This is a genomic window from Verrucomicrobiota bacterium, from assembly GCA_027622555.1.
Taxonomy (GTDB): Bacteria; Verrucomicrobiota; Verrucomicrobiia; order Opitutales; family UBA2995; genus UBA2995.
In genome coordinates, this window is record JAQBYJ010000024.1 from 1 (window position 1) to 57,671 (window position 57,671).

The window sequence follows — 57,671 nt, forward strand, 5'->3', positions numbered from 1 at the left end:
ATACAGGCCAATTGTATGTAGTGTAATTGAACTCGATTTTAGGACAAAAACTAAAAAACGCGGCGAAGTCTTTCTGTGGCGATCTGTGATTTCCACCTTCTCCCTCATATCCAATATACCGCCTTTGTGGCTGGTTAGGGAAAAAAAAGAGAACGAAAACGATTAGGGAGAATGTGGTTAGGTTTAAGGTTTTACTAAGGATCTCGGGGGACGGATCCAATCGCATATAATTAAAAGGAACATCGAAATTATAGAGATAAATTAGGGTGGGGCGAATGCAGAAAACTATAGTATGGAAGGCCAGATATATGGAGACGGGGTGAAAAAGCGTTAATTGCCTTCGTATCGCAACAATGGAAATAACCCCCAGCGTGAGGAACCATTGAATTAGTATATCAGTTAGTTGCACTGCAATTAACGAGCTCGATTTGGATTTCCCTTTATTCGAGCCTTTAGGGAATCGTAGATATTATAGAAGGGAAGTATGACAGCTGAGCGTTGGGTGTTAACTTTCCGGAAAGACTCAATCGTTGATGGGTTAAGCAGATCATATTTGTTTGCCTCAGTTTCAAACCTTGCTTTCACGTAACTATAAAGCTCGATATCATGACGATTTAATTCTTTTAGTTTGTCTATTGTTTCCTGATCTATGGGTTCCGTCTTTGTCTTCTTAGCACTCGTATTTCGACGCAAATAGTAACAGTGGTTCCAGTTCAATTTTTCCTTTAATAAAAGCAGCGATGAATCAAATTGTTCAGTGATTCCAACAAAAGAAAAATGTTTTTCTATATTTGATTTTGCCTCTTCCAGCATCTTTTCGTCGCAGGTTCCAAAAGGCCGTCTGTCTATGAAAAGATCTACAGGGTTTCCTATTATATACCTTAGTTGCCCGTTGTCCGCTTCGATAACCTGTTTGTTGAAGAAGAATTCTTCCGGGCTCGCATCTTTTGCGAATTTGTGAAGAAACGCAGTTGGGTTGGTTTTTGAAAAATAGTATAGTGATTTTAGTCTAGAAATCGGCTCTCTAAAAAATGCTATATATTCATATGGGGTAGGTAAATAGTGATGCACTCCAAAACCGAAGTGACCAGCCACATATCCGTCTTTCATTTTTTTGGACTCCATGGCTGGTCTTAGACGCAAGCCTTTATCTTGTCTTAAAAAGAATCGTTTAATTCTTATTATTAGAGCCGGGCCATATTTTCTTCGGAAGAGACGTTGAACTGTCATCCCAGCCGTTTTTTGAATATGTAGAAATATGATGAAAGGATTGTTATCCATTAACTGAAATGGGGTAGTTCTTTTGAAAAAGAGTTTTCATTATGATTTCTGCATTATTCTCCCAAGATTCCTCAATCTTGTAAGCCTCCCAATTGGGTATTTGCTTATCCTCAATAATTTCAGAAATTCCACCTTTAACGGCCTCAATTGAATCCGGTTCTACAAAGACGCCCAGGTGGTATTTTTTTATTATAGACTCCAATGGGCCAGGACCACTGCTTGCAATTGAAAGTTTTTGAAAATTTGTGGCAAGACTAAGAACGCCGCTAGCGGATTTGAATGAAGAGGAATACGTGAGCACCGCATAATCACATGCACCAAAGTATTGTCCCAACTCCTTTTCAGTTATGTATCGGTTGATCCAAATTATTCTGTCTGAGACGTTCTCCTCTCTCCCCAACGATTGATAATAGGAGAATGGCTTCTGAGAAGATGAAAGACTTTGACCAGCTACAATTAACCATAAATTGGGGAATGAGCTAAGAGCTCTAATAAATAGATCCAGGTTCTTATTGTCTCTAACATGACCAAACGCAAGGAACACCTTGGCATTTTTGGGTATTCCGAGCGATTTACGGGCTTCATTGGGGTCGATGTAATTTTGCTCAACAGGATAGGGTCCATGTGGAACTCGAGTAACATTGAAGTGCGGATTTGTTGGGCCACCCAGGTCTATTTGACCTATCTCATGAATGAAGGCATAATCTATAAAGGAATAAGCTTCAAAGACAGACTTATCGTGGAACCACTTTGGGCCGAGAACTGCATCCCGGATTGGATCGTGAATAATGGTTGCGATTTTTACTCCGTTCTTAGCAAGGCGCTTTAATTTGTACGCCCAGAAAGGTGAAAAATATTCGAAGTATGCCGAAAAAAGCAGGGTTAGGCAGCCCGTGTCTTTTTGAGTCTTAATGATTGCGCTGATATTCCGTCGAATTTGTAGGATACTCTTTAATAGTTTCACCGGCTTGGAATAAGATGAAAGGTCTTTATCCTGAATTAGAGGGTAAATAGTACAGTTTTCTCTTTCAGGCCATCGAACGTTTTTTGGACAAACAACAATCAAATCGAGGCCTGCATTTATTAGTGCGCCGACTTGTTGCTGTGCGTAGTCGGCCAATCCGCCGGTGGAAGAAACGGAGACATAAAGTAATGCGGGTTTCTTTTGAATGGTTGCGCTTATTGGCATACCCAGAGTCTAAGAAAAAAGCTTAGGCTTTGGAAATTGAAAGCCAATCCGGATTTTCTTCTGCGTGACCGGCAATTTCCTCTAAAATTTCCTCGACGCAAAAATTTGGAAACCAGCCCCATGTGTTCAACGCACTGGAATTATCTAATACCATCCAAGGTATATCGAACTTGCGATCTTCACTTTGCTTTTCTATCTGCATGGGTTGAAAGCGTTCTGAACTCCATTCAGTAAGTTGCTTAAGCGACATTGAATTCTTAATACCTCCGCTTACGTTAATCAGGCGGGGTTTGTCCGTTTGAAGTGGTTCGGCAATCTGTTGAATGAGCAATTTCCCTAAATCGAAGGGGTGTAAACAATCTCTTACTTGGTGCCCATCCCCGCCAAACCCAATATATTTGAGAGCTGATTTTTCAGCAAAACTGTGTACCCAAAATGCAAAAATTCCCTGAGCCGGATGTCCGAATTGTCCGGGACCAGCCATTACTCCGCAACGGTTTATCCACACTGGGATATTAAAACTTTCACCGTATTCGAGTGCTAAATACTCCGATGCAATTTTAGTTGAGCCGTATAGAGATATTGGAGGTTTTGTATCAAAATCTTCCGAGACTCCATTCACCGAAAGTCCTGTGGGAAAGGATTGATCAGCGACTGGGATAAACGCACCCTGGGATTCTGCTACTTTCAAATTCGCAAGAGGAGAAATCGAATAGACTCTGCTTGTTGAGAGCAGGATAAAACCGGCGCCTACTTTTTTGCAGTATTCCAGCATATTGATAGTTCCCTGAAGGTTATGCTCAACCAGCTGGCGACTGCTTGTTTTACCGTCGATCCCTGCCAAGACACTTGCGTTAGCCGCAGCGTCTATCACGAAATCTACTTCCGGTAAGTTTTCAAGATCGCTGGCTTCTCGAATGTCACCGTGAAGGAAGTTAACTCCGAGTTCTTTTAGCTTGGACACGTTTAAATGACTGCCTGGTCGGATCAAGTTGTCCATTCCCCAGATTTCAACATTTTCTACGGCATTTACTATATATTTTGCTAAGGAACTTCCTACGAAGCCTGCTGCGCCAGTTATCAAAATTCTCATACGTATTAGTTTCTGCTTTTCCAGGCTTCTACAATTTGGCGAATGGTTTCCTCCAAAGAAATAGTAATGTCCCAATTAGGATAATGGTTACGCATTTTGCGTAGGTCGGAATAATAACAAATATGGTCGCCTATCCGGTTGTCATCCAGGTAGGTGAAAACCTGTTCTTTCCCGGAAAATTTGGAGGTTATTTGAAATGCTTCAAGAATGGAGCAAGAATTGTTTTTCCCTCCTCCCAGGTTATAAACTTCTCCGCAACGTGGACTGTTCACAAACTCGAACATAAACCGGGCCACGTCTTCCGAATGGATGTTATCCCGGACTTGTTTCCCTTTGTAACCAAAAATTTTATACTCCCGACCCTCAAGATTACATTTAATCAAATAAGAAAGAAATCCATGTAACTCAACGCCCGAATGATTTGGCCCTGTCAGGCATCCGCCTCGGAGACAACAAGTAGGCATTCCAAAATACCTTCCGTATTCCTGAACCATGACATCTGCCGCAACTTTCGAAGCTCCAAAAAGAGAGTGCTTGGATTGGTCGATCGAAAATGATTCGGCGATTCCATTTTCATATTCGGGGTCGTCGTAGTCCCAGCGAGTATCTAACTCTTTTAATTTTAATGTATTTGGTCTGTCTCCGTAAACTTTGTTAGTGGACATGTGGACAAAGGGAACTTCCGGGTTTACCTGTCGATTGGCTTCAAGTAGATTAAGAGTCCCAACAGCGTTCGTATCAAAATCATCAAAAGGAATAGCCGCCGCACGGTCATGACTTGGTTGGGCAGCAGTATGGACAATAGCGTCTGGATTAATGTCTTTTATTAGCCCAAGGATTTCAGGTCGATTTCGTATGTCTGCTTCGTGGTGAATGAAATTTGAAAGATCTTTCTCCAGGCGCTCTTGATTCCATCGAGTGTTTCCTTGAGGTCCAAAAAATACTTCCCTTTGATTGTTATCAACACCGTGTATTTCAAAACCATGGTCATGGAAAAACATGGAAACTTCTGATCCTATTAGGCCCGAGGAGCCAGTGACTAATAATTTTTTCATTTCGTGTTATTTTTTATATTCTCCAGAATGACTGGTCTGTGTACCATGGTATTTCAAACGCCAAGTTTAATTGGTGGATTCTTTCCAATAATTTTAAATCACAGTTTGTCTTCCACTTGGTTGCCATTGCCTTGCTATCGCGCTTCGTCGAATAGGCATGGACATCTTCATTGCTTTGTGTGCTTTCGCGGATACGGTTCTTTATCGATTGATCAAAAGGGATACCCAAATTACAACAAAGCTTCTCGAACTCTTTCATTGGGTTCATACATAGGTCTTCGTAAAAAACGGTTTCCCAAGAATTCCCTTCCTCCAATTGAATACTAAGAAGTCGGTGTTTGGCCATCCACGCCAAAATTATGGCATCATTTTCAGATTCCGGATTTTGAAGTAATTTTGCGAAAGGTGCGAGTGGACCATCCATTAGCTTTTTTTGTGTGCGTATGCTTTCAAGCCAGCGATGTCCATAGGATCCCTGTTTCAAGTTTGATTGAATGACCGGGTAGGGGTGTCTGAGTACCAGAAGTACCTTGGCGTTGAGGTATTTTTCCAACCATTCGACTGCCATGATACTCCCAACATCCTTAATAACAATATGATGGTCGGCTGATAGTCGTTTCCGAATTGTTGGTCGAGTAAACAAACCCATTGGGAGTCCCTCTTTGGGATGTTTGAAGGCGTGTTGGTATAATGGACTTTCATCCTCTTTTGTAAGATATTGATTCCACCCATCCCAATTCCCATTCGGGTTAGACTTTGGGTTCAAGGGTTCATAGAAGTAGACAACCTTTTCTCCGAAACTAATGGTCTTGCCCACCCAGCTTGTGCCGCTTCTGTCATGACCTATTATCGCAACTGTAGGATTCGTGGTAGGAGTTTTCTTAAATCTCCCCATGTGTAGAGCCGTGTTTATCCGGTCGTACGTTCTAGCAATTTTTCGAATTTTATTCACTATAACCTTATGCCCGGTTGACTGCAGTTGAGGCATTTTTAAGCAACCTATTTAGAGGGTGAATCACAATCTTCCTCCATTGTTGTTGCCGTTTAAATTTTGAGATTGCGACTTTCTGTTCCGCTGGTCCGCCTATATGAGTGGAAATAAGCTGATCCATTTTCTCGTTCACATTTTGATAAAATTTCCGATCCAATTTCATAAGATTTCCGAGTCTCTCTTTTTGTGATTCAGTAAGAGTTGGCTTTTTCGTGCGAGTGACATTTCTGATGACATAGTTGATCTTTCGAAAGTAATTCGGAAACATTGCTTTTAAGAGAATGCATCCCCAATCGTATCGTTCCTGGGTAAACGCCATTATGCTTTCTTCTTCAATGTTACTTAACAAATGATCAAAGCTTAAGGACGTTTCTCTTATCAAAAAATTTACCTGACCATTGGCACCTAACAGGTATTTGTCCTTTGTCTCCTCGACAAAATCCAGATACTGATCCAGAGTATATTTTCGAGCGATTGTGTTTCCGGGAAGATCTCTTGTGTAAAGGTATTGAGATAACAAGCGACTGGTTGGGTCTCTCACGATGGTTAATCCTTGGACATGCCAATCGTCCCCTTGCCAGGGAATATCAATATTGAACCGGTGGCTACTCAAACATCTGCCAGTAGGAAACTGGGTAAAATATCGTTCCAGATTCTCACGAGCGACTGGTCCCTCCATAAGTTCTGCCGAGAAAGATCGATGAAAATGTCCAAAATTGCGTTGAAGCAGATCCTGCATGGTTGATCCCCCGCATTTCGGGATGTGGAGATAAACAAAAAACTGTTTCTTTTCGATGTCACTCATGAGTATTATGGATTCTTGCTAAGTGAGTATTGGATTGAATTTCAGTTTGTACTTCAGATCTCTTTCGCGTTCTCCAATTTTTTTTGCCGGGATACCTGCATTGATTGAATAAGGCGAAACGGATCGTGTTACCACTGCTCCGGCAGCTATAACTGCACCTTCTCCAATCGTCACTCCTGGTAAGATTGTCGCCTGGTATCCTATCCAGGAATAATTTCCAATCACTATAGAACCACCCATATCGGAAAAGCTCGGAGATTGTGGATCGTGACCAAGGGTGATCAGTGACGCACAAGGACCAATTGAAACATTGTTTCCAATTTTAATCGGAAACTTTCGACCATCGAACAAACAACCAAAATTAATAACATTATTGTCTCCAAAAAATACTTTTCGCCCGTGTAGGAATTTTACGTTCATCTGGAAATGGGTGTCCTTGCCCACCGAACCTAGATATGCCTTTAAGTACCATCGTCGGATATGCCGAGAGGGGACATGCGAAATTATATAATTGTTAAAAAATGAAAGGTAAGCTCCCGCCAGAAGCTTGGCTTTCGTTTTCATTGGTAGTTTCGTATTTATTTCGATTCCTCCGTTAAGCTACGAAAGTTGGAGCATGAGTAAAATTCCTGTGCGGCATGCATACGTTCCTTGGCTTGAGAAAGATAGGATTGGTACTGCTCCCCAATTTTTTTAAGCGCTCCAACCAATGAATCAACATTTTCATCTTCAAAGCCGATTCCAGCTCCATATCTGTGGGCGTGCTCTTCACTCCATGATTTTGTTGTATAAATAAGAGGAATTCCTTTTTGAGACGCCTCAATTGCCACCCTCGAGACTCGAGCGTAATAAGAACTTCTGCGGTAAGGCATAACTACAACATCCGTGTTGTTCAGGAGTTGGTCGTATTCGTCTGCATCCATGGTGCGGTCAATAATTTTTAAGTACCCATTGTCTACTAATTCTGTATCGGGAGAGACTGATGAGCCATTAGGTAAGTTAAATGGACTGAGCCATTGTAAGGTAAACTCCATGCTTGGCCTACTTGTTTTCTCAGAAAGTTGCTTTATGGCCTGTTGCAGCAAATCAGTTCCTTTTTCGTATCGTGCAAATCCGGGGCAACAAAATCTCAGAGGACCAGTCTGATCTGCTTTTGAGCGGTCAGAATCCGTGCTCAATACGGGGTGAGGAAACGCAACAAATGGGATTCCTGTGAAATTTGAAAGCTCTTCTCGCATACCTTCTGTTTCGCTGGCAAGGATCACCTTTTTCTCCTTTACCAATTGTCTCAAGTTACGAATAGCCAACCGCATTAACCGGTTATTTAAATTTAAATCTACAACTGGTTTGTTTAGCGATGAATCCCATCGTCCGACACCTTGGACGAATAGAAGTACTACTCTGCTTCCTTTTTTCAGCGTACTGCGCTTTATAAGGAAGCTCCACGCCAGCACGTGTTGAAGCCGCATAGTCAAACACATGATCAAATCAGGTGTTTCGTGTTTACTCAGGTATTTATTTACGTCTCCAGCAAATGCGAAGGGATGCATAACTTTATCCCATTTTGAAAATGGCTGACTCCATATGGATTTTCTGAATAAGGGCTTGGCGTCTAACAAATCTATCAGCTTTTGGCTGACATCTCTGTGCGCCACTACAGCAACTTTGTCCTCTGCCGATTCAAAGCCGCGTTTTAGGGTCTCGATATAAGTTGGCCAATGCCCGGAATCCCCTTTTAAGGCTTCCTCGAAAATAGTTACTTTCATTTGGAACCCAGGTTATATCCTATTTCGTTGATCCACTTTTCTTGAGCTTGATTTATCGGTCCTGTTTGGAAAGACCGATTATATCGAGAGCCATTTATCCTGAATTGAATACCTTTTCTTATGCGTAAATGGCTCCCAAGAATCTTCATTGGGAAGGTGGAATATCCCTCCAAAAGAGATTCAATAGTGTCTCTCCGGGTTTTCGATTCTGAGGTATCTATGCGCTCAAGACTTCTCAAACTATGCCACAATCTTATTCTGAACCCAAGCCATTCACATGGATTGCCTTGTTCAGGGGTTGAAGATTTCAGCAATTCTTCGGATTCAATAAGAAAATTTGCCCAATCGATCGCTTTACGGTGGTTGCTGGTTCCTGATGTCGTTAGCTTGGAACCCTCATGAAGGCGATAAACGGTAATATTGCCAGGTGTAAAAATAAGTCGATTGTTACTGAGAAGACTTCGCAGAAAAAAATCCTGATCTTCGGCAATCAACCAATCTTCACGAAAAGGCTCGATTTTATCCAAGGCGGATTTTCTAAACATGCAGCTTTGGAGTATCATGGACCAAGAGGTCATTAGAAGGGTTTCCTTAATAAAAAAAGAAAGAATCCTTTAAGGCGTGTAAGGGAAAGCACTAGTCTTTTTCTCCGAAAAATCCACTCTTATTTCTTATAATAGGGTTTTCCTCAATTTCTCAGTTTCTTTGATGAAATACTCTTGGACTGAAAATATCTCGTTGTCCCCGGATACTTCAATGGGGATATAGTCTCCATTTGAAGTCAATTCCTTGGCGTATTTGGTATCCTTAAGGTATATTTCCAGCAGGTCGTTAATAACCCGTTTTTTTAATATGGGGTCACTCAAAGGGAATACACATTCGATTCTCCTAAAAAAGTTTCTTGGCATCCAATCGGCGCTTCCTGTGAAAACCATCGCCTCCTTTTCCCCATTTTCAAAATAATAAACTCGGCTGTGTTCGAGAAAACGGCCCAAAAGGCTTATTACCCGAATGTTTTCGCTAAGATCCTTCACGCCAGGAACCAACCCGCAAATACCACGAATAATCAGAATGATCTCTACCCCCGCAATGGAGGCTGTGTAAAGATTGTCGATGGTTTCCTGGTCGATCAAACTGTTGAGTTTGACCATTATCTTCGCAGGTTTTCCATCCCGTGCGTTTTGAGCCTCCATCCGAATTAGTCGATTGATTTCTTTATGCAGATTGAATGGCGCAACCTTTAGTATTTGAAATTTGGGTGATCTGGCAAACCCGGTGAGGGTATTAAAAAGATCGGCGATCTCCTTCGTCATTTCTTCATGTGAAGTCATAAAGCTCAGGTCGCTATACAATTTGGCTGTTTTAGGATTGTAGTTCCCGGACCCTAGGTGGCAGTACCGTTTTAACCCCTCGGGCTCTCTTCTAACCACCAAGCAGCATTTGCAGTGAGTCTTAAGGTGGGTAAGACCATAGACAACATGCACATCCGCTTCTTCTAACTCACGCGCCCATTGAATGTTATTGGCCTCGTCGAACCGCGCCTTCAATTCAACTAGCGCGGTGACTTGCTTCCCATTCAACGATGCTTCCTTGAGGGCTTTAATTATCGGACTGTCCCCGCTTGTCCGATACAAGGTTTGTTTAATGGCAAATACCTGCGGATCTCGAGCGGCCTGTTCAATAAATTCTACGACCGGGGTGAAAGAATCGTAAGGATGATGAAGAAGAATATCTTCTTTGGATAGGATGTTAAAAATGGAGTCCGGCTTATTCAAAGGTGGCCTCACATAAGGAATAAAATTTTCAAATTTAAGTTCATTTCTCGGGACTATACTCTCAAAGTCCCGTAGTCTCATCATATTCAGAGGGCCGTTAATTCTGTAAACGCTTTCATCTTTTAGTCCGATTTCCTTAAGTAGCTCTGCGAGTAACCGATCCTCAATGCTATCTTCTACTTCCAATCGTACGGGATCATTTTTTCGCTGATTCCACAGTTCTTCCTCAATTTTGGTTACCAGGTTTTCTACTTCTTCTTCGTCGAAATAAAGGTCGCTATTTCTTGAGATTCTGAAGGCGTGGGCTGTTCGGATTTTATGTCCCGGAAACAAGGTGTGGGCGAATATCTTCACAATATCGCTTAGAAATATGTATTTCAGTGTATCGTCCTTTCCCGGGTTAATTCTTACAATGCGACTTAAAATTCTTGGCACAGGAATAATCGCTTTGTGAATGGTGTCTGGATTACTCCAATTGCCTTCGACCCAAACAATTAAATTGAGCGTTTTATTTCCAATTTGCGGAAACGGATGGGTCGGATCAATAGCGAGCGGCGTCAGGACGGGATAAACCTCTTTGTCAAAATAGTGCCTCAGCCATTTAAGATCCTTTTTTGAAAGCGTTTCAGGTGTCTTGATATCTATTCCCTCCCTCCTCATCTCGGGAACCAGCAATTCATGCCAACATTTATATTGCTCGTCTACCTGAACACGGACTTTAGCTTGAATTAGGCTTAATTGATCTCTCGGGCTTAACCCATCGTCACTCAGCACGCTAACCTGGGAATCTGCTTGCTGCATAAGCCCGGCAACGCGAATCTCGAAAAACTCGTCAAGATTACTGCTAACAAAGGAAAGAAATTTGACGCGTTCGAGAATCGGGTATTGCTCGCTCTTCGCTTGTTCCAGGACACGATGGTTGAATGCCAACCAGCTTAACTCACGATTGAAGTAAGGAACTTTCTTTTTTGATGATTCTGACTTAGTACCCATGCGATTAGAACAATATGGAGCACAAAGTTCTCAGAATAAAGAACCTTTCTTGTGACAAATCGGTTAAATCGTCTTTGTAAGGCAGCTGATCCTACAGTTTTCAAGGTGTCAGTAATAACGCTGCAACTTACTGTCAGTTCATGAAAAACAACTGTGGCTAAACTGTGACAGGTCTCCTGTTCGGCTAAACTACTTTTGTGTAAGTTTTTCTAGCAAGCCATAGACCCTTCCCAGCATTTTCTTCGGATCTTCCAATATGCCGGCTTCGACCAAGGTGTTATCAAATATTTGTTCGGATATAGTCTTTGCCAGGTCTGGATTTGAATCTTTTAGCTCGGCCAGGTTCTTGATAAGTCCGTGGCGCGGATTGATATGAAGAACTACTTTCGCTTCCATTTCTGGAGCGTCCGGATTCATTTGCTTCATCATGCGACGCATAGAGGCGGTCATAAACTTGTCACTGTTTGAAGACATGGCAGGGCTATCGACCAGACGCTCGCTGGCTCGCACACTTTCCACTCGTTCACCGAGGGTTTCTTTTAACCAGGTGCACAGCTTTTCGGCTTCATTTTTTTCCAAAGGATCACCGGCATCCTCCGGTGTCACGCTTTCCATTTCGATGTCGTCTTGATCTGCGGATACCAGAGTCTTTTCTTCAAATTCACGGACGTGGTTCATCACAAATTCATCAATCGGAAGATAAAGGAAGAGAACTTCAATATTTCGGGCCTTAAAAGCTTCCAGGTAGGGGCCGTTTTCTATCGATTCACGGCTGTTTCCCTGCAGGTAGTAAATCTCCTTTTGCTCTTCTTTCATCCGGGAAACGTAGTCAGGCAAACTCGTCAGTTTACCCTTCTCTGTCAGGGAAGATTCGAAGCGCAGTAACTTCGTCAATGAGTCTTTGTGGGTAAAATCACTGGTGACCCCTTCTTTAATAAAGATCCCAAATGTGTTCCAGAATTTTTCAAAATTCTCCGGGCGTTTTTTGGCCTCTTCTTGTAGGAGTTTGAGGTAGCGTTTCGTCAGTACCGAATTCAGTTTCTGAACCAATGCGCTATCCTGCATCGTTTCCCGCGATATATTAAGAGGAAGGTCCGCGCTATCGACTACGCCCTTTAGAAATCTTAGCCACTCTGGGAAAAGTCCTTTGGGTTCTGCATCGATTAGGACTTTGCGGCAGTAGAGGGCAACTTCGGGCTCTGCTCTAGTGAATCCCATCGCTTCCACATTGGTTGTCGGTGTGAAGAGCAGTGCATTGATGGCCAATGGTGCATCTGCATTGAAGTGGAGGCGAAGCAGCGGCTCGTCAAAAGCCTTACAGGCGAATTTGTAGAATTCGGTGTAATCTTCATCTTTGATATCGGCCTTACTTTTTAACCATATCGCCTCTTGGGTATTTACTCGGTCGCCATTGACGTTAATCGGATACTGTACGAACGAAGAATACTCTTTTAGAATACGTTTGATCTCATTGGGTTTGGCGAAGGACTTATTTTTATCGTCCAACGAAATAACTATTTTTGTTCCTCGGCGTTGATCGGCAACCGGTTCGACTTCATAAGCTCCCGATCCGTCGCTGGACCATACGTGGCCTTCTTCGTCGTTTTCCCAGCTGCGGGAGTATACTTTTACTTCCTTGGCCACCATAAATGCACTATAAAACCCTACGCCAAATTGACCGATCAGATTGGTGTTATGGTCGCCTCCTTCCTTTAAGGCCTGGAGGAATTGTTTTGATCCTGAGTGAGCGATTGTTCCAAGATTTTGAACAAGCTCATCGTGTGACATTCCGATACCAAAATCCTGGATTGTCAGCGTATTAGCGGTGTCGTCGGTTGTGATATTGATTTCCAGCTCCAGATCGTCGTCGAAGACGTTCTTTTCAGTAATGCTTAGATGTCGTAACTTCTCCAAGGCATCGGATGCATTGGAAACTAGTTCGCGAACAAAGATCTCCTTATTAGTATAAAGTGAATGGATAACTATATCCAGCAGTTGTTTTACTTCTGCCTGGAATTCGTGTTTTTCGGGTGCTTTTGCGCTCATGATTATAAAGGTAAAATATTCGTCTTTGGACTATCTTGAAAATTGAAAACGGAGGTTTTATACGTGTGGATAGATAAAAATCAAGACCGTCTGGATATCAATTTCAGGTCTCACATTTTTGGATTTGGTTTGTGATTCTAATTATGGTCTAACTAAATAATCCAAGATGCCAACCTTCACTTCAAGCAAGTCTCCACTCAAACGTCTTTTAGATGAAGTCGGCCCGGTCGATCAGGTCGCAATTGAAGAACGTGTGGCAAAGTTTTCTACCCGCAGCATAAAAAAAGGGAGCAAGATCCAGGGACTCAAACTAGCTTTGTCCATGGTCGATCTTACGGCGTTGGAAGGCAAGGACACGCCGGGGAAGGTAGAATCACTTTGCCAAAAAGCACAAACACCGGATCCGGAACTGGATACTCCTCAAGTTGCTGCGGTATGTGTTTATCCGTTAATGGTGAAGCCCGCGCGAAGATGCCTTGGCGAATCGCCAGTACGTATTGCTTCGGTAGCAACGAGTTTCCCTTCCGGCCAGGTTCCTTTGCGCACAAGGCTGCAGGAAGTGAAGCAGGCGGTTCGTGATGGAGCAGATGAAATTGACATGGTTATTCAGCGTGGGCTCTTCCTCTCTGGCAAGGTCCAAGCAGTTCAGGATGAAATTGCCGCGGTGGTTGAAGCGTGTGGTGAAGCACGATTGAAGGTGATCCTCGAAGTCAGCGAATTGGAAACCTACGACAATATACGTGCAGCGTCGTTTCTCGCCATGGCTGTTCTTCGTCCGGGAGATTTTATTAAGACCAGTACTGGGAAAACGTCCGGTAATGCCACTCTGGCAAATAATCAAGTGATGCTTGAGGCCATTCGCGACTTTTACCTCAATACGGGCATTCCTATTAGCATGAAGCCTGCTGGAGGCATCAAAAATTCCAAACAAGCACTTCACTTCCTCGTCGCAGTCAAAGAAACTTTAGGCGATGCCTGGTTAACGAACGAACGCTATCGCTTTGGAGCCAGTTCCTTGTTGAATGACCTCCTCATGCAGCTGCGCAAACAACAGCAAGGTGTTTATCAGGCACCTTGGAAATTCAGTGACGCCAGCTCTGGTTATTAATTCCCATTATCCTTTTTAAGAATGTCCGCTCAAAGAAAGCCTGTCACCAAATCATCCAGCCGGAAGGCTCCTGAACTGTTGTTCGGGGACCTTTGGGAGTTTGATCCAGCACCCGAATCTGCCGATCCGAAATTAGTCGAAACTTATTCCTTGTTTATCGGAGGGAAATTTGTGGCACCGCGAAGTCGAAAATATTTTGATTCGATTAACCCGGCTACAGAAAAATGTCTCGCCAGAATACCTGCCGCCGGAAATGCCGATATCAATGCCGCATTTACCGCTGCCCAAACGGGATCGGATAAATATTGGTCAAAGCTTTCTGGTAAGGATCGCGGGAAATACCTCTATCGCATTGCGCGCTTACTTCAGGATCGCTCCCGTGAATTTGCAGTTGCCGAATCACTGGATGGCGGGAAACCAATCAAGGAATCGCGCGATTTCGACATTCCGATGGCCGCGGCGCACTTCTTTTATTATGCAGGCTGGGCGGATAAACTCGCATATGCATTGCCCGGAACATCGTTTCGACCTTACGGAGTAGTCGGACAAATTATCCCCTGGAATTTTCCATTGCTCATGCTCGCATGGAAAATTGCACCCGCCTTGGCTGCTGGAAACTGCGTTGTTATCAAACCGGCCGAGACGACTTCGATAACCGCGCTGAAATTTGCTGAGATTCTTCAAGAGGCCGGACTACCGCCTGGTGTCGTAAATATTGTCTCCGGTGCCGGTTCAACCGGGCAGCTCATCGTGGATCATCCAGCAGCCAAGAAAATTGCCTTTACCGGATCGACGGCTGTGGGGAAAGCGATTCTGCGCGCGACCGCCGGAAGCGGAAAAGGACTCACGCTCGAACTGGGAGGAAAAGCAGCCAACATCGTTTTTGATGACGCCCCCATTGATCAAGCAGTTGAAGGAGTTATAAACGGCATCTTTTTTAACCAAGGTCATGTTTGTTGTGCGGGCAGCAGACTTTTGGTGCAGGAATCCATTGCCGAGACGTTCGTTAAAAAATTGAAGACCCGCATGGCCTCCTTAAGAGTGGGAGACCCGCTCGACAAGAACACCGATATTGGGGCGATTAATTCCATGGCGCAATTGGAGAAGATTACAGAACTCGTCGCCAGTGGCGTTAGCGAAGGAGCTGAACTCTTTCAAAGTTCCTGTTCGCTGCCGAATCAAGGTTACTTTTATCGTCCTTCCTTATTCCAGGGGGTTACTCAAAGTCACCGTATCGCTCGTGAAGAAATATTTGGGCCTGTCCTTAGTGTTCTGACTTTTCGCACGGTAAGTGAAGCTATTGATAAGGCCAACAACACGGCTTATGGCTTGTCCGCTGGTGTTTGGACAGATAAGGGTTCGAAAATCCTGAAGATGAGCACCGCATTAAAAGCCGGGGTGGTTTGGGCCAACACCTATAACAAATTTGATCCCACGTCACCATTCGGTGGGTACAAAGAAAGTGGGTTTGGCCGCGAAGGAGGCAAGCAGGGAGTTTCCGATTACCTCAAGATTGAATCCTAATTCGACTTTTTATCATGCCAAGAATCTCCATTACCAAAACTCCCAAAGCCTACGTTGGTGGAAAGTTTATACGCTCCGAAAGTGGGAGGGTATTTCCTCTCGAGGACAAGGCCGGACAGTTTATCTGTAACATTCCACAATGTACCAGAAAGGATACTCGCAACGCCGTAGAGCTTGCAGGAAATGCTGGAAGTTCCTGGGCAGCAAGAACCGCTTATAATCGAGGTCAGGTACTTTACCGTTTGGGTGAAATGATGGAATCCCGGTCAGAGGAATTGGCGCAAGCGATTGCTGTCACCGGCATTATTGATCTGCGAAAAGCCCGGACTGAAGTCAGTGTGGCCATCGACCGAGTCATCTATTACGCTGGTTGGACTGACAAATATGAACAAGTATTGGGTAATACAAACCCTGTCGCTGGGTCGTTTTTCAATTTTTCTGTGACTGAGCCGATCGGTGTAGTCGGTGTATTTTGCTCCGATGGGTCACCTTTGCTAGGTCTTATCTCTCAGGTGCTTCCAATTATTACTTCTGGAAATTCAGTGGTTGCCCTGGCATCAACGTCAAATCCTTACCCTGCAATTTTGCTCGGTGAAATGCTTGCCACTTCAGATCTTCCAGGCGGGGTCTTAAATATTCTGACTGGTTTTAAGGATGAGCTTTTGGAAACGTTTGCCAGTCATGAACAAATTCGCGGGCTTGACCTTTCAGTGGATGATAAACTCAGAAAACAGGCGGAGGTCCTTGCGGCGAAGAGTGTGAAGCGTGTCAAGGTGCGACCCGAATCTGATGAAGCTTTGTTCGAAGATTCTGCACAATCGCTCTATGTGATCCGCAATTTCCTGGAATTCAAAACAACGTGGCACCCTATTGGCGTGTAACTTCTTAGAGATGAAGTGGTGGCGTTTTTCTGCGACTCTTCTTGCTATTGGTTGTCTAAAATAAAGTCCACTCTCTCAAGCCAGAGTTGGTTCCCCTTTTTGTTAAGATGGAGACCATCATTCGAATAATCTTTTAGCAAAATTCCTTCAGGAGCGATAACTTCGTTTAGATCAATTACGGATATTATGTTTTCGTCGCAAATTTCTACAATTGCTTTGTTCGCAGCAATGATATCCGGGATATGGATTTCTTTAGAAGTATAAGGGATCAAAGTAACAATTACATTTTTCGATGCGTTCAATGCGATTGTTACCAGTTCTCTATAATCTTCGCTGAAAGAGGTAAGATTGAAATCTTCTCTATGGCCTAATATGTCGTTTGTTCCAGCAAGTATGAACAGGTTCTTCGGTGAATATCGCTTTGCTTTGATCAACTGAAGTCTAATTTGTTTTGCCCGAAGTCCGTCCGCTCCCAAATTTATCGAATTGAAAGGAGTTCCAGTCATTCTCATACTCCAACTTCTGCCGGCTGCAGTAATATTGTCTCCGCAAAAAATATTCTCTAGGCCGAATATTTCCCCCTTCCACTGGCCAACCATATTATAGTTGATGAAGCGGATGTAATCACTCTTTAAAAAATGAGAGTTATTGGGAGTGAAAGAATTATATAAAATAATAATCCGAATCGCATTACTTTTTTTAGATGTTTCATCGTCACGTTGGCTTTTTATTAAGATAGTATTTTAGGTGTGAGATCGGAGCGTTTATTTGTCCAAATTCATTCTCTCATCTACCACAGTCAATTGAATTCAATGTTTCTGTCGGCGGTAGTTTTCTTGTCGGTACATTGTTTGGTGATTCTGAAACTACAGGAGTTTCACAGCCTTCTCAATTTCGTCTTTATATGGCATGGATGGGGCAGTGCCTCTGCGAGTTACGGATAATCCTGCAACTACATTCCCATACTCTGCAGCCTTCTTTATATCTCCATCAAAGGTTTGTAAGCCTGAAGCAAATCCACCAACAAAGGCATCTCCTGCTCCAGTCGTGTCTACTACGTCGATTCCTTTCATGGAGTCTGTTTGAAAATGGCTGCCTATTGTCGACACAAAGCAGCCTTTGCTACCTAAAGTAATGATAAAAGTGGGAACCCCAAACTCTCTGCACAATTCATGTAATACTTCTGGGTCGATACCTTGTATCTCCGCCTCTTCGAAAGAGCCATGTGATTCTGGGCACTTTGTTCTTAGGAGGTGAGCGAATTCGGTTTCGTTGGGTATTAGTATGTCGACATTGTCTAGCATATCCATGGGAAAGTCGTCTCGCATGGGAGCTGGATTTAATAAGGTTGTTACCCCCTCCAATCGTGCGAGTTTTAGCGCATGGTTGGTCGCCTCCAAATTACATTCCAGCTGAGTCACCACAATTCCAGCGTTGGCGATAATGTCCCCCGGAATGTCTGCAGGTGTGAGTGAAGCATTCGCGCCTAAGGCGACCACAATTTCATTTTCCCCATGTTGGTTGACCAGGATTCCAGCAGTGCCTGTCTCATCAGCCGGTTTTATTGCCAGATGTGAATCTATGCCTTCCGATTGATGGAATTCACGGGCAACTCCTGCAAAAGCATCTTGCCCGGTTGCTCCGATAAAGGCGGTGGAAACTCCTGTTCTTGCCGCGGCAACCGCTTGGTTTGAGCCCTTACCCCCTGGCCCACTTTGGAAATTTCCGATGAGTGTCTGACCTGGTTTTGGAAACTCAGGAAGATGGAAAGTCAGGTCCTGAACGTAACTACCAATAACAACGATGGATGAAGCCATTATTCTAAATTGAAAACGGATATCAGAAGTAGCGAATCAAAAAAAATAGGTTTAGACAGTGAAAGGCAGTTTTATCTTGGCGAATTGCCTCATCTTTAAAATGTTTTGCTTCTCAAAGTAAGAATCCACAGGGTTCCCTCAATTGCTAATATATGCATCCTAATCATCGTCCTAACATTCCTTACCCGGAAACTCCGGAAATCCTTCAAAAGCGTAGCTTACTTAAGTCGGACTTGAAGAATTTAGATGCTTCAACGCTCAGCCAGGTTTATAACTGGATGTATTATTCCAGGCGAACGGATGACCGTTTAAGGGACTTGTTTCGACAAGGACTCGTTTATGGAACCTTGGCAGGCGGGCAGGGGAATGAAGGGGTGGCTGCTCCCATAGGATTACTTTTGGATCGGGAAAAGGATGTCGTTTGCTTTTCTCACCGTAACTTGGCCGGTCATTTGATTTGGAGCGATCATCTCTGCGATCACCTCTGTCAGTATATCGCAAATTCTGGCAGCCCGACCCTCGGGCGTGAAGGAAATGTTCATCATGGTGACCCGCTCACCCGGAGTTTGCCCATCATTAGTCACTTGGGGCCTATCCTTTCCAGTGTGCTTGGGGGGATCGACTCTCAGCGGCGACTTGGGAAGGATTCAATTGGAATTGGTTTCTTGGGGGATGGGGCATCCAGTACGGGCGATGTTCATGAAACTATGAATTTGGCGTCTGTTCTAAAAATTCCTATGGTGTTCGTCATTGAGAATAATGAGTATGCTTACTCGACCCCTATAAATGAGCAATTTGCTGGCGATTCTCTAGGCAGACGCGCCGAAGTTTATGGGATGACCTACACGACCTTGGAAATTTCAGATACACGCAAAATGGTTCAGGAGTTTGACCGTGTATTCTCTGAGGTGCGTGAATCTGGATTTCCGACTGTTGTCGAAGTTAAGACACTTCGGCTGCGTGGACATGCGGCTTATGACACTTGCGACTATTTGACTAAAGATGTGATTGAAGGGTGGGAAAAACGAGACGCAAATCCAATCTTACGGCAACAATTGATAGAAGCGCTAGGTGAGGGTCCCATTATCGAGGCGGAGGAAACTATCGAATCATTTCTTGAAGAGTGCATTAAAGTTTCTTTGGCTCAGCCGCCGATCAAAGAGCAGGATTTACAAGCCGGTGAATTCGTAAATACGATTCATGGCTTTAAATGGAAAAAGGCTGGGCAGGTGTTCAAGAATGTTACCTTTGCCCAAGCACTAAATGAAGCTCATAGAATGATTCTGGAGGAATCAGATGTCTCGCTGGTTATGGGGCAGGATATCGCTACCTACGGTGGGGCGTTTAAAGTAACCGATAAATTGTTTAATGAATTTGGCCGGGGTCGAGTGATTAACACACCTCTGGCTGAATCGGCTACTGTCGGCTACGGCATCGGTTTAGCTTTCAATGAACATCGACCCATTATCGAGTTTCAGTTCGCTGATTTTGCGACTGATGCAACCACCCAGATTTGTCTCAACGCCGGGACCTTTTATTTCCGTTCTGGGAAATGCTTGCCCATGGTTATGCGTTTTCCATGTGGAGGAGGTCTTACCTTTGGTTCGTTTCATTCACAGGAATTAGAGGGGCTTTACACTCAATTCCCCGGACTGAAGGTTTTATATCCCAGTACGGTTCAGGATGCTTTTGATTGTATGCTTGCCGCTTACGATTCGGATGACCCGGTATTGTTGTTTGAGCATAAAAAGCTTTATCGAGGACTTCGGTCAGATGTTACTGTGAGTAATGATTATCGTCATGTATGGCACCCTCGCTTGGTTCGAGAAGGGGAGTTTGCTACACTTGTTACTTATGGGAAAATGGTTGGGATCTGTGAGAAGGTGTGCGCGTATCTGGAAGAAGAGTACGAGTATTCTTTCGAAATTATTGATCTTCGTGCTTTGAAACCGATCGATCTGGATCCGATACGTGAATCTATCAGGAAAACCGGCCGTTTGGTTGTGGTTCACGAAGCAAGGCGCAACCTTGGGTTTGGTGCCGAAGTGATCAGTCAACTAACTGAAGAACTATTTTTTGAAATGGAAGCACCACCTTTACGGATTGGTTCCAAAGATGTACCAGTTCCTTTTGCGGCACCCTTGGAAAAACAATTTATGCCCAATGAAGAATCGATCACCCGGGATATTATCAATTGGCTGGATAAGCTCAGTTAAGCGATGGGTGATTTAGCTAGCAGTTTTAAAAAGGAATCTTCTCTTGATTGGGCGAAAATCCAGTTGCTTGCGCTTGATGTTGATGGGGTGCTCACGGATGGAACTATTTTTGTGGGTGCTGACGGTTTCGAGCTAAAACAATTTTCTATACTGGATGGGATGGGGCTGGCCTGTTTAAAAAAAATGGGGATTGCGTTAGCCGTTATTTCAGGACGTTTGTCTCCGGCAACGACTTCGAGGATGCAGGAATTAAAATTTGACCACATCATCCAAGGCCGAAACGACAAAGGAGTTGCCTTGGCTGAATTAGCTGGCCAGCTAGATTTAGCCGTGGAGTGCATTTGCTACATGGGAGACGACGAGATAGATGTACCTGCCTTGGAATTTGCCGGGATTGGCGTTGCCGTGGCCAACGCAGTTCCGTTGGCTTTGAAAACTGCTAACTATTTAACCACAAAACAAGGAGGGAAGGGTGCTGTACGGGAAGTCTGCGACCGAATCCTTGAAAGTAGGAACGAGAGTGTGTTAGCTTTGTCTACTTCTTAATGAATCCTATGCGACGCCTATCCAATATTACCAAGATTGCTTTACTCTTTGCTCTCTGCTCATTGCCTCTGGGATTACTGGTAAACTCGCAGATTCTTCCCGATGCTCCAATTGAAGGAGTACGCGTAACTATGTTTAGTGATGAAGGATTTCGTCTTTGGAACCTGAAGGGAAGTTCGGCGACCTACGGAGACAATGGAATCGTTGAAATGACAAATTTGGATCTTCAGATTTATCAGGGGGAGCAAGGTAAGGATATGGATATGCACATCCAGAGCGCTGAAGCGGTTTATCAATCTATAGACCAGGCTGTTTCTGGTGATGGCGGTGTAATTGTTGATGGCGAATTTTATGAGATTGAGGGCGAAAATTGGAATTACTCTCAGGATGATCGGATAATTCATGTCCATAAAAACGTTAAAGTGGTAATCGATTATGAGTTGGAGGCTTTCCTAAAATGATGCGCTTAATTTTATTTTTATCTTCGGTGTTTTTGGTGGATGCAGTTCTTTTGGGGCAAGACGAAAAAGTGCCTGAACTGATGACGAACACGGTGTTCACCTGTGACTATCTGGAAATGGCGAGCGGAGATGAAATCTCCGATTTTCATTTGGTCGGGAACGTCACGGTTGTCGGAACAAATCTTAAATTAACCAGCGATGAGCTACACATCACCGCAGTTAAAAAAGGGGACAAAGACGCAACCGTTGGCGAAATGGGAAATATCACAAAATTTATCGCTATAGGTGATGTTAAGTTCCAACAATTGGGACGGACCGCTGAAAGTGGGCGAGCGGAATTTTTCCCTGAGGAAAAGAAGGTGCTTCTTACAGGAAATCCTGTAATAACCGAAGAGGACCGAACCGTATCTGGCGATGAAATCGAATGGTTTGCTGGACAACGACGGGCACAAGTTCGAGGAAGCAAAGATAATAGAGTTACTGTTAAGTTGGGTGCACTTCCTGATACAGGATTCGACCCGGATAAAGCCAATGAAAGCACGGAAGCTTCAACTCAAGTTCAGAAGGTCAATGGGACTGACAACAACGAAACTGTTAATCCTTAAAAACTGATGGTTTCACCCATAACTATTTCAACCAGTGATCTTGAGAAAAGCTATTCTGGGAAAAAGGTCGTTAATAAAGTAAACGTCAATGTTGCGGCCGGTGAAGTTGTCGGGCTTTTAGGACCAAATGGGGCTGGAAAAACGACGACGTTTTATATGATTGTCGGCCTGATTCCGGCCACCCGTGGAAAGGTGTTGGTTGGGAATATCGACATCACCCCGTACTCAATGCATCGACGTTCTAGAATGGGCATAGGTTATTTACCACAAGAACCTTCGGTATTTAGAAATCTTTCAGTGCAGGATAACATTAAGGCGATTGTTGAAACCCTTCCGATTACTCGAATCGCCAGAAAAGAAAAGGTGGATAAGCATCTTGAAGAGTTGGGGCTCACCCAGATTGCAAAACAGAAAGCCTATACTTTAAGTGGAGGTGAACGGCGGCGATTAGAGATCTCAAGAGCCTTGGTAACTGAACCGAAATTTCTTCTGATGGATGAGCCCTTTAGCGGGGTTGATCCGATCAATGTTGCTGAAGTTCAAAAAATTGTCCTGGAACTGAGTGACAAGGGAATAGGGATTCTCATAACGGACCACAATGTCCGCGAAACTTTGAGTATTGTAGACCGTGCCTACCTTCTCCACAACGGAGAAGTATTGCGTGAAGGCACCAGTAATTTTCTCACAAACGACGAAGTAAGCCGGGAATTCTATCTCGGTGAAAATTTTAACATGTAATGGCTCCATGGATCTCCGTTCAGCACCCAGGTTAGTAGAAAGTATTGAGGTCGGTTCTTTCTACTCTAAATTCAAAGATAATCTTAAACTGACTTTGGCCGCCGGAGACGAAGGACTTAAAAAGGTAATAAAAGAAAAAAGCATTAATCGGCCCGGCATCGCTTTGAGTGGTTTTTTAACATTCTTTGCAGCCGAAAGGATACAATTATTTGGAGCTGGGGAGATGGCTTACATGGAGACTCTGACGCATGCTGATCAGGAAGATATCCTTTTAAAATTTGCCGAATTAGAGATCCCTTGCGTGATTGTCTCTCGGGATTACGAGCCTACAAGAATCATGATCGAGGTTTCAAATCGGTACGACATTTCTTTGTTTCGTTCACCCTTGAGTTCCAAGGACATTGTTACAGCCGCTACACTGTTGCTTGAATACGAGTTTGCTCCCACCGTTACTGAGCATGGCACGATGCTGGACATCAAAGGTATCGGAACTTTTCTTCGTGGCAAAAGCGGGATTGGGAAAAGCGAATGCGCTTTAGCATTAATTGAACGAGGGCACAGTTTAGTCGCGGACGATTTAACCTACATTAAACTGATTAATGATAAGGAACTAATGGCGAATAGTTCTGAATTAAATCGTGGTTATATGGAATGCCGAGGCATTGGAATTATTAATGTCGGTGATCTTTTTGGTATTCGTAATGTTCGTTTGGAAAAAAGAATCGATATGGTTGTTACTTTTAATGAATGGTCGATTGAGCATGATGAAGATAGAACTGGGTTAGAAGAAAGCTACTTCACTATTATGGGAATTGATGTACCCCATATTGAAATATTTATTCGACCTGGTCGCGACCTTGCTCGACTTGTCGAAGTGGCCGCGATGGTAAGAGCTGCTAAAATCATGGGCCACGATTCTGCTCAAGAGTTCAATCAACGTTTGATTGATCACATGGCTAAACAATCTCCAAAATAATTTGATTTTTTTCGATTTATTTTTTGGGCTTTTTGACTCTGGCAATCGAGAATTTTTCGACAATTAATCGCGGGTTCAGATTCTCTAAATGTTTTGTACTGATAAGCTTCTGGCTTTGTTAAAATCGCGGGGCAAATTGAACAAATCAGCTAAAAAAGTTATCCGCATTCAGATGTTAATAACTTGTGTGAAAGTTCATCTTGAAAACAGGCAGAAAACCACGATTGTTTGTAACTCTTGCGGGTGGCTCATAGATCCCAGGCGGTAAGTCTAGATTTTGGCCGCTTTCTTTTTTCTCTATTTACTAGCCTATAGTTCTTTAAGCCATTACAAAACAAGGACTTAAACTATTTCTAATACCTGGCTGTGTCGAACAGCATCATTTTTTTTCTTCCATGAATATTTTGTTCAACCATTTTCACCAAACTAACCATGCGAGACCTTCATCAGGATCGATTGGAATTACTCTTGTGAATAAACCTATGGATGTTTGGAGTTAATGTCACAATATTCTAAAGTAGAAAATTTCTGGGAAGCTGTAAAACCAGAGCTCGAAAATCGATTTAAAGGTGACGTTTACGATATGTGGTTCAAGCCAATGAGTTGCTTGCAGCAAACCGACACCGAAGTTATGCTGAGCGTCCCAAATGAGTTCTCAGCCATCTGGGTCGCTGACAACTATCTCGAGTTGATTTTGGACAAGATCCGTTTGGTTGCAGGTAGACCGGTAAAAGTGTCACTTAAAGTGTTCGATGATGTGGCAAAACTGAGAGAGCAGGAGTTAGATTTAGGAATTAGTAAAAAAGTAGATGCCGACCGAGCCGGTGAGTTAATAACCAGAGAGACCCGTGCAGAGCTGCGGCCTACGATCGGAAATTTTTTAAATCCCAGAAATACTTTTGAGAATTTTGTTGTCGGCCAAAACAACAATCTTGCTCACGCAGCATCCGTCGCAATCGCCAACGCGCCAGCTAAAGCCTACAATCCACTTTTCATTTATGGAGATACCGGGTTAGGGAAAACGCACCTCATGCACGCGGTTGGACATTTTATTTTAAAGAACAATCGCACTGCAAAAGTTGCCTATGTTTCCACCGAGAAATTTACCAACGAATTCATTCGTGCGATTCAGGAGAATACACTCGTGAAATTTCGCATGCGTTACCGCTCGGTGGATGTGCTTTTAATTGACGACATCCATTTTCTGGCCGGCAAAGAACGTATCCAGGAAGAGTTTTTCCACACCTTTAATGATCTCTTTGAATCGGGAAAACAAATTTTCCTAACCAGTGATCGACCAGCGAGTGAGATCTCAAAACTTGAAAGCCGTCTAGTCTCTCGATTTCAATGGGGATTGGTTTCGGACATGCAGGCACCTGACCTTGAGACGCGCGTGGCTATTCTCGCCAATAAAGCGCAATCACTCGACATGCGACTCCCCGATGATGTGTTGCAATTTATTGCGGAAAAAGTGTCACGGAATATTCGACGATTGGAAGGTGCACTGACCCGTGTCGCTAGTTACAACGCATTAATGGGAAAGACCGTTAATCTTGAGGTGGCGGAGCAGCTTTTGGGCGATATCCTTCAGGAGGAAGCTCAGAATCAAGTTACAATCGAAAAAATCCAAAAACGCGTTGCGGATTATTTTAATTTGAGACTTTCAGATATGGTAAGCAGAAGGCGTCCCGCAAATATCGCTTTCCCAAGGCAAATCGCCATGTATCTAAGCCGTATCCTCACAAGTCATCCGTTGCAGGAGATTGGAGAAACTTTTGGTGGCAGAGATCATGGAACCGTTATTCATGCCTGCAAAACAGTGGAAAACATCATGGATCAGGATGAAGCTGTCCGCCGTAGTGTAGAATACCTGAAGACGCAGTTGGCAAAATCAGGGGGTTAAAATGGTATTCACAGATTCGCAAAAACAATCCATTGCCCAGTGGGTGGCTGAAGGGTTGAAGCTGAGCGACATTCAATCACGGATCAACAAAGAGTTCGAGGCGGCCCTGACGTATATGGATGTTCGTTTCCTGATTGATGACCTCAATCTGGAGCTCAAGGACCAGCCGCCACCTGTAGACAGCGATTTAAGAAATGCCCCTCCGCCACCATCGGATCCTCAAAAAGCGGAACCTCTTGCGAACGACCTCGAAGGGACTACTGCCGGGGGATTGGTTTCGGTTGCTCTTCATAAAGTGTATCAACCCGGATCCATTGTAAGTGGTGAAGTAGTTTTTTCGGACGATGAAAAAGCCGTATGGGCCTTGGATCAAATGGGTCGCCTGTCTTTAAAAGCAGGTACGGCTGGTTATCAGCCTAATGAAAATGATCTTCTTGATTTCCAACAAAAGCTTAGTTCTTTGCTCCAAAGCCAAGGGTATACGTAGGCCTTTTGGCTTTACTTTTTGGCCCATATTAGGATGGTTTGAGCGAAGCTAAACCCTTTTAAAGTATCGGAGTCATTATGAAAAAGTTACTGATTATTCCTGTATTCCTTCTGGTCTTTGCCCCATTGTTCGGAGATTCCTTGGTTGAAGAGCGGGCTAAAGCATGCATTTCAGAAAACGGTTCGGATCAAGCAGGTTTAGAATCTTGTCTTACAAAACTATTTGTACCTGCTTCAATGGATTGCGACGAGCTCCTAGAGGTTCATCGCTCAATTCTTATGGCAAGCCAAGGTCGAGACGATGCAACTATTCGTGCAGTTGCTCGGGTGTCATCAAAATTGGGTATCGTTAGTTTAGCTGCCAATTGTTACTCCCCGGACGTAGCCGCTCGGTTAATTGCCCGAACAAGTTCAGTGATTGGCGGTGATTCAGTTATTATTGCCGATGCAACAGTTTCTGGTGCTGTTGATGCCGCAAGTGCTTTAGGGGTCGAATCTGGATCGCTTGCCACTTCTGCTTCAAGTAGCAGCGCATCAGGAAAATCCGGGGGCGGTTCAGGAGCTATAGCCAATCCTCCAGTTGAAATCTACTTCGATAAGGAAGTGATTGTAAGTCCTTCTGGTACCCAAGGGTAATTTCAACAGTCGGCCGAACCTGGTTCTTTCTGTTGGGATTACTATTCCGGGACTTTTATTTTAGAAATTCCAACAGTGCTTCCTCAGTTAGAATATTCACTCCTAGTGATTCTGCCTTTGAAAGTTTTGAACCGGCACTTTCTCCAGCAAGGAGAAAGTCCGTCTTTTTACTGACCGAACTCGACACTTTCCCTCCAGCCTTTTCGATCAAAGCTTTTGCTTCCTCCCGTTTCATTGTTGGCAATGTCCCTGTTATTACAAATGTCTTTCCGACTACTGCTTCACGATTTCCTGATTCATCAGGAGCCTGTTCCGTATCGTTTAGGCCAGCTTTTATCAACTCATTGACTATTGTCTGGTTACTGAGATCTTTGAAAAATAATATTATGCTATTTGCAACGATGTCGCCGATACCTTCGATTGCGACAAGATCCTCCTCGGTCGCTGAAAGTATTCCGCTCAAACAAAGAAAGGTTTTGCTTAAAAGTTTTGCAACAGATGCCCCAACATGAGGAATGCCGAGTCCATGTATCAACCTCCACAATTCCTGCGATTTACTTTTCTCCAAAGCGTTAAGCAGATTTTCAGCTGATTTTTCTCCAAACTTTTCTAAGGTTAGAAGTTCGTCTTGCGTAAGGGAGTACAGCTCTGGCAATGAAGTCGCTAACTCTTTTCCTACTAATTGGTCCACCACCGCTTCCCCTAATCCCTCAATATCCATACATTGCCTAGACGCAAAAAACTGTAAACGTCTTCTTATCTGGGGAGGGCAAAACTGAGAGTTGGGACAGCGATGTGCCGCTTCGCCTTCCACTCGAACGACTTTTGTTCCACATGCAGGACATTCTTCGGGGAACTTGAACGTATTTGAGTCAACTGGACGTTTTTCTAATACAACTTCAATAATGGCTGGGATAATTTCTCCGGCTTTTTCTACCTTTACAAAGTCATTTATACGGACGTCTTTCCTGGAAATTTCGTCGCTGTTGTGAAGTGTTGCTCTGGAAACGGTTGTACCTGCAAGTTGGACAGGTTCCAGAATGGCCACAGGGGAGAGCGTGCCGGTTCGACCGATTTGAATTACAATATCTTTTATCTGAGTCGTCGCTTGTTCTGCCTCAAATTTATATGCGATCGCCCAACGGGGAGCTTTCGAGGTATTACCTGCTTCATTCTGGAGCTCCAGTTCGTTTAGCTTTATCACCGCTCCATCTGTGGGATATGCATAGGTTTTACGTAACTGATCAAGAGACTTAATAGCTTCGATACTGTTTTCGATACCTGTTTCTACCCAGTGATTTTCGACCAGGGGGAAGCCCCAGTTACGTAAAGCGCCAAAAAAGTCGGTTAAGGTATTAAAATTGTTTGGTTCACAAAATCCTCGCCCATGCGATACCCAGGTAAGATTCCTGTTCTTAACTTCCTTACGGTCCAGCATCTTTATTGTTCCAGCAGCGAGGTTTCTTGGGTTGGCGAACAGGGGTAACCCATCTTGCTCACGAATTTTGTTTATTCGCTCAAACTCTTGCAGGGTCATGTAAATTTCTCCTCTGACTTCCAAAATATCCGGATAGGGGGGGGCTAGTTCTCTGGGAAAATTTTCTATCAAATCAAAGTTTGCAGTTATCTCGTCCCCCTCGATTCCATTTCCGCGGGTGACTGCTTTAACAAATTGACCGTTTTCATAGGTAAGACTTACGGCAACACCATCGATTTTTGGCTCCACCAAATATTCCAGATCTTCACGGCCAAGCAATCTATGCAAACGCTTTTCAAATTCTAATAATTCCTCAAAATTGTAGGTGTTATCAAGGCTTTGCATAGGTTCACGATGCCTGTAGGTAGTGAATCCTGAGAGGCGGTCATCTCCAATTTCATCCGCCAATAATAGTGTTTCGTTATGGTTGTGGTGTATCTTTTCAAGTTCGGCCAGCTCTTCCTTTAGTCGATCATACTCCCTATCAGATATCTCTGGGACGGCTTCCCGGTAGTAGCGATCATTGTGGTATCGAATGATATCACTTAGCTCTTTGAGACGGTTTTCACAGTCTTCGCTCATAATTAATTATTCTTTTGTGGCGCTGCTTTCTTGTCGAGTTTTTGTGGAATATTTACTTCCAGGAAACTAGAAAACCACGGTAATACTTTGTAAGAAGTAATCGCGATTCCTGCTCCCAAGGTGTCGGCTAGCCAGTCCGCAAATTCGACGCTCCGACCGGGTGTAAAGGATTGTCGAAATTCATCCAGGGCACCGAAACCTGAAACAACAAAAAAGCTGATCAGCGCCCAAATCAAAGTGCCGGGTTTTTGAATCCTCACTACCATAATGGCAATCAACCCAAAGACCAGAAAGTGCACCACTTTGTCGCTGTGATTCACGTCAATTGGATTGGTTGTGTTAACTCCCGAAGCTAAGACGATTGTTATCGCTAGTAAGAATGGCCAGATCCATGGCTTCATTGGAAAGTTGGACATTGTGCCCTAAATCGCTTCTGTCGTAATTGAAGAATTTTAAAATGGTCGGGCCGACTGGATTCGAACCAGCGACCCCTTCACCCCCAGCGAAGTGCGCTACCAGACTGCGCTACGGCCCGAACCAATAAGTAAAGTCGAAAAGTGTGTTCGGATTCCTCTTTGTCGGTCAAGCATAACAAACGAGAAATCAGGCTCGATTTTACGTTTGATAACCTTAGTTTGAAATAATGGTGAAGTCGTTGATCAAACCAATCTCGATTAGGGTGTGTGCCTTCGGCGTATCTATCTTTTTTCTTGGTTGTTCTTCGGATTCCTCAGATAGCGAAAAACAGGATGTTGAAAAACCCGCCGAAGTTAAGACTGACATTACGGAAAACTCTGAGTCTATCCTGAGCCTGTTCGATGATTCTTCTTCCTTTGAACTTTCAGGATCCACCAACCAGAATAATGATTTCTTTTTGCACAATAGCCCGAACGTTTCAAATACAACTGGAGAGTTCCCCGAAAGAGCGAATTTAAGTGAGTGGTTTGTTCTTCTTAACGCTAAAAACAAACATGAGGTCATAACCCTTCTTGGAATGCCGGACAGAACTTACAATTCTGGGGCAGTCTTTTGTTATTATAGTAAGTTACGTAGTGAAATCAGTAATAATCTTCACCTCGCATTTCACCCTGAGACATTAATGGTAGAAAAGATGGGCTGGGATTCGCAGTCTCTTAAACCCATAGAAACCTACGATGCTCCTAAATAATTTCTACTTGATGGTACCTGGAGAGGGAATCGAACCCTCACTCCCGAAAGAACCGGATTTTGAGTCCGGCGCGTCTACCAATTCCGCCATCCAGGCCTATCAATGACAATCAAACGGCTAGTTGGATCGCCTAAGAAATAAGAGTGAGTTTTATGGGTAATTGCTTTGCTCAAGTCCAATCAAAAAAGGCCTGGGTTTAATAATCTTTAAGCAGGTCCTTGTGGGCTTTGCTTCGTGCACGCAAACGCAACGCTTGAAGGTGAATGAATCCCGTTGCGTCGTCTGGATTGTAATCGCTCGCAACACCTTCCATCGACGCAACCTTCTCATCATACAAAGAGTAGGGAGATTTTCTTCCCACCGTTGTAATGTTTCCTTTATACAACTTCAGGCGAACGGTACCTGAAACAGATTGCTGACTGTGATCAATCAATGCCTGCAACGCTTCCCTCTCCGGAGCATACCAAAAGCCGTTATAAACCAGCTGGGCATACTTTGGAATCAGGCTATCACGAAGATGCATGAGCTCACGGTCCATGGTCAGGGTTTCTAATTGGCGATGGCCGTGAATAAGTATGGATCCTCCGGGTGTTTCATAAACACCTCTACTCTTCATTCCGACGAAACGATTTTCAACGATGTCAACTCGCCCAATACCATGCCTGCCAGCAATTTTGTTTAGGCTTTTAAGGATTGCTGCTGGATTGCCAGCCACTCCGTTGACCGCTACGCAGTCTCCCCTTTCAAACTCTAATTCCAAATACTCTGGTTCATTGGGGGCGTCTGTCGGGTCAACTGTCAGTTTAAACATGGATTTGTTATCCAGAGTTGTCGGATCAAACCAAGGGTCTTCAAGAATGCCTGCTTCATAAGAGATATGGAGTAGGTTTCTATCCATCGAGTAGGGTTTTGACGAGGACGCTTCAACATTGATCCCGTTGGCTGCACAATAATTGATCATCTCGGTTCGCCCCGGAAATGCTTGGCGGAAAATGTCCATACGCCAGGGAGAAATGACTTCCATATGTGGCGATAGAGCCGCGTAAGTGAGTTCAAAACGAACTTGGTCATTTCCCTTTCCGGTGGCTCCGTGAGCCAACGCATTTGCTCCCGTTTTTTTGGCGATCCCAATTTGAGCTTTGGCTATCAAAGGCCGCGCTATGGATGTACCGAGTAGATATTGGCCTTCATAAATGGCGTTAGCCCGTATGATCGGATAGATAAAATCACTCGCGAACTCCTCTACCAAATCAATTGTATGATGTTCGCTCGCACCGGTCGCTTTCGCTTTTTCTTCCAGCCCATCGAGTTCTTCTTCCTGTCCGACATCTGCGGCAAAGGTAATAATTTCGGCGTTGTAGTGATCTTTAAGCCAACGAACCAGAACAGACGTGTCCAGGCCGCCAGAATATGCGAGTACGATTTTCATAGTGTGATAATGGGAAAATTATTTTTTTGAGGCATTGGCCAAGACGGCTAGAATTGCTTTTTGTGCATGTAGTCGATTTTCCGCCTGATCGAAGATCACTGAAGCCGAACTGTCCAGTACCTCTTGCGTCACTTCTTCACCTGCGTGCGCCGGCAAGCAGTGCAAAAACAAAGCATCTGACTTTGCCGCATTCATTATTTTTTGGGTCACCTGGTAAGGATTCAGGATCTGAAGTCTCTCCTCTTTTTCTGCTTCCATACCCATACTTACCCACACGTCGGTATAAACTGCGTCCGCACCTTCAACCGCTTCCATGGGATCGGTGTGGTATGACCAAGTTGGCTCAAGTCCAGACTGCTTGATCGTTTCTTTTATGTGCGGACCTGGTTCAAAACCTTCTGGGCCAGCAAGCGCTATTTCCATTCCAAAGAGTGCGGCCCCGAGCATCCAGGAATTACCCATGTTACAGGCGGTATCTCCGAGGAAAGCGATTTTCTTTCCTTTCAAAGATTCAAGAAGCAGTCCTCCATTCGACCACCGCTCTGCCATAGTAAACGCATCCGAATAGATCTGGCACGGGTGAAGGAAATCTGAGAGTGCATTCACAACCGGAATAGAACCTTCTGCGGCAAACTCTTCTAAAAGCGAATGCTCATAACACCGAATAATTATTCCATGTAAGTATCGAGACAGTACTTTTGCCGTGTCTGCGATCGGTTCCCCCCGACTTATTTGGATATCATTTTTATTTAGGTAAAGTGCATTTCCTCCCAGCTCATGAATGCCGACTTCAAAGGAAACGCGGGTCCTGGTACTCGATTTAAAAAATAGCATTCCCCAGGACTGCCCGTCTAAAATGGAATGTGTCTTGTGTCCTCTTTGTTTTTTAAACTGCTTGGCTAAAGAAAATACCTCCTCGACTTCTGAGTGCTTAAAATCTGTTGATTTCAGAAAGTGTTTCATAATAAATTACTGGTTGGTAATTGGAGTTGCGACTTCACTAAAAACAGAAGCCAGTATCTCAATCGATTTTTGAAGGCTTGTTTCTGCAACTGTGAGAGGCGGTAATAGCCTTAGGACGTTTCCACCTGCTCTTACTGTAAGTAGCCCTTTCCCCTCGAGCTGCTTCTGGATGTTCGTTGGATCTTCTTTAAAATCTAAACCGATTAAAAACCCTCTGCCTCTGACCTCATTCAGGATATCGAATTGGTCTTTCAGTGCTTCAAGTTGTTGAATCCAGGGTTGGGACAGTTCTTTTACGCGTGTCAGGAGGTCTTCCTTTTCTATCGTATCGAGGACGGCCAATGCGGCTGCACATGCTAATGGATTCCCACCGAAGGTGCTACCGTGGCTTCCGGGTTTAAACAGCCCCGCGTAAGCTTCACTAATCCAAACAGCTCCGATTGGAAATCCTCCTCCGAGTCCTTTAGCCATTCCAACCGCGTCAGCTTTGATATCCGCAATTTCATGGGCGAAAAATGTCCCCGTTCTACCGTTTCCACTTTGTACCTCGTCGATTAGTAACAGGATATTTTTTGCTGTACAAAGGGCCCGAAGCTCTTGCAAAAATTCTTTTGAGGCAACGTGAATTCCTCCCTCTCCCTGAATCGGTTCAATGAGAACCGCTGCGGTATCTTCGTCCATCAGCGCCGCAAAGCTCTGAATATCATTCAACTTTCCTACCGGGAAATTGGGGAGCATTGGGAAAAATCCCTTTTGGATTTTTTCCTGGGGAGTTGCACTCATGCCACCAAAGGTTCTTCCATGAAACCCGTTATTTGAAACGATGACTTTTGTGGCTGGGGATTCGGTACCCGATTTATGAATACCGAAAAGTCGAGAAAGCTTAATCAAGGTTTCGCTGGATTCGGTGCCGCTGTTACAAAAGAATATCCTCCCTGGTCCTGCGATAGAAACAAGAGCCTCTGCAAGGTCACCTTGGGGTTTGATTCTAAACAAGTTGCTTACATGAATTAGGATTTCTGCCTGGCCCTGAATTGCTTTGACCAGGGCAGGGTGGCAATGCCCCAAGCCGACTGTTGCAATCCCCGTGGTAAAATCCAGGTATTGTTTGTTGTTTTCATCCCAAACGAATTCACCTTCGCCTTTTACCAAGGTAATGCTCGGAGCACTGTAGTTGTTCAACCGGTACTTTGTGTATTGGGTTTCGGTGGATTTTGTAAAATTCATGACTATTCCTAATGAACGATTTCTGTTCCTACGCCTTTGTCTGTGAAAATTTCCAATAGGATGCTGTGCGGTAGCCGTCCGTGAACAAAATGCACACGTTGAACACCTTCTTGTAACGCTTTGATTGCCGAGTCTACTTTCGGAAGCATTCCTTTTCCGATGACCCCTTCTTTCTTTAAGCCATTTACTTCGCTCGCTAGTAAAGTTGAAATGATCGAATTATGATCTTCCGGGTCTCGTAATAAGCCTGGAACGTCAGTCATGTATACCAATCTCCGGGCACGAAGATTGCAGGCAACATGAGCGGCTGCGACGTCCGCGTTTATATTATAGAGATTTCCTTCGTCATCACTTCCTATGGGAGAAATAATCGGTGTGTAGCCTTGTGAAATGGCTCGTTTGATCAGTCTAGACCTTACGAATTGGATATCGCCGACAAATCCCAGATCGACTGGATTCCCTTCCGAGTCTTTTTCGAGTTTTGAACAGGTAAACAAATTCTGTCCGTTTACGCCCAGCGGTTTACCTTTATTGGCTTGAAGCAATTCACAGATGTCCAGATTCACAGATTTATTTAGAGTCCGCTCAACGATGGAAACCGTTTCCTTATCGGTGAATCGAAGACCATTAATAAACAAAGGTTTAATGCCCGCGTCTTCCATCGCCGAGCTTATCGCTTTGCCGCCACCGTGCACGACTACAACGTGGATACCAACCGCCGCTAAAAACACAATATCCTGAGCCACGCGACTCCTAACTATTGGATCTTTATCGTCCATGAAACTGCCTCCATACTTAACAACAAAGATGCTGTCCTTAAATGTTTGAATATATGGGAGCGCTTCCAATAGCACTTCTGCTTTTGCAATCACTTCTTTTTCAGAGAGGGTATGAGCTATTTCCATGATTCCTGGTTTGAGGATTAGATAAGGCCGGCTGTTTCTTCAAAGTTACACCAAACGTTCATGATTTGGATAGCTTGACCTGCAGCACCTTTCATCAAGTTATCTTCAGCAGAAGTGATCAAAAGGTTATTCGTTCTGGCATCATAGATTGCTGAGAAATCAATCCGGTTAGTTTGGCAAACCCATTTCGTGTCTGGAGCATTACCCGATTCTAGAATGGAAATGAAGGGTTTATCCGCATAAATCTCATTCCATGTTTCGTATACTTTTTCGAGACAGTTTCCGGAGTTTGAAATTGTAATCGTTGTCGCAATACCCCGGTTAAGAGGGACAATGTGCGGGGTGAACTGGACCATGATTTCTTTTCCCGCAAATATAGATAGCTGCTCTTCAATTTCGGATAAATGCCTATGCTTTACCAAGCCGTAAGCTTTAGTACTTTCATTCCTTTCACAGTATAAAAAGTCTTCGGCAAGTTTTCTGCCAGCGCCACTGACTCCGCTTAATGAATTAATAACGATGCCATTACCATCAATGATGTTGTTTTTAACCAAAGGTAGTAGAGGAACCAATACACTCGTTGGGTAACAACCAGGTGCAGCGATCAGTTTGTTGTCCTGCCAACCGTTCGGGGTTATTTCAGGTATAACATAAGACGATTTACCCAACCACTCTGGATAAGGGTGAGGGTGTCCATAGTACTCCTCATAAACGTTGGCTGAGCTAAGTCTGAAATCGGCGCTAAGATCAATTACGCGTTTTCCGGCCATGCAAAGTGGGACCGCATATTCGCTGGCAACCCCGTGGGGAAGGGCCAGAAAGACCAAATCCAAATCCGGGTGGTCAGCCAGTTCTTCAGGATCAGAGGCGGAAAACAAAAGTCCTTGCCCTCTGTTTCTGAGGCTTGGGAATACAGACTCTACGGACTTACCCACCAAGGAACGTGAAGTCACCGTGGTGAGTGAAATATTCGGATGATCTAAAAGTAGGGAGAGCAAGACCTCTCCGGAGTATCCAGATGCGCCTACTATGCCGATGTTCATGAGATGTTTTTTAAAATATGTAGGAAGTATTATAAATTTGGAAATAAAAAGCCCTCCGAGGTATTCCTGGGAGGGCGTAAAGAGGTAGAACCTGTGGTCCCGGATTAACGCTTTGAAAATTGGAAACGTTTACGGGCTCCTGGTTGACCTGCCTTTTTACGCTCGCGGCGGCGAGGATCTCGTCGTAAATGTCCGCCTTTTTTCAATGGGATTCTTAATTCTTCGTCAAATTTGAGCAGTGCTCTGGCTATTCCATGAGCGCAGGCTGTTGCTTGGCCGTTTACGCCACCGCCTTCAACTTTAGCTATTACGTCGAACTTTCCTTTTTGTTCGATCGTATTAAAAGGTCCTTCAACCGTACGAACAGCTTGATCAAGGCTGAAATAGTCCGCCAGCTCCTTATCGTTGACTTGTATTTTGCCTTCCCCTTCAACGAGGCGAATACGAGCAGACGCTGTTTTACGCCTTCCAGTTCCTAAATATATAGTTTCGTTACTCATAGGTTTAAATCGAATGCTAGAGCGCAATCGGCTCTTGGGCTTCATGAGGATGATTTGGACCGGCATAAACTTTTAGTTTCCGGAACATTTGTCTGCCTAGGTTGTTTCTTGGCATCATTCCTTTTATTGCGTGGCGTAAAATAAAATCGGGTCTTTTTTCGCGAAAATCAGCTAAGGTTCGGTAATATTCGTTTCCAACCCAACCCGTGTAGAACATATAGGTTTTGTTTTGTTCTTTTTTCCCTGTAACCGCAATTTTTTCGGCATTAGTGATGATCACAAAATCGCCGGTATCCACATGAGGAGTATACGTAGGTTTGTCACGACCCCGAAGGATATTGGCAATCTTTACTGACAATCTTCCTAGCGTTTGTCCTGTCGCGTCGACAACGTACCACTTTCTTTGGACGGTCTCTTTCTTGGCTAATGTGGTTTTCATATATTTGGAGAAAGGGGGAGAAAATGCATAGTTGATTTTGCTTTGTCAACTATCGAGACGATCAAAAATGATAAAATAAAAGCCTGTCCAAATGGACAGGCTTTGTTGAAAATTTTGTGGTTATTTCTTACCAGCCAGTGCTGATAGAAGCACCAAACCAAACTTCGTCCTCCGGTCCGTCCGATCCATCGGAGTAACGGATTCCTATGCTTGAAGAAGCGGTGTCGCTCAAGCTATAAACTATGTCAGCAGAAGCACCAAAATAGTTGTAGTCGAAACCCATGCCATCAACATAACCCAAAAATGCGGATACATCGATAGAAGCCTTTTCGTCCATTTCCCAGCTTTCTCCGATTGAGCCTTCAACTGTAAAAGCTTCAAGATCAAGATCGTAGAAAAATGTGACTGTCGGATCAAGGTCAGCTTCGAAGCCAAATGACGCATAAAGCTCAAACGTTTCAGAGTTTTGCCCGGATTCCGGGTAAAAATATAGAGTTCCACCAACATCGAGGCCAATACCTTCAGCGATATCAAAAGCTAAGCCTCCGTAAAAATCGAACTCATTGTCGAAACTGCCTGTTATTGGCTGATTAGTCCAAAAACCGAGATGGGCATCACCGAAGTTTGCTTCGACGGTGGCGACCATGCTTTCATCCGCAAGTGCAAACCCACGAAATACATATTGTGATTCATAGCCAACACTCATAGTTACTTCTGAGTCTTGTGCTTTGAGTGAGGAGATTGCTGCAAGAGTTGCAGCTAATACTAGTAGCTTTTTCATATTTATTTTCTGATTTCAGGTTAGTTCGAGTTCCACCAGGTGGCTTAATTGGTTAATTTCCTGATTAGGAATGTTTTGTAGAAAACAGTAAATTAAAGTCATCCTGATATATTAGTTCTTATCTTGGTCAAGCATTTAGCAGCTTGGATGCCAAGAAAGTAGTGTGTGGAGATTTTGTTTTAAAATAGGTTTTTTCGGCAATCGAGAACATTTTATTCCTTCAATATGCTTACTTTTAGACTGCTGCTGATCAAAATGTTTCAATTACTTTTGTTATAACAAACTTTTGGGGATACCCTTTCGGTTCATTTATGATAAAAGATCGAGTGGTAAGCCGATAAAAAATAAGGCTAGCAATGACTGTCTTTTAAGCTAATGAGCAATTTACATAAGTTATACAACCTGACATTGCTGAACCCATGAATAAATTTCGCTTGATAGGAGCCTTGTACGGATTTGTCGGTGTGGCCTTGGGTGCCTTTGGCGCACATAGTTTGAAACCTTTACTTATTGAGAATGATCATGTGGATGTGTGGGAAAAGGCTACATTGTATCTATTTGTACATGCACTCGCCATATTGACCCTTCCCACCATTGAATCCAAAGAAACCTTCGCCTCCTTCAAACTGGTTTACTGGAGTTGGATAGTTGGAGCCTTTCTTTTTTCAGGCTCATTGTATGTATTGGCACTGACCAATATCAGCAAACTAGGTATGATTACCCCACTTGGAGGAGTCGGCTTTCTCTTTGGATGGGGCACTTTAATCTATTCGATTGTTCAATCTAATCGCTCCGTTTCTTGAAATCCTATGAATCCACCAATTTTCCGGTAACCCCTGAGGTTGCAGGATTATTAAATGCTGTCGCGGAGATTGCCCTACCGATGATCGCAGGTGGTGCCGTTCGTGACTGGCTTATGGGAAAAGAAAGCAAGGATTTGGACGTGGAAGTGTTTGGATGCTCCTGGGAAGCCTTGATCCAAGTCCTCGAGATGTATGGCAAAGTGAATGTCGTTGGAAAGAGCTTCGGCGTTGCGAAGGTTTGTGTTGGTGAATTGGAGATCGATTTTGCTTTGCCGAGATCCGAAGTGAAAACGGCCGATGGGCATAGAGGATTTGATATAACTTCAGACCCCCAATTAGACCCGAAACAAGCAGCGTTGCGTAGAGATTTTACCTTGAACGCCATTTACTACAGCTGGAAAGGCAAGGAGTTATTTGATCCTTTGAATGGGAAAAGAGATTTGGAAAATCAGGTTCTCAAGCATTGCAGCTCTGCGTTTAGCGAGGACCCGCTTCGCGTTCTGAGGGGATTTCAGTTTTGTAGTCGTTTTCAGCTAAAAACCTCTGAGGAAACATTAGTTGTCTGCCGCAATATCCAGGACGATTTTGCCCAATTGCCCAGAGAACGTGTGTGGATGGAATGGGAAAAATGGGCAACCAGGGCAACCAAACCATCGTTGGGACTTAAGTTTCTAAAGGCAACGAGCTGGCTTGTACGCTTTCCTGAAATCAATGCCTTGGTCGATTGTCCACAAGATCCCGCCTGGCATCCGGAAGGGGACGTGTTTGTGCATACCTGTTATTGCTTGGATGCAATGGCCGAATCTGAAGCTTTTCAAAAGTCTGATCGCTTTGGTCGACTGACTCTCATGTTTGGGGTTCTTTGTCATGACTTTGGGAAGCCTCAAACGACAATCAAAACTTTGAAAGACGGAAAAGATCACTGGGTCAGTCCCGGGCACGACCAACAAGGCATCCCTCTATCGGAGCGTTTTCTCCTAAGTATCGGAGCACCCATGCACCTGATTCCCAAGGTTCAAGCCTTGGTTGGTTGTCATATGGCCTCAGTTCAAATATCCAGTCGGCCTTCTCTGCCTCAGGTGCGTCGGTTGGCTAAACGCGTTTTCCCTGCGACGATGAACCAATTGTTTGCTTTGATTCGTGCCGACCTCGCTGGCCGTCCGCCGCTTTCGCCAGATCCGAATCAAGGGTTATTGTTATTAGAGGAAGTGGTCTCAGAGGAGAAACTTTCAACGAATGCTCCTAAACCGCTGGTGCTCGGACGTCATTTGATTGAAAGAGGTTTTCATCCAGGTAAAGATTTTAAGATCATTCTCGATGAATTATTTGAGCATCAATTGGATGGTCATTTCTCCAGCCTTGAAGAGGCCGAGCCTTATTTAAAAACGCTTTGTGACCGGTTCTTAAATTAGGGCTGATTGACTTTGTCTCTCCAATTGTCCTAGCCATTCTTAAATATTTTAGAAACATGAGCAATTCAGGATTAAACTCTCTCGAGCAACTTAAGCAACTGACCAAAGTGGTCGCTGATACGGGTGACTTTGGACTCATCAAACAATACGAGCCGCAGGATGCGACCACCAACCCCAGCCTCATTTTTAAAGCACTTCAGCAGGAAGAGTATGCTGCCTTACTTGACCAGGCGGTTGGAGAGTTCAAGGGACACTCAGGTTCTGAGTCAGAGAAACTTGGATTGATTATTGATCGTGTATTGATCCTTTTCGGATTGGAAATTCTTAAACTTATTCCGGGTAGGGTTTCTACTGAGGTTGATGCCCGTCTTTCGTTTGATGCTCAGTCCACTTTCGATCGTGCGCGCAAGCTGATTGCTGACTACGCGGCTGAGGGTATAGATAAAGAAAGAATTCTCATAAAAATCGCCTCCACCTGGGAAGGCATCAAGGCCGCGGAAGTTCTTCAGGAAGAAGGTATCAACTGCAACATGACTTTGCTTTTTTCTCTTCCCCAAGCAGTGGGTTGCGCCGAGGCGACCGCCAAACTCATCTCTCCATTTGTTGGCCGAATTATGGATTGGCATAAAGCGAAGACCGGACAGACGTATTCAGGCGAAAACGACCCTGGCGTTCAGTCGGTAAAAGAGATCTTCACTTATTATAAGAAATTTGGCTATTCAACTGAAGTCATGGGAGCGTCCTTTAGAAATACGGATGAGATTCTTGAATTGGCAGGGTGTGATCTTCTCACCATCAGCCCGGGATTGCTCGGGGAGTTGCAGGAGTCCCATGCAAGTGTTTCACAAAAGCTGGATGCTGGTGAAGCTAAAGAAGCATCGATTCAAAAGCTTGTCCTTGATGAAAGTACCTTTCGTTTTCTTATGAATGAAGACCCGATGGCCACTGAAAAGCTTGCCGAAGGAATTCGTCTTTTTGCAGCAGATATCGTAAAGCTGGAGGCAATTATCGCAGCTAAGCTTTAGTGCCTAGCTTCTACCCCTGACTCAAGCCCACCTGGGGTGAGTTTTATTTGGATTCTTTCTATATTGGAGTTGAATCGAGACTCATTCTCATTAAGTTTCCTTTCTTATGTCATTCGATGTCACAGCGGTGCGGAACGATTTTCCCATTTTACACACTTTGGTTGGGAAGAAGGAGCTTGTTTACCTGGATAACGCTGCAACCACTCAGAAACCACAGTCTGTTATCGATACTATCGATCATTTTTATTCCACCTCGAATGCGAATATTCACCGTGGAGTCCACTATTTAGCAGAATTAGCCACGGAGGAATACGAGGAATCCAGAAGAGTTGTTGGTCGATTTTTGAATGCGAAGTCTGAAAATGAGATCGTTTTTGTAAAAGGAACTACGGAGGGAATCAACCTGATCGCTCACTCTTTTGGTAAACGATACATCCACGCTGGAGACGAAATCCTGATTTCTACCATGGAACACCATGCCAATATTGTTCCCTGGCAATTACTCTGCGAATCGACGGGCGCCCTTCTTAAGATTATCCCGGTCAGCGATACTGGAGAACTCGATATGGTGGCATTCACTCAACTGTTGTCTGATCGAACTCGCTTGGTTTCGGTGGTTCATGCTTCCAATTCTTTGGGTACGATCAATCCCGTAAAAACCATCGTTGAGAAAGCCCACGCGGCTGGTGCAAAAGTGCTCTTGGATGGAGCTCAGGCGGTCGGCCATTTCCCTGTTGATGTTCAGGATCTGGATTGTGACTTTTATGTGTTTTCAGGTCACAAGTTATTTGGGCCTACGGGTATTGGTGCAATATACGGAAAGTACGATTTATTGGAAACACTCCCTCCTTACCAAGGTGGGGGCGATATGATAAGCAAAGTAACCTTTGAAAAAACAACTTTCAAAGAGCCTCCCGGCAGGTTTGAGGCCGGCACGCCCCATATTAGTGGGGCTATTGCTTTGGCTGCTTCGATCCGGTATCTTGAAGGTTTAGACCGTTCGGCTTTACTTGCACATGAGCATGAGCTTCTTGAATACGGAACCAAGCTACTTTCCCGGTGCGAGGGAATCACCCTGATTGGGACTGCCAAAAACAAGGTTAGTATTCTTTCATTTACCATGGAAGGGAGTCATCCGCACGACATTGCGACGATTCTTGATTCAGATGGAATCGCCATTCGGGCGGGTCATCATTGTACTCAACCTCTTTTGCAACGCTTTGGAGTTTCTGCGACAGCTCGTGCCTCCTTCGCATTTTACAATACAAAGAACGAAATTGATAAGCTGGTTGAATCCCTTAAAAAGATTCAGGTTCTGTTCGCCTAATGTCAGACCTTACTCAGTTGTACCAAGAAATAATTCTTGGTCATAATAAGAACCCCAGAAATTACCAGACACTCGAAAATTATTCTGGTAAGGCCGAAATAAACAACCCGCTCTGTGGGGATGAAGTTTCGGTCTACTGGAATATCGAAGACGAGGTGTTTTCTGAAATAACTTTCCAGGCCCAAGGTTGTGCAATCTCTCGATCCTCTGCGTCAATGATGACCGAGTTGTTAAAAGGTAAATCCCTGGAAGAGTCCAAACGCTTGTATTCTGAACTGTTCAATTTTCTTTCGGTTTCAGATCCTTCAGAAAGTATGGGTGATGAGTTTGGCGAACTGGCAGCACTTTCCGGTGTCCGTAAGTACCCTTCACGAATCAAGTGCGCTACTCTCGCCTGGCAGGCGTTATTGGGCAAAAAATAAGGCAGCCCTTTTTCAAGGACTGCCTTATGAAAGAGTGTTGTTTTATTTAGAACTTAATTTTTATCCCTGCCTGGGCTCTCCAACGCGAAAGGTTGGCGAATGTACCAGTTCTGATACTTGTAGTCGGATCAGTGCTGTAGTTATAAATAATGCGGCCATCACTCGATATGCGGAGAAAACAAAACTGGTGCGGTTCAAACGGCCAAGCAAATACCCGAACGATCAGGAAGAAAAACCTGAGACGTTCGACTTCCTCGGCTTCACGCACTACTGGTGCAAGTCCCGCCAGGGCCACAACGTAGTCAAACGCAAGACCTCCGGCAAACGCTTCCGCCGGTCGCTCAATGCGATCAAGGAGTGGGGCTGGAAGAACCGCCACAAGCCACTGAAAGAACAACAAGAGCAGATAAACCTAAAGCTGCGCGGGCATTATGCCTATTACGGAATCACGGACAACTCCCGCCGCCTCAGCGAGCTCCACCATCAAGTGAAGCATCTTTGGCGAAAATGGTTGGGTCGTCGAAACCGCGATGGGCCGATGAACTGGCAGGCCTTCGGGCAGCTACTCATCAACTATCCGCTGCTGGCTCCAAGGATTGTTCACTCTTATCTCCCAGCGAATCCATAATCTGAGGAACCGTGTGCCTTAATCAGGCTCGCACGGGTCTGTAGGAGCGCGGCCGGGCAACCGGCCGCTCGACCTAGACCCGGTAGGAAACGCTTCAGATTTTTCGAGTTGATAAAATAGCGAATCCATCCGATTGTCTCCTGTTTCTTAGGGCGCGAACAGGCTCGCGACCCAATTTACATTCTAAATTTTTTATTTGAGGACTTGATCTATGAGACGAGTACCTGATCAGGAAACACAGTTTCCTTTGGGCAGAGGCGTTGTTGTGTTAGTAAACGCCCGGGAAAGGAGTAGCACGTGAAAAGCGTACTCGATTTCCAAAACAAAAAGGCACTGGGAGAATCTATCTCTATGGTGACCAGCTACGACACTTGGTCGGCCAAGATTATTAATGACTCGGCCATCGATTGTATCTTGGTAGGGGATAGTGCATCCATGGTCATGCATGGATATCCCAGCACGGTTCACGCGACTATTGAAATGATGGCTTCTCATGTTCGGGCGGTTTCTCAAGGGGCGCCGAACAAGTTCATTATAGGTGATATTCCCTTTCTTGCTCATCGCAAAGGGCGAAACGTGCTTATGAATGCGGTGGAGATGCTAATGAAGGCCGGTGCTCATGCTATAAAACTGGAAGGCGCACGTGGTCATCTCGATGAGGTTTCCTATATTGTACAATCCGGAGTCCCGGTTATGGGGCACCTAGGCTTGACTCCCCAATCGGTTAACCAGCTTGGTGGATTCAAGGTCCAGGGCAAAGGAGAGGATACGGCGCTTGGCATTTATGAGGACGCTCTGGCACTCGAAAAAGCCGGTTGTTTTTCAATGGTACTGGAATGTATTCCAGCTCCCTTAGGTCATAAAATTACCCAAGCACTCAGCATCCCGACGATTGGGATTGGTTCGGGAGCTGACACATCAGGTCAAGTCCTGGTCTTGCAAGATCTACTTGGCATGGACCCGAGTTTTAAACCCAAGTTCGTTCGACGTTACCTGGATGGTCATGCACTCATCAAGTCGGCCTTGAACCAGTTTGATGCCGATGTGAAATCCAATGGGTTCCCGGTAATAAGTGAAAGCTTTGTATGACTTCAGTTATTGAAACACTCGAGGCCTGGACAACATATAGAAACGACCTGAAAGCCTCCCAGTCGACTATTGGATTTGTCCCAACCATGGGCGCGCTTCACAAAGGCCACTTGGAACTTATTCGACAGGCCCGCCGGGAAAACGATTTCGTGGTGGTCAGTATCTTTCTGAACCCAACGCAGTTTAATAATCCAAACGATTTCGACAAGTATCCAAGAACCTTGGATCAAGATCGCACCCTGGCTTCCGAGGCGGGAGCGGATGTAATTCTGGCACCGGACAAAGAGACGCTCTATCCTGATGGGTACCGTTACCAGTTAACCGAAACAGATTTTTCCAAAAGCTTTGAAGGCGAGCATCGGCCTGGTCATTTTGACGGGGTGCTGTCCGTTGTTATGAAGCTCTTCAATCTCGTGCAACCAGACCGCGCCTATTTCGGCGAGAAAGACTATCAGCAATTGAAGCTGATTGAAGGGATGGTCGAAGCATTTTTCATGGATATCAAAATTGTGGGTGTCCCCACCGTTCGCGAACCCAATGGATTGGCCATGAGCTCTCGCAATGCTTTGCTTAGTAATGACGGTCGTCAAAGAGCCTCTGTCTTTTATCACACTTTGGTTCAATCGCTGACACCTGAAGAGGTCAGGTCAAAATTAAAATCGGAAGGATTCACCGTGGAATACGTCCAAGACTTTGAAGATCGCCGTCTGGGTGCGGTCGTAATCGATAACGTACGTTTAATAGATAATGTCTCCATCAAAAATACTATTTAAACTGTCCGGCTCAATTGCCTGCTACAAGGCCTGCAATCTCATTTCGAAATGGGTGAAGGACGGCCATGAAGTGCAAACCGTTGCCACTGAAGCCGCATTAAAATTCGTCGGAGCCTCCACCCTGGAAGGCCTGAGTGGCAAGCCGGTCTTTCACGATCTCTTTGAGTCCGGCAAGCAAATGGCACATATCAATTTGGTGAAATGGGCCGATGTCACGGTGCTCTGTCCGGGCACGGCCAATACCATTAACAAGTTTGCCCAAGGCTTGGGAGACGATCTTATAAGTAGCCTCTTTCTTGCCCATGATTTTAGCAAACCGTACTTCATCGCTCCGGCAATGAATACCGCGATTTATAATCATCCGGCGACGCAAGCTGCCATACATAAATTACAAACCTGGGGAGTTCGCATTCTTCCAACCGGGGAGGGGCGATTGGCCTGTGGCGATATTGGTGAGGGCAAATTACTTGAGCCTGAGCTCATCGCTGAGTCGATCGAACAAGCGTTGGCTAAACCGGCCAATGGGTCGGACCGAAAACTGCGATTCTTAATTACATCAGGCGGAACGGAGGAGCCGATCGATGGAGTGCGATCCATATCCAATTTTTCGAGCGGGAGAACTGGAGTTGAATTTGCTGAACACCTTTTCGAGCAAGGTCACGATGTTACCTTGCTTCGTGCGCAGCGTGCGTTGGCACCTGAAAAACCGGTCCAGCAAGTTACTTTTAAATCGTTCCATGATCTCGATCGAAATCTCAAGGAACTACTTTCCGGTCAGAGTTTTGACTGCGTGATTCATTTGGCCGCAGTGAGTGATTATTCTGTGGATCATTTACTGATCAATGGGGAGAAGATTGCTCCGGGTTCTGACACCAAGTTTAGCTCCGACCATGACATTACGCTCAACCTGGCTCGCAACTACAAGATTGTTGATCGCATCCATCAGTATAGCAAAAATGCCAAAGTGCTTTTGATTGCTTTCAAGCTAACTAACAATGCTTCTGAAGAGGAACGTGGAAAGGCGGTGCTTCATCTACTTGAGCATTCTCTTGCCGACATCGTAGTTCAAAATGACCTCACAGAAGTGGACCCTCTAAACGGTAAACACCGGGCCGCACTCTATTTGGGTAACCGATTGACCCAGCGAGTTGAGAATAAGCGCGAACTCATACAATCCGTTGAGCGGCTTATTTTGGAATCCTTTAAAGACCAGGAATAAATCATGTTACTTTGTTTAGATATCGGAAATACCACCATTCATGGTGGCGTCTTTAAAGGGGAGGAACTCATTTTGCATTTCAGAAAAACCTCCGAAACGAGGAATTCATCTGACGAGTTTGGGATTTTTCTACGCAGCATACTTCGCGAAAATAACCTGGCTCCGGAAGAGATCTCACAAATTGCCCTTTGTTCTGTGGTTCCGTCGCTGCTTCACGCCATTCGCAACGCAAGCTACAAGTTTTTCAATGTTGAACCCTTTGTGCTGCAGGCAGGAATAAAAACGGGTCTTAAGATTAAGTATCGAAACCCACTCGAAGTCGGTGCAGATCGTATTGCGACAGCCATCGCCGCAACAAATCTATTTCCAAAAAGAAACATTATCGTAGTCGATTTTGGAACGGCCACGACCTTCTGCGCTATCACCGCCACCAAAGAATATTTGGGCGGTGCCATAATACCGGGAATCGCCATATCGATGGAGGCCCTTGAAAAACGAACTGCAAAATTACCGTCTGTCGAAATAGTCCAACCAGGTGAGGCTGTGGGTCGATCCACCGTTGAAAGCATTCAGGCGGGATTGTTTTACTCGCAGGTGGGAACCGTGAAAGAATTAACCCGGCGATTCTCTGAAGAATCTTTCCCCGATAACAAACCGGTTATCGTAGGAACAGGTGGATATGCCCGCCTCTTTGAAAACGAAAATCTTTTTGATAAGATCGTCCCGAATCTTGTGCTTAACGGTCTTTATTTGGCCTATCATCTGAATCAATAGTCGCTCCCTTTCCTGAACAAAATCTCGGCTGATTAAGAAATTATTGCTTCTTCCCATCAGATGCTTGAAGAACTTGCGGACACAATTGAGCCCACAGAAGTTTTAGTTCACCGTGACAATGCTATCAATTCAGTCAAAAGAAACAAGTTGGCCAACCGCTAGAAGTTGAAAGCCCGATTATTGAATACGAGTATGGAACGAACCCTTATCAAACATGCGCTAGTCAGTGACGGCCCCTTGGATTCAATCCTTATTAAAGCCTGGGTGCGCACACGCAGAGATGCAAAAAGCTTTTCGTTCCTGGAAGTGAACGACGGTTCATCGCTTAAGAACCTTCAGGTCATCGTCGACGCCACCCTTCCTGATTATCAATTCATCGAGAAAGCAACCACAGGTTCTTCTGTCAGTATCATAGGAAAGTTGGTTCAGTCGCAAGGGAAGGGACAAAGTTGGGAGGTGACTGCCGAACAGTTGGAAGTGATCGGGGAGGCAGGTGAGGACTACCCACTGCAAAAGAAGGGACACTCATTGGAGTTTCTGCGGGAGAACGCTCATCTGCGTTCCAGGACCAATTTATTTGGAAGCGTCTTTCGCGTCCGTAGTCGTGTTGCATACGCCATTCATCAATTCTTTCAGGAAAAAGATTTTGTTTATATCCATACGCCCATCATCACAGCGAGTGATTGTGAAGGGGCAGGGGAGTTGTTTCGCGTATCGACCCTGGATTTTAAGAGCCCTCCACAAAAGGAAGGTGAAGTGGATTTTTCAGAAGACTTCTTTGGTCGCCCGACTTACCTCACCGTGAGCGGTCAATTGGAAGCTGAGGTATTCGCAACGGCCCTTTCGAATATTTATACCTTCGGCCCAACTTTCCGTGCCGAGAATTCAAATACAAGTCGCCACGCGAATGAGTTTTGGATGATCGAGCCCGAAGTTGCCTTCTGTGACCTGGAAGGCGACATGGATTTGGCAGAAGCCTTTGTAAAGTTCCTGATCTCCGACACCCTTGAGCATTGTAGTGCCGAGTTGGAATTCTTTAATAGTTTTGTCGATAAAGGACTCCTGGAGAGACTGAAAATTATCACAGACAGACCCTTCGTTAGGATCAGTTATACCGACGCGGTTACCCTGCTTACGGAAAGCGGAAAACAGTTTGAATACCCGGTCAAGTATGGAGCGAATTTACAGTCCGAACATGAACGCTACTTAACCGAAGTGCACTTTCAATGTCCGGTAACGGTTTATGATTATCCCAAAGAAATAAAACCCTTTTACATGCGGGTGAATGACGATGGGAAAACTGTGGCAGCCATGGATGTACTGGTTCCCGGAATCGGTGAGATTGTGGGTGGAAGCCAACGTGAGGAACGCCTTGAGATCCTTGACGCGAATTTTGAAGCCCACCACATATCCAAAGAGGATTACTGGTGGTACCGTGACCTCCGTCGCTATGGCTCGGTCCCGCACAGCGGATTCGGTCTAGGCTTTGAAAGAATGCTCATGCTGGTAACAGGTGTAGCGAACATCCGCGATGTCATCCCCTTCGCCCGGACCCCTGGCAACGCGGAGTTTTAATCCAGAAAGATCGGATAACAGAAGGGAGGCCGAAAAAGGTGCCGGGCCCGGTATTTAAGTGTTTGCATCATGGTGCCTGTGACTACGCAGGAGTGTCTCGCTTACTCCCATTGGTCTGAGGAAGGTGCGGTGAAGTGGTTGAAGGTGGGCTTGCCGGATCCTTTTAATGAGTCAGCTAATCGGTGCAGATTTACCGAAACAATCTCCCCCATGGATTCGCAGACTTTGAAAGCTGAGTGTCCATAGAATTCCGCCATGGCTGAACGTAGCTGTTTTACTTTTTCAGGCGTTGATAGCTCGGTGGCACGCATGCTTTTTAGTAAGGTCTCAAAACGGTTGTGACCAAGCTGCATCCGACGGAAAATGTGCGATTGTTCCTCTCGTTGGTACTGGAGGGACGTGGCCATGTTCAGGTGTTTGGTGCAAAAGAAAACGAGTTCATTGTTTTCTTTGAAAAATTGAGGTCGGTAAAAATTCAATCGGCCATTGTAACACTGTTGGTCGAAATCCATTGGGCGGATCATCAGCTGGATGTCTTCGAAGTCGGGCGTAATATCGACGATGAAATTGTAGGCTCGCATATCACCCAACAACCGCAAGAAACAACGTTCGTTAAACTTGACCAGTTCCTTGGCGATTCGAACGGGCTTGAGGCGTTTACTGTTTAACCATTTATCGATAAACACATCTCCGGGTATTCCCACGATATGCTCTTCCGCCAAAGTGTTGTGGTAAGTAAAATAGTGCATCCGGTTCGGGGACAACAAATGCTCCAGTTCAAGTCCGAAGATGCGTGAAGCGTCGGCTTTCTTAATGTAGTAGTAATCCTGATTGTCGTTGTGCGAGTTCACAATCCGGATACGGAAAGGATTTGAATTGCCGAAGGTGCAAAAATCGATGCGGTCCACGTAGAGGTGTTCCATGAAACTTAGATCACCGTCCGTCTTCAGCATAGCGTAAATCTTCTTTAATCCGAAGGAGAAGAGCTTCATTTTTTCTGGAGAATAGACCACTGTCAACCACAGGGTGTCCTCGCCATCCTTGTCGTAGAGTGGCATGGCTTCCTCCCAATGTAGGAGCTGAGAATAACGAACGGGCAACTCCATATCGCGTTTGAAACGAGCCAGGTATTCGCGTAACTCCTCACCTATGGGGTAGGATGGTTTCCTGTCAGTGACGCGTCGTTGTTGGCCGATGTTACTCATTATGATTCCCTCATAGAATCCGATTTCTCTCCTATGGCAAACTGGAATGCCGTTGATCTGGAATGGATCTAAGATTTAGATTTATTGGATTGATAGCCTGTTCATGGAGGACCTTTTGGCTTCTATTGTAACATTATCGTAACCTATATGTAACATCACAGATTTAGGAATGTAGGTGATTACCTCAATGTTTACGAGGATTTAACTATAAAACTGCTTTACTTTTGTAACCTGTTTGTAACAATGTTTGTTATGAATTCTGTAATTAAGTTAGCGGTAGTAATTACCCTCCTCTCCCCGGTAGGTCTGTTTGCGGAAGATTGCGAAGTATCCTGCTGTAAAGCGCCAACCGTTGTTAATTACTCTAAACCTGAGATTCCGGCCGATATGCTTAAATCGGGTGAAACGGCTGAAATTGTTCTTCGTTGTGCTATTGATGAAAAAGGACAATTAATCGGAGTTAAAACCTTATCAACATCCCATGATAAATTGGAAGCTGTGGTTCTCGCAGCCGTTCAACATTGGACCTTTGATGCATCCCTGGAAAAGGGTGAGCCCCAGCGAGCGACCGTTAATATACCTTTCAAATTCACAGTGGCCTCTAAGTAGCCCGTCCAAGGAATAAATCATTTTCAAGCACCACCTTCGGGTGGTGCTTTTTTGTGTATTTTAGTTACAGCCATGTTACGTAGGTAACAATTCAGTTACAGCGATTGATTGTAGTTGTTTTCGGAAAATATGCCGCCCATATCCGGCCATGTTTTAACAAACGTTATCACATGGGTATGCTTAAAAATAAACGGCTTGGTTTATTTAATTCTCTATTGGGAGTTCTATTGACCACAATAATTTCATACGGACAAAACGAGACCGGAACCATATCTGGAAAAATCATCGACAAAGATTTTGGCGATGGGTTACGAGGCGTTTTAGTAAAGGTGGAAGGGCTGGAAACAGATTTCATTTATTCCGACCTGGAAGGACGATATGTGGTGCGTAATGTCCCGATGGGTACTTACACGCTGATCTACGAAAAAAAGAATTATCAGACAGCTCGGATCGCAGATGTCGAAGTCATCGCGTCTGAAGTATTTTCATTGGATGTTCCGCTTCAAGCCATAGGCGCTGACTTTACCCTGGATGTCTTTGAAATTACCGTCGATCAGATGGTTTCCCAGAACGTTGTTCTGCTTGCCGACCGGCAACGGTCAGCCTCACTTAGCGATGCGTTGAGCTCTGAAGACTTTTCGCGTGCCAGTGCGGGTGATGCAGCCGAGGCCATGACAAAAATTACAGGTGTGAATATCGTCGATGGCAAATACGCGGTCGTGCGCGGCTTGGGTGACCGTTACTCAAACACCTTGATGAACGGTGCTGTTCTACCAAGTAACGATCCCAGTAAAAAGTCGGTTCAACTCGATATCATTCCCTCAGACCTTTTAGAGAAAATTGTTACCACCAAATCATTTACGCCTGACAAGCCGGGAGACTTTACGGGTGGTTCAGTAGAGATAACAACCAAGCCCTTCCCCGACGAATTCGTCCTAACGGCGAGTGTCGGGTTAGGCTTTAATGAGGCTACAGGGGAAAATATATTGGGAATTCCGGGAAGGGATATGGATTTTCTCGGCGATACGGATGATGCCCTACCGGCAACCATTCCTCCTACACCGGGCGAGTACGCTCTGGCTACTCGTTTCAAAACCACTGATGAAGCAAAGTCATTGTTTCGGGATTTGCATCGTTCGGGATGGTATCCAGTAAGGAAAAAAGCCGACCCAAATCTTTCGTTTGGAGCCACTGTAGGGGATAGTAAATCCGTCTTCACCTCGGGTAACTTTGGCTATCTGGTCAGTTTCACCTACGACCACAACTATGATCTGATCGACAACAAGCGTTCCGAGCGCTGGATTGGTACGCCCGAAGAACTTCGGCCCAAGAATGGATTCGATATTACAGAATCAGATGAAGAGATCAGTTGGGGAGGACTCATCAACCTCGCCTTGCTTCCTAATCCGGAGCATGAAGTTTCCTACAACTTTATAATCAATACCAAGAGTAGCGATTCCGTTGTTTTTGGTGACAATGGGTTTGAAAATACGACTAATGTAGTTGAGCCAGGATTGCCAGTTGGATCCTTTAATCTGCCGACGGGGAGGGATGCCGCCGCTGAGTTTTTAAATATCACCCGCTTGCAGCACTCGGTTAAGGAGTTGAACCTCCACCAATTTAAAGGGAAGCACGTGTTTCCAGCGTTCTCCGAAATGGAGCTCAATTGGTCGGCCAATTTTTCAGAAACCTCGGAGGAAAATCCAGACAAGCGAACCTTTACAAACCTGAAATATGCCTATCCTGATGGAGCTGCCAATTCACTATTCCTGTCTGAGAATCCGAAATTTCCCTTCAAGTCGTATGATAACCTGGTCGACGACAAAACGAACTACACAATCGACCTGACCTTTCCTCTCAATATTTCCGCTCTGAATTCAGGAGAGATTAAGTTGGGAGCGTTCACCTCGGAATCAGACAGAAACTCGATTGGACGCTACTTTTCGGCGACAGGGTCCAATGGCATTGTAAGTAATACGGATTCCAAGATAGAGTTTTATCAACGCTTCGAGGAAGACGTCTGGATCGATCAAAGTTTTGATCCGGGAAATGGGAAATTCCGACCGGGGCAGGTGACCTTCATTGAGCAGACAAGTCGCCAGGGAAATGTGCAGTCCTATTCGGGAACCGAGAAAATTGATGCCTACTACCTGATGGCTGACCTCCAGTTCAAAAACAACCTCCGATTCATTTTCGGTGCCCGTAATGAAAAAACGGATATGGATGTCGCTACAGTGGATGATTTTGTCAATCAGGCGCTTCGTAACTCCGGTGCGATTGATAATGACAAGTGGCTACCCGCTTTCCATGCCGTCTATCCTCTCGGAGAAGATAAAACTCAGAATCTGAGATTCTCATACGGCAAGACGCTTGCCCGTCCTACCTTCCGGGAGTTTTCACCTTTCCGGGTGGAAGATTCGCAGAGCGGGGAAATTTATACTGGCAATCCGGATCTGGAACTCACTTTTACCAACAACTTTGACCTGCGTTGGGAATGGTTTATCGGTGAAGTAGACTTGCTCGCATTTGGCTTCTACTACAAAGACTTCTCCAATCCAATTGTTCAAACCGTATCCAGCGGCGTAAACGCGAACCCGCTCTACTCCTGGGAAAACGCTCCGGCTGGAACCATCGCTGGTGCCGAATTTGAAGTAAGAAAATCAGTAGGAGATTTTTGGAGTGTTGGAGGAAACGTCACCTACATCGATTCCGAGATTGATCCTTTAGATATGGATGCTTCTGGAACCATTTTTGAAGGACAACCGGAATACATTCTCAATTTTAATGTCGGTTACAACAACCCGGACAATGGTTGGGCCGCCAATGTGTTTGTTAACCATGTAGCCGAGACCTTGAGGTATATTGGCGAAACGGTTCCAAATATTTTCGAAGACGCATATTCTTCCGTCGATCTGAATGCGTCCAAATCCATCGGTCGTTGGACGATCAAGTTTACCGCCAAGAATGTCACAGATCAACGCCGACAATTCTTCTACGACGGCATCAATGAAAAACCGGTGTATGAATCCTGGAAACCAGGTCCGTCCTACAGTCTTAGCGCCTCCTACCGGCACTAATATTTACCTATCCAAAAATAAAGTTATGAAACCCATAAAAATAAAAATGAAAATGAAAAATCTGATTAGTATCCTAGCAACGATGGCAGTGATGTCATCCGTATACGCCGCAGATGTCCCAGTGACGGCGAATATAACTACAAACACCACTTGGACTGCAGACAATGAATACCTCCTCGGACAACCTGTTTTTGTTACCGATGAAGCCATTCTAACCATTGAACCTGGCACTAGAATTCTCGCATTTGAAGATATTGCGAACCAGACCTTTGGATCACTCATCATCACTCGCGGTTGCCAAATAATCGCTGATGGAACTCCGAGAGCACCGATCGTTTTCACTGCTTTGGCAGAGCGTGATGGAGTTGAAACGGCGCCTGGCGTATTTCGCGACATAGAAATCACAGACGTTAGTCTTTGGGGCGGCGTCATTCTTCTCGGTAATGCCGTAGTCAATGGTCCAGGAAACATCCTCATTGATCCTACCAACACCGCGAACCCACCTACCTTTGAGGTTGAAGGTTTTCCAGCCGGTTCTTCAGATCTGATCACCTACGGTGGTATCGATGACACCGATAACTCAGGAGTTCTTCGCTTCGTATCCATTCGTTATGGTGGATTCGAGTTTGCTGAAGACGAAGAAATCAACGGACTTACTTTGGGGGCTGTTGGAAGCGGAACAACCATCGAGTTCGTTGAAGTATTCAACAATTCGGATGACGGAGTTGAGTTCTTTGGCGGCACCGTAAACACCAAGTTCATGGTTATGGCCTTCAACGAAGACGAGTCGTTTGACTCCGACCAGGGATGGCGTGGTAAAAACCAATTTTGGTTCGCCATTCAAAAAGATGTTGGAAACGGTTCAAATTATGGATCCGAACAAGATGGTGGTGACGGAGATGACAAAACGCTCATGCCTTTTTCCACGCCTATGATTGCTAACGCCACTTTCATCGGTTCTGGCGTTGGAGGATCTAATCCTCAAGACAACGCGGCACTTAGATGGAAAGAAAATGCTGCCCCCAGCTATTACAACTCTCTGTTCACTGATTTCAAAAAATATGTCATCCGTATGGACGATGCCGATACCGAGGCTCAATACACGGCCGGGCGTAGTGCGATCGAAGGTTCTGTTTTCGGAAACTTCGGAACTTGGGACGGCACGATTAATTCTCTCACTAAAGGCAGCAAAGCGGCTGAAGTGTCTATTCTTACAGGAACGAACAGCTCCAACACCGCGATTGGTGATGCGATTGTTGTGGAATCCATTTCACGGGAAGCAGATAGCGGTGGGCTCGATCCTCGTGTGTTGGACTTATCTAGCCCAGTCTATGACATGGCAACGATTATGGATCTTCCAGACGACCCCTTTTACTCTGTCGTAGACCACAAAGGAGCGGTTGGAACCTTCAACTGGATGAAAGGTTGGACTGCTCTTGACGAAAAGGGTTACTTGGCGACTTCTGCTGAAGACCTTAAGCTTGATGCAGAATTCTTAAACACTTCCACGCGTGCTCTGATTGGAGTAGGTCCTGGTGAGGAAATGAACCTAGGGTTCGTTATCGGCGGCACGGAGCCTCAGACGGTATATGTCACTGCGAAGGGTCCAAGTCTTCCCGTTCCTACGCCTTTGGATGACCCCAAGCTGACTCTTTTTTCTGGTGGTACTCCGATCGAAGTGAACTTCGCATGGAAAGATTCTCCTAATCGTGGGTTGATCGAAGCGACAACCTTGCCTCCTTCCGACGATTTGGAAGCAGCCATCGTAGCCACGCTTCCTCCCGGTTCCTATACTGCTCTCATTGAAAGCGAAAGCGGCAACGTAGGAATCGCGATTGGCGAAGTATTTATTTATCGTTAATTTTCCAAGCCAGCATAATACCCAAGGGGCTCGTCGTGTTTCTAACACGGCGGGCCCCTGTTTTTTTGATCGACGCCCAAGCAGCTTTTTTAAAACTCCACCTCCTTATGTCTACGCCTCGATTTTTATCCCATGACCAATGCAAGCAGATCGCTCGTGAGTTTCGCACTCCGACTTATGTGTACGACGAGGCATCGTTAAGAAAAGCTGCCGAAGCAGTCCTGGCTTTTCCAAGACCTTTCGGATTTACGGGACGTTATGCCATGAAGGCGTGTCCAAACGGTGCTGTCCTCAGTTTATTTCGTGACTGGGGTCTTCACTTCGATGCAAGCAGTGGGCACGAGGTGCTACGCGCGGTGCAGTCCGGGATTCCGGCAGAGCGAATTAGTCTCTCTTCGCAAGAGTTTCCTGAAAACATAACTGACCTGGTGAATCTCGGGATTTCGGTCAATGCCTGCTCATTAAAGCAAGTGGAAGCCTTTGGAAGAGCCTTCCCCGGAGGTCGGCTCGGACTGCGCGTAAACCCAGGTGTAGGCTCCGGTGGCACACTCAAAACTAATGTGGGAGGTCCATCTTCCAGCTTTGGCATCTGGCATGAGCTTCTGGGGCAGACTCAGGAAATTGTGGAGAAGTATTCGTTGCAGGTATTTCGCATCCATTCCCACATTGGTTCAGGCAGCGACGCGGATGTTTGGGTTAAAGCTGCCAATCTGACTTTGAATCAGGTGCGTCTATTTCCCAATGTTACCCATGTGAATCTTGGTGGAGGCTTCAAAGTCGGCCGTATGCCAGGGGAAGTTTCAACGGATCTCCAAGTGGTTGGGCAACCGGTCAAAGCCGCACTCGAAGCCTTTGCTAAAGAAACGGGTCGTGAGCTCCATCTTGAGATCGAACCAGGAACCTACCTGGCCGCCAACTCCGGTTGCCTGCTTGCCTCCGTTCAGGACAAAACCCATACCGGTGCTGAAGGACATGTCTTTCTAAAACTGGATACAGGGATGACAGAAATTCTCCGTCCTACGCTTTACGCTGCTCAGCAGCCGATGACTGTTGTGCCCGTCGAATACAGATCCTCAGAAGAAAAAGAATCCGTCATCGTTGTGGGGCATTGCTGTGAATCAGGTGATCTTCTAACCCCGGATCAGTCTGACCCAGGTCTCTTGAAAGAGCGCGTCCTAACCAAGGCCGAAATCGGTGATCTCTTCGTGATCGATGGAGCGGGTGCCTATTGCTCAAGCATGCCGGCAAAAAACTATAATTCGTTTCCAGAAGTCCCTGAGGTGCTATTGCGCGAATCCGGAGAAGTGGTGCTTATCCGCAAACGTCAAACACTGGCTCAGGTTTTCCAGAACGAGGTGCCCTTGGCCTGAATCCTTTTTGGAGGTTTGAACGGTTGGATATGGGGGTGTCAGATTTCTGAAACGAAAACGTTTCTCACTTTCCTCGTCGGAGAACGTCGGCCTACTGAAACCTGTACACTGAAACCACCCTTCTTTTTTGCCTGGTTGAGGCAGGGCAGGTTCCCTTAGTTCCAGCAAGCTCGCTGGGAAATCACTTCTTTCAGGCTACTGCCAGACTACGATATCCGCGACCCAGTGGTGAACGGATAACCCACGGTAGTTGCCGACCTTGACCGCCCGAATATTCACCGCAGCCTGGCCTTTGACCTTCTTCCCCTGTTTGGTGAATATATCTTTGGCCTTTTCGATATTGGTCGTTTCCGCAGTCACCTCAGCAATTTTCACGTAGGGCCGGGCTTCGGGGGCATTTCTGAATATTTCGAATCTATACTTGGCAACGCGTGTTGCGTTGGCTCCAGGAACTGGATTAACCGAGTACTCAACAGATCGTTTTCCGCAACCTGCGAAAAACATCAAAGCGGTTAATGATAGAACAGAAATTTGAAACATACCCTTCATTGCAAGGTGGTTAAAACGATTGGCTATCCGCCTGTCAAAATTTCATTTGCGTGATTTTAAAGAACACAAACCTGTCGGATTCCTGTAATGGTTTCCGCCTTTTGGATTTTCCACACTGTAAGCGTGGCGATAAAAATATTCGAAGTACGGGGTCACCCCTTTCTGTAGAGCTTTTCCTGATTGCGGTTGTAAGCTGCGACAAATGCTTCAAGAGCCTTCACCGCGTTTCCAGGACCGTCTTCTTCCTGGAGCACCTGTTGTATCTCACGGGCTTTCCCGCGATAGTCCTCTTGTTGTTCGATTCGTTGAACTTGAGAAGGTAGCCGTTCGGGCCAGTGCTTTTGTTTTATGACCCAACCTACTCCCAGACGTTTCATTTCGGCTCCGAAGAAATGTTGATCCGCAATATGAGGGATTATTATATGTGGCTTTCCGGCTGTAAGGACTGACGCCGTCGTTCCTGCCCCACCATGATGAATCACGCAAGATGCATGGCGGAAAAGCTGGTCGTGCGACATGCTGCCAACCACAAGAATTTCGGGGCGTTC

Annotated in this window: 54 protein-coding genes and 2 tRNA genes (1 of these 56 running past the window's edge); 28 read left to right on the forward strand and 28 right to left on the reverse strand. The window is 45.1% G+C overall.

Annotated features, from left to right (window positions below):
* Window positions 1-414: 414 nt before the first annotated feature.
* From O3C43_08360 to htpG, 11 genes are all read right to left on the reverse strand, one after another.
* Complete coding sequence (locus O3C43_08360; protein MDA1066500.1) at window positions 415-1,281, reverse strand: sulfotransferase family 2 domain-containing protein; 867 nt, start codon at window positions 1,279-1,281, stop codon at window positions 415-417.
* Window positions 1,274-2,470, reverse strand: coding sequence for a glycosyltransferase (locus O3C43_08365; GenBank protein MDA1066501.1), 1,197 nt, complete (start codon window positions 2,468-2,470; stop codon window positions 1,274-1,276). Before O3C43_08365 ends, O3C43_08360 begins: the two co-directional genes overlap by 8 nt.
* 22 nt (window positions 2,471-2,492) lie before the next feature.
* Window positions 2,493-3,563, reverse strand: a complete 1,071-nt coding sequence (locus O3C43_08370) for an NAD-dependent epimerase/dehydratase family protein (GenBank protein ID MDA1066502.1) — start codon at window positions 3,561-3,563, stop codon at window positions 2,493-2,495.
* Window positions 3,564-3,568: 5 nt separating this feature from the next.
* Window positions 3,569-4,618 carry an NAD-dependent epimerase/dehydratase family protein gene (locus O3C43_08375; GenBank protein ID MDA1066503.1) on the reverse strand — a complete coding sequence of 350 codons (1,050 nt, stop codon included), beginning with the start codon at window positions 4,616-4,618 and terminating at the stop codon, window positions 3,569-3,571.
* 13 nt (window positions 4,619-4,631) lie between these two features.
* Window positions 4,632-5,606 (reverse strand): sulfotransferase domain-containing protein, encoded by a 975-nt coding sequence (locus tag O3C43_08380; protein MDA1066504.1) that lies wholly within the window; start codon window positions 5,604-5,606, stop codon window positions 4,632-4,634.
* On the reverse strand, window positions 5,578-6,414 hold the full coding sequence (locus O3C43_08385) for a sulfotransferase family 2 domain-containing protein (GenBank protein ID MDA1066505.1): 837 nt from the start codon (window positions 6,412-6,414) through the stop codon (window positions 5,578-5,580). The genes O3C43_08380 and O3C43_08385 overlap by 29 nt, the downstream gene beginning before the upstream one ends.
* Before the next feature lie 18 nt (window positions 6,415-6,432).
* A complete protein-coding gene (locus O3C43_08390; GenBank protein MDA1066506.1) occupies window positions 6,433-6,834 on the reverse strand; it encodes an acyltransferase in 402 nt (133 codons plus the stop codon).
* Between the two features lie 158 nt (window positions 6,835-6,992).
* A complete protein-coding gene (locus O3C43_08395) occupies window positions 6,993-8,180 on the reverse strand; it encodes a glycosyltransferase (protein ID MDA1066507.1) in 1,188 nt (395 codons plus the stop codon).
* On the reverse strand, window positions 8,177-8,725 hold the full coding sequence (locus O3C43_08400; GenBank protein MDA1066508.1) for a hypothetical protein: 549 nt from the start codon (window positions 8,723-8,725) through the stop codon (window positions 8,177-8,179). The genes O3C43_08395 and O3C43_08400 overlap by 4 nt, the downstream gene beginning before the upstream one ends.
* Before the next feature lie 126 nt (window positions 8,726-8,851).
* Window positions 8,852-10,948 (reverse strand): polyphosphate kinase 1, encoded by a 2,097-nt coding sequence (gene ppk1 / locus O3C43_08405; GenBank protein MDA1066509.1) that lies wholly within the window; start codon window positions 10,946-10,948, stop codon window positions 8,852-8,854.
* Window positions 10,949-11,137: 189 nt separating this feature from the next.
* Complete coding sequence (gene htpG / locus O3C43_08410) at window positions 11,138-12,994, reverse strand: molecular chaperone HtpG (protein MDA1066510.1); 1,857 nt, start codon at window positions 12,992-12,994, stop codon at window positions 11,138-11,140.
* Window positions 12,995-13,160: 166 nt separating this feature from the next.
* On the opposite strand from htpG, the gene deoC reads away from it, so the two are divergent.
* The 3 genes from deoC to O3C43_08425 are packed head-to-tail and all read left to right on the forward strand — an operon-like array spanning window position 13,161 to window position 16,507.
* Window positions 13,161-14,102, forward strand: coding sequence for a deoxyribose-phosphate aldolase (gene deoC / locus O3C43_08415; protein ID MDA1066511.1), 942 nt, complete (start codon window positions 13,161-13,163; stop codon window positions 14,100-14,102).
* A 21-nt stretch (window positions 14,103-14,123) separates the two neighbouring features.
* Window positions 14,124-15,626: an aldehyde dehydrogenase family protein gene (locus tag O3C43_08420; GenBank protein MDA1066512.1), complete on the forward strand. Its 1,503-nt coding sequence runs from the start codon at window positions 14,124-14,126 to the stop codon at window positions 15,624-15,626.
* 14 nt (window positions 15,627-15,640) lie between these two features.
* Window positions 15,641-16,507, forward strand: a complete 867-nt coding sequence (locus tag O3C43_08425) for an aldehyde dehydrogenase family protein (protein ID MDA1066513.1) — start codon at window positions 15,641-15,643, stop codon at window positions 16,505-16,507.
* A gap of 44 nt (window positions 16,508-16,551) precedes the next feature.
* On the opposite strand, the gene O3C43_08430 is transcribed toward O3C43_08425, so the two are convergent.
* The gene (locus tag O3C43_08430; protein MDA1066514.1) at window positions 16,552-17,106 is read right to left on the reverse strand and encodes a GDSL-type esterase/lipase family protein; all 555 of its coding nucleotides are present in this window, start codon (window positions 17,104-17,106) and stop codon (window positions 16,552-16,554) included.
* A 267-nt stretch (window positions 17,107-17,373) separates the two neighbouring features.
* A complete protein-coding gene (locus O3C43_08435) occupies window positions 17,374-18,324 on the reverse strand; it encodes a ribokinase (GenBank protein ID MDA1066515.1) in 951 nt (316 codons plus the stop codon).
* Window positions 18,325-18,476: 152 nt separating this feature from the next.
* Between O3C43_08435 and O3C43_08440 the strand changes: the two genes are divergently transcribed.
* The 9 genes from O3C43_08440 to O3C43_08480 all read left to right on the forward strand — a co-directional run bounded on the left by O3C43_08440 (window position 18,477) and on the right by O3C43_08480 (window position 26,891).
* Window positions 18,477-20,540 carry a thiamine pyrophosphate-dependent enzyme gene (locus O3C43_08440; GenBank protein ID MDA1066516.1) on the forward strand — a complete coding sequence of 688 codons (2,064 nt, stop codon included), beginning with the start codon at window positions 18,477-18,479 and terminating at the stop codon, window positions 20,538-20,540.
* A 3-nt stretch (window positions 20,541-20,543) separates the two neighbouring features.
* On the forward strand, window positions 20,544-21,086 hold the full coding sequence (locus O3C43_08445) for an HAD hydrolase family protein (protein ID MDA1066517.1): 543 nt from the start codon (window positions 20,544-20,546) through the stop codon (window positions 21,084-21,086).
* Between the two features lie 8 nt (window positions 21,087-21,094).
* Window positions 21,095-21,547 (forward strand): LPS export ABC transporter periplasmic protein LptC, encoded by a 453-nt coding sequence (lptC, locus tag O3C43_08450; protein MDA1066518.1) that lies wholly within the window; start codon window positions 21,095-21,097, stop codon window positions 21,545-21,547.
* Complete coding sequence (locus O3C43_08455) at window positions 21,544-22,152, forward strand: hypothetical protein (protein MDA1066519.1); 609 nt, start codon at window positions 21,544-21,546, stop codon at window positions 22,150-22,152. Before lptC ends, O3C43_08455 begins: the two co-directional genes overlap by 4 nt.
* 6 nt (window positions 22,153-22,158) lie before the next feature.
* Window positions 22,159-22,890: an LPS export ABC transporter ATP-binding protein gene (gene lptB, locus O3C43_08460; protein ID MDA1066520.1), complete on the forward strand. Its 732-nt coding sequence runs from the start codon at window positions 22,159-22,161 to the stop codon at window positions 22,888-22,890.
* 7 nt (window positions 22,891-22,897) lie between these two features.
* A complete protein-coding gene (gene hprK / locus O3C43_08465; GenBank protein MDA1066521.1) occupies window positions 22,898-23,866 on the forward strand; it encodes an HPr(Ser) kinase/phosphatase in 969 nt (322 codons plus the stop codon).
* Window positions 23,867-24,365: 499 nt separating this feature from the next.
* Window positions 24,366-25,769 carry a chromosomal replication initiator protein DnaA gene (gene dnaA, locus O3C43_08470; GenBank protein ID MDA1066522.1) on the forward strand — a complete coding sequence of 468 codons (1,404 nt, stop codon included), beginning with the start codon at window positions 24,366-24,368 and terminating at the stop codon, window positions 25,767-25,769.
* Window position 25,770: 1 nt separating this feature from the next.
* Window positions 25,771-26,256 (forward strand): hypothetical protein, encoded by a 486-nt coding sequence (locus tag O3C43_08475; protein MDA1066523.1) that lies wholly within the window; start codon window positions 25,771-25,773, stop codon window positions 26,254-26,256.
* Window positions 26,257-26,333: 77 nt separating this feature from the next.
* Window positions 26,334-26,891, forward strand: coding sequence for a hypothetical protein (locus O3C43_08480; protein MDA1066524.1), 558 nt, complete (start codon window positions 26,334-26,336; stop codon window positions 26,889-26,891).
* 55 nt (window positions 26,892-26,946) lie between these two features.
* On the opposite strand, the gene ligA is transcribed toward O3C43_08480, so the two are convergent.
* From ligA to O3C43_08495, 3 genes are all read right to left on the reverse strand, one after another.
* Window positions 26,947-28,950 (reverse strand): NAD-dependent DNA ligase LigA, encoded by a 2,004-nt coding sequence (gene ligA / locus O3C43_08485; protein ID MDA1066525.1) that lies wholly within the window; start codon window positions 28,948-28,950, stop codon window positions 26,947-26,949.
* Between the two features lie 2 nt (window positions 28,951-28,952).
* Window positions 28,953-29,351, reverse strand: coding sequence for a VanZ family protein (locus tag O3C43_08490; protein ID MDA1066526.1), 399 nt, complete (start codon window positions 29,349-29,351; stop codon window positions 28,953-28,955).
* A gap of 57 nt (window positions 29,352-29,408) precedes the next feature.
* Window positions 29,409-29,485, reverse strand: a tRNA-Pro gene (locus O3C43_08495).
* A gap of 108 nt (window positions 29,486-29,593) precedes the next feature.
* On the opposite strand from O3C43_08495, the gene O3C43_08500 reads away from it, so the two are divergent.
* Window positions 29,594-30,118: a hypothetical protein gene (locus O3C43_08500; GenBank protein MDA1066527.1), complete on the forward strand. Its 525-nt coding sequence runs from the start codon at window positions 29,594-29,596 to the stop codon at window positions 30,116-30,118.
* Window positions 30,119-30,129: 11 nt separating this feature from the next.
* Here O3C43_08500 and O3C43_08505 read toward each other — a convergent pair.
* From O3C43_08505 to O3C43_08545, 9 genes are all read right to left on the reverse strand, one after another.
* Window positions 30,130-30,214, reverse strand: a tRNA-Leu gene (locus O3C43_08505).
* Window positions 30,215-30,314: 100 nt separating this feature from the next.
* Complete coding sequence (locus O3C43_08510; GenBank protein ID MDA1066528.1) at window positions 30,315-31,547, reverse strand: argininosuccinate synthase; 1,233 nt, start codon at window positions 31,545-31,547, stop codon at window positions 30,315-30,317.
* An 18-nt stretch (window positions 31,548-31,565) separates the two neighbouring features.
* Window positions 31,566-32,510, reverse strand: a complete 945-nt coding sequence (gene argF / locus O3C43_08515) for an ornithine carbamoyltransferase (GenBank protein ID MDA1066529.1) — start codon at window positions 32,508-32,510, stop codon at window positions 31,566-31,568.
* Window positions 32,511-32,516: 6 nt separating this feature from the next.
* A complete protein-coding gene (locus tag O3C43_08520) occupies window positions 32,517-33,737 on the reverse strand; it encodes an acetylornithine/succinylornithine family transaminase (protein MDA1066530.1) in 1,221 nt (406 codons plus the stop codon).
* Window positions 33,738-33,745: 8 nt separating this feature from the next.
* Complete coding sequence (argB, locus tag O3C43_08525; protein MDA1066531.1) at window positions 33,746-34,642, reverse strand: acetylglutamate kinase; 897 nt, start codon at window positions 34,640-34,642, stop codon at window positions 33,746-33,748.
* Window positions 34,643-34,659: 17 nt separating this feature from the next.
* Window positions 34,660-35,685, reverse strand: a complete 1,026-nt coding sequence (argC, locus tag O3C43_08530) for an N-acetyl-gamma-glutamyl-phosphate reductase (GenBank protein MDA1066532.1) — start codon at window positions 35,683-35,685, stop codon at window positions 34,660-34,662.
* A 104-nt stretch (window positions 35,686-35,789) separates the two neighbouring features.
* Complete coding sequence (gene rpsI, locus O3C43_08535; GenBank protein ID MDA1066533.1) at window positions 35,790-36,185, reverse strand: 30S ribosomal protein S9; 396 nt, start codon at window positions 36,183-36,185, stop codon at window positions 35,790-35,792.
* A 16-nt stretch (window positions 36,186-36,201) separates the two neighbouring features.
* A complete protein-coding gene (rplM, locus tag O3C43_08540) occupies window positions 36,202-36,624 on the reverse strand; it encodes a 50S ribosomal protein L13 (protein MDA1066534.1) in 423 nt (140 codons plus the stop codon).
* A 127-nt stretch (window positions 36,625-36,751) separates the two neighbouring features.
* Window positions 36,752-37,405: a hypothetical protein gene (locus tag O3C43_08545; protein ID MDA1066535.1), complete on the reverse strand. Its 654-nt coding sequence runs from the start codon at window positions 37,403-37,405 to the stop codon at window positions 36,752-36,754.
* 419 nt (window positions 37,406-37,824) lie between these two features.
* On the opposite strand from O3C43_08545, the gene O3C43_08550 reads away from it, so the two are divergent.
* From O3C43_08550 to asnS, 11 genes are all read left to right on the forward strand, one after another.
* Window positions 37,825-38,208, forward strand: a complete 384-nt coding sequence (locus O3C43_08550) for a DUF423 domain-containing protein (GenBank protein MDA1066536.1) — start codon at window positions 37,825-37,827, stop codon at window positions 38,206-38,208.
* Window positions 38,205-39,620: a polynucleotide adenylyltransferase gene (locus O3C43_08555; protein ID MDA1066537.1), complete on the forward strand. Its 1,416-nt coding sequence runs from the start codon at window positions 38,205-38,207 to the stop codon at window positions 39,618-39,620. The genes O3C43_08550 and O3C43_08555 overlap by 4 nt, the downstream gene beginning before the upstream one ends.
* A gap of 56 nt (window positions 39,621-39,676) precedes the next feature.
* Window positions 39,677-40,645, forward strand: coding sequence for a transaldolase (tal, locus tag O3C43_08560; GenBank protein MDA1066538.1), 969 nt, complete (start codon window positions 39,677-39,679; stop codon window positions 40,643-40,645).
* Window positions 40,646-40,751: 106 nt separating this feature from the next.
* On the forward strand, window positions 40,752-41,972 hold the full coding sequence (locus tag O3C43_08565) for a cysteine desulfurase (protein MDA1066539.1): 1,221 nt from the start codon (window positions 40,752-40,754) through the stop codon (window positions 41,970-41,972).
* A complete protein-coding gene (locus O3C43_08570; GenBank protein ID MDA1066540.1) occupies window positions 41,972-42,394 on the forward strand; it encodes an SUF system NifU family Fe-S cluster assembly protein in 423 nt (140 codons plus the stop codon). Before O3C43_08565 ends, O3C43_08570 begins: the two co-directional genes overlap by 1 nt.
* Window positions 42,324-43,022: a hypothetical protein gene (locus tag O3C43_08575; protein ID MDA1066541.1), complete on the forward strand. Its 699-nt coding sequence runs from the start codon at window positions 42,324-42,326 to the stop codon at window positions 43,020-43,022. The genes O3C43_08570 and O3C43_08575 overlap by 71 nt, the downstream gene beginning before the upstream one ends.
* Before the next feature lie 297 nt (window positions 43,023-43,319).
* The gene (gene panB, locus O3C43_08580) at window positions 43,320-44,111 is read left to right on the forward strand and encodes a 3-methyl-2-oxobutanoate hydroxymethyltransferase (GenBank protein ID MDA1066542.1); all 792 of its coding nucleotides are present in this window, start codon (window positions 43,320-43,322) and stop codon (window positions 44,109-44,111) included.
* Complete coding sequence (panC, locus tag O3C43_08585; GenBank protein ID MDA1066543.1) at window positions 44,108-44,884, forward strand: pantoate--beta-alanine ligase; 777 nt, start codon at window positions 44,108-44,110, stop codon at window positions 44,882-44,884. The genes panB and panC overlap by 4 nt, the downstream gene beginning before the upstream one ends.
* Complete coding sequence (gene coaBC / locus O3C43_08590) at window positions 44,859-46,103, forward strand: bifunctional phosphopantothenoylcysteine decarboxylase/phosphopantothenate--cysteine ligase CoaBC (GenBank protein MDA1066544.1); 1,245 nt, start codon at window positions 44,859-44,861, stop codon at window positions 46,101-46,103. Before panC ends, coaBC begins: the two co-directional genes overlap by 26 nt.
* A gap of 3 nt (window positions 46,104-46,106) precedes the next feature.
* On the forward strand, window positions 46,107-46,877 hold the full coding sequence (locus O3C43_08595; GenBank protein MDA1066545.1) for a type III pantothenate kinase: 771 nt from the start codon (window positions 46,107-46,109) through the stop codon (window positions 46,875-46,877).
* Window positions 46,878-47,069: 192 nt separating this feature from the next.
* On the forward strand, window positions 47,070-48,452 hold the full coding sequence (asnS, locus tag O3C43_08600; GenBank protein MDA1066546.1) for an asparagine--tRNA ligase: 1,383 nt from the start codon (window positions 47,070-47,072) through the stop codon (window positions 48,450-48,452).
* A 101-nt stretch (window positions 48,453-48,553) separates the two neighbouring features.
* On the opposite strand, the gene O3C43_08605 is transcribed toward asnS, so the two are convergent.
* On the reverse strand, window positions 48,554-49,657 hold the full coding sequence (locus O3C43_08605; protein ID MDA1066547.1) for a hypothetical protein: 1,104 nt from the start codon (window positions 49,655-49,657) through the stop codon (window positions 48,554-48,556).
* Window positions 49,658-49,909: 252 nt separating this feature from the next.
* Here O3C43_08605 and O3C43_08610 point away from each other — a divergent pair, with 252 nt between their 5' ends.
* From O3C43_08610 to O3C43_08625, 4 genes are all read left to right on the forward strand, one after another.
* Entirely contained in the window at window positions 49,910-50,266 is a 357-nt protein-coding gene (locus O3C43_08610; protein MDA1066548.1) for a TonB family protein, read from the forward strand.
* Between the two features lie 176 nt (window positions 50,267-50,442).
* On the forward strand, window positions 50,443-53,343 hold the full coding sequence (locus O3C43_08615) for a TonB-dependent receptor (GenBank protein ID MDA1066549.1): 2,901 nt from the start codon (window positions 50,443-50,445) through the stop codon (window positions 53,341-53,343).
* 25 nt (window positions 53,344-53,368) lie between these two features.
* Entirely contained in the window at window positions 53,369-55,204 is a 1,836-nt protein-coding gene (locus O3C43_08620; protein MDA1066550.1) for a hypothetical protein, read from the forward strand.
* Window positions 55,205-55,311: 107 nt separating this feature from the next.
* Complete coding sequence (locus tag O3C43_08625; GenBank protein ID MDA1066551.1) at window positions 55,312-56,574, forward strand: diaminopimelate decarboxylase; 1,263 nt, start codon at window positions 55,312-55,314, stop codon at window positions 56,572-56,574.
* A gap of 195 nt (window positions 56,575-56,769) precedes the next feature.
* Here the strand turns inward: O3C43_08625 and O3C43_08630 are convergent, their stop codons facing one another.
* Window positions 56,770-57,114 carry a hypothetical protein gene (locus O3C43_08630; protein MDA1066552.1) on the reverse strand — a complete coding sequence of 115 codons (345 nt, stop codon included), beginning with the start codon at window positions 57,112-57,114 and terminating at the stop codon, window positions 56,770-56,772.
* Window positions 57,115-57,275: 161 nt separating this feature from the next.
* A protein-coding gene (locus tag O3C43_08635) for a glycosyltransferase (GenBank protein ID MDA1066553.1) crosses the window boundary here: on the reverse strand, window positions 57,276-57,671 show its end. 885 nt of this gene lie beyond the right edge of the window; 396 of the gene's 1,281 nt are visible here — the last part of the coding sequence; its start codon lies beyond the right edge, outside the window; it ends in the stop codon at window positions 57,276-57,278.

What these genes read in the sequence shown, in the direction of transcription:
- O3C43_08360 (MDA1066500.1), bottom strand. Translation starts at nt 1,281, where the DNA reads ATGGATAACAATCCTTTCATCATATTTCTACATATTCAAAAAACGGCT.
- O3C43_08365 (MDA1066501.1), bottom strand. Translation starts at nt 2,470, where the DNA reads ATGCCAATAAGCGCAACCATTCAAAAGAAACCCGCATTACTTTATGTC.
- O3C43_08370 (MDA1066502.1), bottom strand. Translation starts at nt 3,563, where the DNA reads ATGAGAATTTTGATAACTGGCGCAGCAGGCTTCGTAGGAAGTTCCTTA.
- O3C43_08375 (MDA1066503.1), bottom strand. Translation starts at nt 4,618, where the DNA reads ATGAAAAAATTATTAGTCACTGGCTCCTCGGGCCTAATAGGATCAGAA.
- O3C43_08380 (MDA1066504.1), bottom strand. Translation starts at nt 5,606, where the DNA reads ATGCCTCAACTGCAGTCAACCGGGCATAAGGTTATAGTGAATAAAATT.
- O3C43_08385 (MDA1066505.1), bottom strand. Translation starts at nt 6,414, where the DNA reads ATGAGTGACATCGAAAAGAAACAGTTTTTTGTTTATCTCCACATCCCG.
- O3C43_08390 (MDA1066506.1), bottom strand. Translation starts at nt 6,834, where the DNA reads ATGAACGTAAAATTCCTACACGGGCGAAAAGTATTTTTTGGAGACAAT.
- O3C43_08395 (MDA1066507.1), bottom strand. Translation starts at nt 8,180, where the DNA reads ATGAAAGTAACTATTTTCGAGGAAGCCTTAAAAGGGGATTCCGGGCAT.
- O3C43_08400 (MDA1066508.1), bottom strand. Translation starts at nt 8,725, where the DNA reads ATGTTTAGAAAATCCGCCTTGGATAAAATCGAGCCTTTTCGTGAAGAT.
- ppk1 (MDA1066509.1), bottom strand. Translation starts at nt 10,948, where the DNA reads ATGGGTACTAAGTCAGAATCATCAAAAAAGAAAGTTCCTTACTTCAAT.
- htpG (MDA1066510.1), bottom strand. Translation starts at nt 12,994, where the DNA reads ATGAGCGCAAAAGCACCCGAAAAACACGAATTCCAGGCAGAAGTAAAA.
- deoC (MDA1066511.1), top strand. Translation starts at nt 13,161, where the DNA reads ATGCCAACCTTCACTTCAAGCAAGTCTCCACTCAAACGTCTTTTAGAT.
- O3C43_08420 (MDA1066512.1), top strand. Translation starts at nt 14,124, where the DNA reads ATGTCCGCTCAAAGAAAGCCTGTCACCAAATCATCCAGCCGGAAGGCT.
- O3C43_08425 (MDA1066513.1), top strand. Translation starts at nt 15,641, where the DNA reads ATGCCAAGAATCTCCATTACCAAAACTCCCAAAGCCTACGTTGGTGGA.
- O3C43_08430 (MDA1066514.1), bottom strand. Translation starts at nt 17,106, where the DNA reads ATGGTTGGCCAGTGGAAGGGGGAAATATTCGGCCTAGAGAATATTTTT.
- O3C43_08435 (MDA1066515.1), bottom strand. Translation starts at nt 18,324, where the DNA reads ATGGCTTCATCCATCGTTGTTATTGGTAGTTACGTTCAGGACCTGACT.
- O3C43_08440 (MDA1066516.1), top strand. Translation starts at nt 18,477, where the DNA reads ATGCATCCTAATCATCGTCCTAACATTCCTTACCCGGAAACTCCGGAA.
- O3C43_08445 (MDA1066517.1), top strand. Translation starts at nt 20,544, where the DNA reads ATGGGTGATTTAGCTAGCAGTTTTAAAAAGGAATCTTCTCTTGATTGG.
- lptC (MDA1066518.1), top strand. Translation starts at nt 21,095, where the DNA reads ATGCGACGCCTATCCAATATTACCAAGATTGCTTTACTCTTTGCTCTC.
- O3C43_08455 (MDA1066519.1), top strand. Translation starts at nt 21,544, where the DNA reads ATGATGCGCTTAATTTTATTTTTATCTTCGGTGTTTTTGGTGGATGCA.
- lptB (MDA1066520.1), top strand. Translation starts at nt 22,159, where the DNA reads ATGGTTTCACCCATAACTATTTCAACCAGTGATCTTGAGAAAAGCTAT.
- hprK (MDA1066521.1), top strand. Translation starts at nt 22,898, where the DNA reads ATGGATCTCCGTTCAGCACCCAGGTTAGTAGAAAGTATTGAGGTCGGT.
- dnaA (MDA1066522.1), top strand. Translation starts at nt 24,366, where the DNA reads ATGTCACAATATTCTAAAGTAGAAAATTTCTGGGAAGCTGTAAAACCA.
- O3C43_08475 (MDA1066523.1), top strand. Translation starts at nt 25,771, where the DNA reads ATGGTATTCACAGATTCGCAAAAACAATCCATTGCCCAGTGGGTGGCT.
- O3C43_08480 (MDA1066524.1), top strand. Translation starts at nt 26,334, where the DNA reads ATGAAAAAGTTACTGATTATTCCTGTATTCCTTCTGGTCTTTGCCCCA.
- ligA (MDA1066525.1), bottom strand. Translation starts at nt 28,950, where the DNA reads ATGAGCGAAGACTGTGAAAACCGTCTCAAAGAGCTAAGTGATATCATT.
- O3C43_08490 (MDA1066526.1), bottom strand. Translation starts at nt 29,351, where the DNA reads ATGAAGCCATGGATCTGGCCATTCTTACTAGCGATAACAATCGTCTTA.
- O3C43_08500 (MDA1066527.1), top strand. Translation starts at nt 29,594, where the DNA reads ATGGTGAAGTCGTTGATCAAACCAATCTCGATTAGGGTGTGTGCCTTC.
- O3C43_08510 (MDA1066528.1), bottom strand. Translation starts at nt 31,547, where the DNA reads ATGAAAATCGTACTCGCATATTCTGGCGGCCTGGACACGTCTGTTCTG.
- argF (MDA1066529.1), bottom strand. Translation starts at nt 32,510, where the DNA reads ATGAAACACTTTCTGAAATCAACAGATTTTAAGCACTCAGAAGTCGAG.
- O3C43_08520 (MDA1066530.1), bottom strand. Translation starts at nt 33,737, where the DNA reads ATGAATTTTACAAAATCCACCGAAACCCAATACACAAAGTACCGGTTG.
- argB (MDA1066531.1), bottom strand. Translation starts at nt 34,642, where the DNA reads ATGGAAATAGCTCATACCCTCTCTGAAAAAGAAGTGATTGCAAAAGCA.
- argC (MDA1066532.1), bottom strand. Translation starts at nt 35,685, where the DNA reads ATGAACATCGGCATAGTAGGCGCATCTGGATACTCCGGAGAGGTCTTG.
- rpsI (MDA1066533.1), bottom strand. Translation starts at nt 36,185, where the DNA reads ATGAGTAACGAAACTATATATTTAGGAACTGGAAGGCGTAAAACAGCG.
- rplM (MDA1066534.1), bottom strand. Translation starts at nt 36,624, where the DNA reads ATGAAAACCACATTAGCCAAGAAAGAGACCGTCCAAAGAAAGTGGTAC.
- O3C43_08545 (MDA1066535.1), bottom strand. Translation starts at nt 37,405, where the DNA reads ATGAAAAAGCTACTAGTATTAGCTGCAACTCTTGCAGCAATCTCCTCA.
- O3C43_08550 (MDA1066536.1), top strand. Translation starts at nt 37,825, where the DNA reads ATGAATAAATTTCGCTTGATAGGAGCCTTGTACGGATTTGTCGGTGTG.
- tal (MDA1066538.1), top strand. Translation starts at nt 39,677, where the DNA reads ATGAGCAATTCAGGATTAAACTCTCTCGAGCAACTTAAGCAACTGACC.
- O3C43_08565 (MDA1066539.1), top strand. Translation starts at nt 40,752, where the DNA reads ATGTCATTCGATGTCACAGCGGTGCGGAACGATTTTCCCATTTTACAC.
- O3C43_08570 (MDA1066540.1), top strand. Translation starts at nt 41,972, where the DNA reads ATGTCAGACCTTACTCAGTTGTACCAAGAAATAATTCTTGGTCATAAT.
- panC (MDA1066543.1), top strand. Translation starts at nt 44,108, where the DNA reads ATGACTTCAGTTATTGAAACACTCGAGGCCTGGACAACATATAGAAAC.
- coaBC (MDA1066544.1), top strand. Translation starts at nt 44,859, where the DNA reads ATGTCTCCATCAAAAATACTATTTAAACTGTCCGGCTCAATTGCCTGC.
- O3C43_08595 (MDA1066545.1), top strand. Translation starts at nt 46,107, where the DNA reads ATGTTACTTTGTTTAGATATCGGAAATACCACCATTCATGGTGGCGTC.
- asnS (MDA1066546.1), top strand. Translation starts at nt 47,070, where the DNA reads ATGGAACGAACCCTTATCAAACATGCGCTAGTCAGTGACGGCCCCTTG.
- O3C43_08605 (MDA1066547.1), bottom strand. Translation starts at nt 49,657, where the DNA reads ATGAGTAACATCGGCCAACAACGACGCGTCACTGACAGGAAACCATCC.
- O3C43_08610 (MDA1066548.1), top strand. Translation starts at nt 49,910, where the DNA reads ATGAATTCTGTAATTAAGTTAGCGGTAGTAATTACCCTCCTCTCCCCG.
- O3C43_08615 (MDA1066549.1), top strand. Translation starts at nt 50,443, where the DNA reads ATGCTTAAAAATAAACGGCTTGGTTTATTTAATTCTCTATTGGGAGTT.
- O3C43_08620 (MDA1066550.1), top strand. Translation starts at nt 53,369, where the DNA reads ATGAAACCCATAAAAATAAAAATGAAAATGAAAAATCTGATTAGTATC.
- O3C43_08625 (MDA1066551.1), top strand. Translation starts at nt 55,312, where the DNA reads ATGTCTACGCCTCGATTTTTATCCCATGACCAATGCAAGCAGATCGCT.
- O3C43_08630 (MDA1066552.1), bottom strand. Translation starts at nt 57,114, where the DNA reads ATGTTTCAAATTTCTGTTCTATCATTAACCGCTTTGATGTTTTTCGCA.